General features: G+C 67.6%; 51 protein-coding genes and 1 pseudogene. 18 read left to right on the plus strand and 34 right to left on the minus strand.

Annotation, left to right across the window (positions count from 1 at the left end; all coding sequences use genetic code 11):
* Positions 1-385 precede the first annotated feature (385 nt).
* The 4 genes from A9974_RS22685 to A9974_RS22700 all read right to left on the minus strand — a co-directional run bounded on the left by A9974_RS22685 (position 386) and on the right by A9974_RS22700 (position 4,007).
* Positions 386-1,357 (minus strand): nitronate monooxygenase family protein, encoded by a 972-nt coding sequence (locus tag A9974_RS22685; RefSeq protein ID WP_183006437.1) that lies wholly within the window; start codon positions 1,355-1,357, stop codon positions 386-388.
* A gap of 23 nt (positions 1,358-1,380) precedes the next feature.
* Positions 1,381-2,358: a tripartite tricarboxylate transporter substrate binding protein gene (locus A9974_RS22690; RefSeq protein ID WP_183006438.1), complete on the minus strand. Its 978-nt coding sequence runs from the start codon at positions 2,356-2,358 to the stop codon at positions 1,381-1,383.
* A 78-nt stretch (positions 2,359-2,436) separates the two neighbouring features.
* Positions 2,437-3,609, minus strand: coding sequence for a thiolase (locus A9974_RS22695; protein ID WP_183006439.1), 1,173 nt, complete (start codon positions 3,607-3,609; stop codon positions 2,437-2,439).
* Positions 3,606-4,007, minus strand: coding sequence for a Zn-ribbon domain-containing OB-fold protein (locus A9974_RS22700; RefSeq protein ID WP_183006440.1), 402 nt, complete (start codon positions 4,005-4,007; stop codon positions 3,606-3,608). The genes A9974_RS22695 and A9974_RS22700 overlap by 4 nt, the downstream gene beginning before the upstream one ends.
* A gap of 245 nt (positions 4,008-4,252) precedes the next feature.
* Between A9974_RS22700 and A9974_RS22705 the strand changes: the two genes are divergently transcribed.
* The 3 genes from A9974_RS22705 to paaG are packed head-to-tail and all read left to right on the plus strand — an operon-like array spanning position 4,253 to position 7,385.
* On the plus strand, positions 4,253-5,443 hold the full coding sequence (locus A9974_RS22705; protein ID WP_183006441.1) for an acyl-CoA dehydrogenase family protein: 1,191 nt from the start codon (positions 4,253-4,255) through the stop codon (positions 5,441-5,443).
* Between the two features lie 32 nt (positions 5,444-5,475).
* On the plus strand, positions 5,476-6,588 hold the full coding sequence (locus A9974_RS22710) for an acyl-CoA dehydrogenase family protein (RefSeq protein ID WP_183006442.1): 1,113 nt from the start codon (positions 5,476-5,478) through the stop codon (positions 6,586-6,588).
* A complete protein-coding gene (gene paaG / locus A9974_RS22715; protein WP_183006443.1) occupies positions 6,585-7,385 on the plus strand; it encodes a 2-(1,2-epoxy-1,2-dihydrophenyl)acetyl-CoA isomerase PaaG in 801 nt (266 codons plus the stop codon). Before A9974_RS22710 ends, paaG begins: the two co-directional genes overlap by 4 nt.
* Positions 7,386-7,481: 96 nt before the next feature.
* On the opposite strand, the gene A9974_RS22720 is transcribed toward paaG, so the two are convergent.
* On the minus strand, positions 7,482-8,375 hold the full coding sequence (locus tag A9974_RS22720) for a LysR family transcriptional regulator (protein ID WP_183006444.1): 894 nt from the start codon (positions 8,373-8,375) through the stop codon (positions 7,482-7,484).
* Between the two features lie 134 nt (positions 8,376-8,509).
* Here A9974_RS22720 and A9974_RS22725 point away from each other — a divergent pair, with 134 nt between their 5' ends.
* From A9974_RS22725 to A9974_RS22740, 4 genes are read left to right on the plus strand one after another with little or no spacing between them, the layout of a single operon-like run.
* Complete coding sequence (locus tag A9974_RS22725) at positions 8,510-9,340, plus strand: MaoC family dehydratase N-terminal domain-containing protein (protein ID WP_183006445.1); 831 nt, start codon at positions 8,510-8,512, stop codon at positions 9,338-9,340.
* Positions 9,337-10,530: a CaiB/BaiF CoA-transferase family protein gene (locus tag A9974_RS22730; RefSeq protein WP_183006446.1), complete on the plus strand. Its 1,194-nt coding sequence runs from the start codon at positions 9,337-9,339 to the stop codon at positions 10,528-10,530. The genes A9974_RS22725 and A9974_RS22730 overlap by 4 nt, the downstream gene beginning before the upstream one ends.
* Positions 10,527-11,357 (plus strand): CoA ester lyase, encoded by an 831-nt coding sequence (locus A9974_RS22735; protein WP_183006447.1) that lies wholly within the window; start codon positions 10,527-10,529, stop codon positions 11,355-11,357. Before A9974_RS22730 ends, A9974_RS22735 begins: the two co-directional genes overlap by 4 nt.
* Positions 11,354-12,250 carry a sugar kinase gene (locus A9974_RS22740; RefSeq protein WP_183006448.1) on the plus strand — a complete coding sequence of 299 codons (897 nt, stop codon included), beginning with the start codon at positions 11,354-11,356 and terminating at the stop codon, positions 12,248-12,250. The genes A9974_RS22735 and A9974_RS22740 overlap by 4 nt, the downstream gene beginning before the upstream one ends.
* A gap of 73 nt (positions 12,251-12,323) precedes the next feature.
* Here the strand turns inward: A9974_RS22740 and A9974_RS22745 are convergent, their stop codons facing one another.
* From A9974_RS22745 to hda, 4 genes are read right to left on the minus strand one after another with little or no spacing between them, the layout of a single operon-like run.
* Positions 12,324-12,806: a 2-amino-4-hydroxy-6-hydroxymethyldihydropteridine diphosphokinase gene (locus A9974_RS22745; protein WP_183006449.1), complete on the minus strand. Its 483-nt coding sequence runs from the start codon at positions 12,804-12,806 to the stop codon at positions 12,324-12,326.
* Positions 12,807-12,810: 4 nt separating this feature from the next.
* Entirely contained in the window at positions 12,811-14,187 is a 1,377-nt protein-coding gene (gene pcnB, locus A9974_RS22750) for a polynucleotide adenylyltransferase PcnB (protein ID WP_183006450.1), read from the minus strand.
* The gene (locus A9974_RS22755; protein ID WP_183006451.1) at positions 14,188-14,886 is read right to left on the minus strand and encodes an HAD family phosphatase; all 699 of its coding nucleotides are present in this window, start codon (positions 14,884-14,886) and stop codon (positions 14,188-14,190) included. It lies immediately after the preceding gene.
* On the minus strand, positions 14,883-15,584 hold the full coding sequence (hda, locus tag A9974_RS22760; RefSeq protein ID WP_183006452.1) for a DnaA regulatory inactivator Hda: 702 nt from the start codon (positions 15,582-15,584) through the stop codon (positions 14,883-14,885). Before hda ends, A9974_RS22755 begins: the two co-directional genes overlap by 4 nt.
* Before the next feature lie 315 nt (positions 15,585-15,899).
* Here hda and purM point away from each other — a divergent pair, with 315 nt between their 5' ends.
* Positions 15,900-16,949: a phosphoribosylformylglycinamidine cyclo-ligase gene (gene purM, locus A9974_RS22765; RefSeq protein ID WP_183006453.1), complete on the plus strand. Its 1,050-nt coding sequence runs from the start codon at positions 15,900-15,902 to the stop codon at positions 16,947-16,949.
* A gap of 65 nt (positions 16,950-17,014) precedes the next feature.
* On the opposite strand, the pseudogene A9974_RS29335 reads toward purM, so the two are convergent.
* The 4 genes and pseudogenes from A9974_RS29335 to mutL all read right to left on the minus strand — a co-directional run.
* Positions 17,015-17,137, minus strand: a pseudogene (locus A9974_RS29335) (IS3 family transposase); the annotation flags it as partial.
* Between the two features lie 55 nt (positions 17,138-17,192).
* A complete protein-coding gene (locus tag A9974_RS22775) occupies positions 17,193-17,843 on the minus strand; it encodes an imm11 family protein (RefSeq protein WP_183006454.1) in 651 nt (216 codons plus the stop codon).
* Positions 17,844-17,963: 120 nt separating this feature from the next.
* Positions 17,964-18,935: a tRNA (adenosine(37)-N6)-dimethylallyltransferase MiaA gene (gene miaA, locus A9974_RS22780; RefSeq protein ID WP_220806090.1), complete on the minus strand. Its 972-nt coding sequence runs from the start codon at positions 18,933-18,935 to the stop codon at positions 17,964-17,966.
* Between the two features lie 3 nt (positions 18,936-18,938).
* Positions 18,939-20,903 (minus strand): DNA mismatch repair endonuclease MutL, encoded by a 1,965-nt coding sequence (mutL, locus tag A9974_RS22785; RefSeq protein WP_183006456.1) that lies wholly within the window; start codon positions 20,901-20,903, stop codon positions 18,939-18,941.
* 110 nt (positions 20,904-21,013) lie between these two features.
* Between mutL and A9974_RS22790 the strand changes: the two genes are divergently transcribed.
* The gene (locus tag A9974_RS22790) at positions 21,014-21,652 is read left to right on the plus strand and encodes a VTT domain-containing protein (RefSeq protein ID WP_183006457.1); all 639 of its coding nucleotides are present in this window, start codon (positions 21,014-21,016) and stop codon (positions 21,650-21,652) included.
* Between the two features lie 161 nt (positions 21,653-21,813).
* Here the strand turns inward: A9974_RS22790 and A9974_RS22795 are convergent, their stop codons facing one another.
* Positions 21,814-23,193, minus strand: coding sequence for an N-acetylmuramoyl-L-alanine amidase (locus A9974_RS22795; protein WP_183006458.1), 1,380 nt, complete (start codon positions 23,191-23,193; stop codon positions 21,814-21,816).
* On the minus strand, positions 23,121-23,660 hold the full coding sequence (tsaE, locus tag A9974_RS22800) for a tRNA (adenosine(37)-N6)-threonylcarbamoyltransferase complex ATPase subunit type 1 TsaE (protein WP_183006459.1): 540 nt from the start codon (positions 23,658-23,660) through the stop codon (positions 23,121-23,123). The genes A9974_RS22795 and tsaE overlap by 73 nt, the downstream gene beginning before the upstream one ends.
* A 170-nt stretch (positions 23,661-23,830) precedes the next feature.
* On the opposite strand from tsaE, the gene fumC reads away from it, so the two are divergent.
* The gene (gene fumC, locus A9974_RS22805) at positions 23,831-25,222 is read left to right on the plus strand and encodes a class II fumarate hydratase (protein ID WP_183006460.1); all 1,392 of its coding nucleotides are present in this window, start codon (positions 23,831-23,833) and stop codon (positions 25,220-25,222) included.
* 152 nt (positions 25,223-25,374) lie between these two features.
* Here fumC and A9974_RS22810 read toward each other — a convergent pair whose 3' ends face one another.
* On the minus strand, positions 25,375-26,355 hold the full coding sequence (locus A9974_RS22810; RefSeq protein ID WP_183006461.1) for an AEC family transporter: 981 nt from the start codon (positions 26,353-26,355) through the stop codon (positions 25,375-25,377).
* A gap of 163 nt (positions 26,356-26,518) precedes the next feature.
* Here A9974_RS22810 and A9974_RS22815 point away from each other — a divergent pair, with 163 nt between their 5' ends.
* Positions 26,519-27,511: a tripartite tricarboxylate transporter substrate binding protein BugE gene (locus A9974_RS22815; protein WP_183006462.1), complete on the plus strand. Its 993-nt coding sequence runs from the start codon at positions 26,519-26,521 to the stop codon at positions 27,509-27,511.
* 146 nt (positions 27,512-27,657) lie between these two features.
* On the opposite strand, the gene A9974_RS22820 is transcribed toward A9974_RS22815, so the two are convergent.
* Positions 27,658-28,548, minus strand: a complete 891-nt coding sequence (locus A9974_RS22820; RefSeq protein WP_183006463.1) for a LysR family transcriptional regulator — start codon at positions 28,546-28,548, stop codon at positions 27,658-27,660.
* A gap of 116 nt (positions 28,549-28,664) precedes the next feature.
* Between A9974_RS22820 and ggt the strand changes: the two genes are divergently transcribed.
* Complete coding sequence (gene ggt / locus A9974_RS22825; RefSeq protein WP_183006464.1) at positions 28,665-30,419, plus strand: gamma-glutamyltransferase; 1,755 nt, start codon at positions 28,665-28,667, stop codon at positions 30,417-30,419.
* Positions 30,420-30,474: 55 nt separating this feature from the next.
* Here the strand turns inward: ggt and A9974_RS22830 are convergent, their stop codons facing one another.
* The 4 genes from A9974_RS22830 to A9974_RS22845 form a co-directional block, all read right to left on the minus strand.
* A complete protein-coding gene (locus A9974_RS22830) occupies positions 30,475-31,893 on the minus strand; it encodes an APC family permease (protein WP_183006465.1) in 1,419 nt (472 codons plus the stop codon).
* 313 nt (positions 31,894-32,206) lie between these two features.
* Positions 32,207-33,325, minus strand: coding sequence for a CaiB/BaiF CoA-transferase family protein (locus tag A9974_RS22835; RefSeq protein ID WP_183006466.1), 1,119 nt, complete (start codon positions 33,323-33,325; stop codon positions 32,207-32,209).
* A gap of 13 nt (positions 33,326-33,338) precedes the next feature.
* The gene (locus A9974_RS22840) at positions 33,339-34,316 is read right to left on the minus strand and encodes a tripartite tricarboxylate transporter substrate binding protein (RefSeq protein ID WP_183006467.1); all 978 of its coding nucleotides are present in this window, start codon (positions 34,314-34,316) and stop codon (positions 33,339-33,341) included.
* Between the two features lie 135 nt (positions 34,317-34,451).
* Positions 34,452-36,155 carry an acyl-CoA dehydrogenase family protein gene (locus A9974_RS22845; RefSeq protein ID WP_183006468.1) on the minus strand — a complete coding sequence of 568 codons (1,704 nt, stop codon included), beginning with the start codon at positions 36,153-36,155 and terminating at the stop codon, positions 34,452-34,454.
* A 137-nt stretch (positions 36,156-36,292) separates the two neighbouring features.
* On the opposite strand from A9974_RS22845, the gene A9974_RS22850 reads away from it, so the two are divergent.
* Positions 36,293-37,183, plus strand: a complete 891-nt coding sequence (locus tag A9974_RS22850) for a LysR family transcriptional regulator (RefSeq protein ID WP_183006469.1) — start codon at positions 36,293-36,295, stop codon at positions 37,181-37,183.
* Positions 37,184-37,189: 6 nt separating this feature from the next.
* Here A9974_RS22850 and A9974_RS22855 read toward each other — a convergent pair whose 3' ends face one another.
* The 6 genes from A9974_RS22855 to A9974_RS22880 all read right to left on the minus strand — a co-directional run bounded on the left by A9974_RS22855 (position 37,190) and on the right by A9974_RS22880 (position 42,783).
* Positions 37,190-37,960: a fumarylacetoacetate hydrolase family protein gene (locus tag A9974_RS22855; RefSeq protein ID WP_183006470.1), complete on the minus strand. Its 771-nt coding sequence runs from the start codon at positions 37,958-37,960 to the stop codon at positions 37,190-37,192.
* Between the two features lie 11 nt (positions 37,961-37,971).
* Positions 37,972-38,394: a nuclear transport factor 2 family protein gene (locus A9974_RS22860; protein WP_183006471.1), complete on the minus strand. Its 423-nt coding sequence runs from the start codon at positions 38,392-38,394 to the stop codon at positions 37,972-37,974.
* On the minus strand, positions 38,391-39,548 hold the full coding sequence (locus tag A9974_RS22865) for an alpha-hydroxy acid oxidase (protein ID WP_183006472.1): 1,158 nt from the start codon (positions 39,546-39,548) through the stop codon (positions 38,391-38,393). Before A9974_RS22865 ends, A9974_RS22860 begins: the two co-directional genes overlap by 4 nt.
* A gap of 30 nt (positions 39,549-39,578) precedes the next feature.
* Entirely contained in the window at positions 39,579-40,571 is a 993-nt protein-coding gene (locus tag A9974_RS22870) for a tripartite tricarboxylate transporter substrate binding protein (RefSeq protein WP_255468300.1), read from the minus strand.
* 36 nt (positions 40,572-40,607) lie between these two features.
* Positions 40,608-41,483 carry a TauD/TfdA family dioxygenase gene (locus A9974_RS22875; RefSeq protein ID WP_183006473.1) on the minus strand — a complete coding sequence of 292 codons (876 nt, stop codon included), beginning with the start codon at positions 41,481-41,483 and terminating at the stop codon, positions 40,608-40,610.
* 64 nt (positions 41,484-41,547) lie between these two features.
* Positions 41,548-42,783, minus strand: a complete 1,236-nt coding sequence (locus A9974_RS22880) for an iron-containing alcohol dehydrogenase family protein (RefSeq protein WP_183006474.1) — start codon at positions 42,781-42,783, stop codon at positions 41,548-41,550.
* A gap of 86 nt (positions 42,784-42,869) precedes the next feature.
* Between A9974_RS22880 and A9974_RS22885 the strand changes: the two genes are divergently transcribed.
* Positions 42,870-43,775 (plus strand): LysR family transcriptional regulator, encoded by a 906-nt coding sequence (locus tag A9974_RS22885; RefSeq protein WP_183006475.1) that lies wholly within the window; start codon positions 42,870-42,872, stop codon positions 43,773-43,775.
* 51 nt (positions 43,776-43,826) lie between these two features.
* On the opposite strand, the gene purU is transcribed toward A9974_RS22885, so the two are convergent.
* The 6 genes from purU to A9974_RS22915 all read right to left on the minus strand — a co-directional run bounded on the left by purU (position 43,827) and on the right by A9974_RS22915 (position 49,081).
* The gene (purU, locus tag A9974_RS22890; protein WP_183006476.1) at positions 43,827-44,681 is read right to left on the minus strand and encodes a formyltetrahydrofolate deformylase; all 855 of its coding nucleotides are present in this window, start codon (positions 44,679-44,681) and stop codon (positions 43,827-43,829) included.
* Between the two features lie 194 nt (positions 44,682-44,875).
* Complete coding sequence (locus tag A9974_RS22895; protein WP_183006477.1) at positions 44,876-45,979, minus strand: NAD(P)/FAD-dependent oxidoreductase; 1,104 nt, start codon at positions 45,977-45,979, stop codon at positions 44,876-44,878.
* A complete protein-coding gene (locus tag A9974_RS22900) occupies positions 45,976-46,500 on the minus strand; it encodes a flavin reductase family protein (RefSeq protein WP_183006478.1) in 525 nt (174 codons plus the stop codon). The genes A9974_RS22895 and A9974_RS22900 overlap by 4 nt, the downstream gene beginning before the upstream one ends.
* Positions 46,501-46,544: 44 nt before the next feature.
* Positions 46,545-47,174 carry a pyridoxamine 5'-phosphate oxidase gene (gene pdxH / locus A9974_RS22905; RefSeq protein WP_183006479.1) on the minus strand — a complete coding sequence of 210 codons (630 nt, stop codon included), beginning with the start codon at positions 47,172-47,174 and terminating at the stop codon, positions 46,545-46,547.
* A 114-nt stretch (positions 47,175-47,288) separates the two neighbouring features.
* Positions 47,289-47,951, minus strand: a complete 663-nt coding sequence (locus tag A9974_RS22910; protein WP_183006480.1) for a gamma-glutamylcyclotransferase — start codon at positions 47,949-47,951, stop codon at positions 47,289-47,291.
* 2 nt (positions 47,952-47,953) lie between these two features.
* Positions 47,954-49,081 (minus strand): MFS transporter, encoded by a 1,128-nt coding sequence (locus A9974_RS22915; protein WP_220806095.1) that lies wholly within the window; start codon positions 49,079-49,081, stop codon positions 47,954-47,956.
* A 498-nt stretch (positions 49,082-49,579) separates the two neighbouring features.
* Here A9974_RS22915 and A9974_RS22920 point away from each other — a divergent pair, with 498 nt between their 5' ends.
* The 4 genes from A9974_RS22920 to A9974_RS22935 all read left to right on the plus strand — a co-directional run bounded on the left by A9974_RS22920 (position 49,580) and on the right by A9974_RS22935 (position 55,604).
* Positions 49,580-50,764, plus strand: coding sequence for an efflux RND transporter periplasmic adaptor subunit (locus tag A9974_RS22920; protein ID WP_183006482.1), 1,185 nt, complete (start codon positions 49,580-49,582; stop codon positions 50,762-50,764).
* A gap of 1 nt (position 50,765) precedes the next feature.
* Positions 50,766-52,724 (plus strand): MacB family efflux pump subunit, encoded by a 1,959-nt coding sequence (locus A9974_RS22925; RefSeq protein ID WP_183006483.1) that lies wholly within the window; start codon positions 50,766-50,768, stop codon positions 52,722-52,724.
* A 5-nt stretch (positions 52,725-52,729) separates the two neighbouring features.
* The gene (locus tag A9974_RS22930; protein ID WP_183006484.1) at positions 52,730-54,151 is read left to right on the plus strand and encodes an efflux transporter outer membrane subunit; all 1,422 of its coding nucleotides are present in this window, start codon (positions 52,730-52,732) and stop codon (positions 54,149-54,151) included.
* A gap of 622 nt (positions 54,152-54,773) precedes the next feature.
* Positions 54,774-55,604: a ThiF family adenylyltransferase gene (locus tag A9974_RS22935; protein WP_183006485.1), complete on the plus strand. Its 831-nt coding sequence runs from the start codon at positions 54,774-54,776 to the stop codon at positions 55,602-55,604.
* A gap of 4 nt (positions 55,605-55,608) precedes the next feature.
* Here the strand turns inward: A9974_RS22935 and A9974_RS22940 are convergent, their stop codons facing one another.
* Positions 55,609-55,920, minus strand: coding sequence for a non-heme iron oxygenase ferredoxin subunit (locus A9974_RS22940; RefSeq protein ID WP_183006486.1), 312 nt, complete (start codon positions 55,918-55,920; stop codon positions 55,609-55,611).
* Between the last annotated feature and the right edge of the window lie 96 nt (positions 55,921-56,016).

Consider the following 56,016-nt stretch of genomic DNA (forward strand, 5'->3'; position numbering starts at 1 on the left):
TCCCTAGGCGGGCCCCCCCTTCGTCATCTTCGTTGTCGCCTTCGGCGCCTGCCTTCCGATTCCCTCGGGCGCATCTACACGCCCCGCCCTCACCGCCACACCCACCCCGCCCAGCGCTCACGATGAGGCTTAGTATCGGATGCTGGGGTGGCTAGTGTGCTTGGCATGGTAGCCATGGTCAGAGGGGGTATGGAGGAGGGTGCGGTGCCCGCTTCGTGCCGGCCGCGCGAAGCGCACCCACAACATGCTCAGCCAACGCAATGCCAAACGTGGCCGCCCGCGTGTCCGCCGCAAGGAACGAACTCCGTAGATCCGTTCTACGTCAAAAACACTTAAGTGGATAAATAAACTACATAAGAGATAAATCGAATCTGCTGAAGAACACTCAACCGTTACGAAGCAGCGCTCTCTTTGCCTCTCGGTACTCTGCCTCCAGGAGTGCCACAAGGTCTTCAACGGCCAGCACCTCTTGGCTGGAACCTACGCCTTGGCCAGCGCTCCATATGTCTTTCCATGGGGTGGGGCGGGTGGATTTGTCTAGGTTGGGGGGTGGGGCTTGGCTTTTGATTTGGTCTTTTATGTCTTCGGGGTTCAGGCCCGCGGCCTGGATGCTGGGGGTCAGGTAGTTGGCGGGGACACCTGAGAAATAGGGGGTGTAGAGCACGTCTGCGGCTTGCGCGCTCAGGACCATTTCCCGGTAGGTTTCGTTTGCGAGTGACTCTTTTGTCGCGATGAAGCGGGTGCCCATATAGGCGAAATCGCAGCCCAGGGCTTCCGCGGCCAGAATGTCCTTGCCGTGGCTGATGCAGCCTGACAGGGCCAGGGGACCGTCGTAGAACGCGCGGATTTCGTTGACCAGGGCGATCGGGTTCAGTTGGCCTGCGTGGCCGCCGGCGCCTGCGGCCACCAGGATCAGGCCGTCGACGCCAGCGTCCAGCGCGCGCTTGGCGTGGCGGACGGTTGTGACGTCGTGGTAGACCTGGCCGCCGTACGCGTGAGCGGTGCGGACCACGGTTTCGGGCGGATGCAGTGACGTGATCAGTAAAGGGACCTGGCGCTCCGCGCAGATGGCCAGGTCGCCTTGCCAGCGGGCGTTGCTGGGGTGGACGATCAGGTTTACCCCGTAGGGTGCCACCCGAGCGCCGGGGGCGGCGCGGCGTATCGCGGTCAGGCGGGTTTCGATGCGCGTGATCCACTCGTGCAGCTGTTCCTGCGGACGCGCGTTCAGCGACGGGAACGTGCCGATGATGCCGGCGCCGCATTGCGCGGCCACCAGTTCCGGGCCCGAGACCAGGAACATGGGGGCGCCGATGATGGGCAATCGGGTTTGCTGGCGCAAGGCGGGGGCTGGGCGCATAGGCAGGCTCCGGGTGGACGGCCTTAATTGGCCTGGATGTTCGCGCTTTGGATCACGTCGGCCCACAGCGCGTATTCGCGGTCGATGCGGCTTTGCAGCGCGGCCGCGTCGCCCGTGTTGATGGTGTAGCCGCCATCCGTCATCGCGCGGCGGAAAGCGGGATCTTGCGAGACTTCCGTCAGCGCGCGGGTCAGGCGGGCGCGGACCGGGTCCGGCAGCTTCCTGGGGCCTACCAGCGCGTACCAGCCCACCACCTCGTAGTCCTTCATGCCCGCCTCGATCATCGTCGGGACGTCGGGCAGCTCGGGGTTGCGCGTGCGCGACGTCACCGCCAGCGCGCGCGCCTTGCCGCTCTTGATGAACGGGATCGCCGTGCTCGTGATGTCGAACATGAACGTGATCTTGCCGCTGACCACGTCCATCATCGCTGGCGAATTGCCGCGATAGGGCACATGCAGCATCGGCACGCCGGCCTGCTTTTTCAGGAGTTCGGCGGACAAGTGGTTGGACGCGCCGATGCCGGCGGAGCCGAACGACACCGCGTCGGGATGAGCGCGGGCGTAGTCGACCAGTTCGCCCACGCTCTTGGCCGGCGCCTGCGGGCCGATCAGCAGCACGTTGGCGTAATCCACCACCAGGCCGATCAGCGAGAAGTCCTTGCGCGGATCGAACAGCGTGCTGCGTTGGACCAGCGGCGACATGGTCAGCGTGGGGCTGGCGGCAAAGCCCAGCAGGTAGCCGTCGGGCGGGGCCTTGGCGGTGGCGTCGGAGGCGATCATGCCGCTGGCGCCGGCGCGGTTCTCCACCACGACCGCCTGGCCGAGTTTGTCGCCCAGGTACTTGGCGAAGACGCGCGCGGTGGTGTCCACCGGGCCGCCCGGCGCGTAACCCACCAGCAGGCGGATCGGCCGGTCGGGGTAGGCGGTGTCGGCGGTGGCGGTCGCGCCGGTGGCCAGGGCGGCCACGGCCGCAGCCGTGGCGAACAGTTGTCTTAGGTTCACGCGCTTGTCTCCTTGTCGACAAGCCGGTCGTGGAGCGGAACGAAGCGTCCGAGCCTGCGCCGGCCTTTGTTTCAACGGCTACAACGTGGCGGCGGTGCCGAGGATGGCGGTGGCCTGGCTGGACAGCGTGCCGCCGTTGCCGTGCACCAACGCCAGGTCGGCGCCGGCGACTTGGCGCGCACCGGCCTCGCCGCGCAATTGCCGCACGGCCTCGATCATGATGAAGACGCCGTACATGCCCGGATGCACGCAGCACAGGCCGCCGCCGCTGGTATTGACCGGCAGCCGCCCGCCCGGCGCGATGGCGCCGTCCGCGATGAAGTCCTTGGCTTCGCCCTTGGCGCAGAAGCCCAGGTCTTCCAGGAACAGCAGCGTGTTGATGGTGAAGGCGTCGTACAGCTGCACCACGTCGATGTCGCGCGGCGCCACGCCGGCCATAGCGTAGGCGCGGCGGCCGGATTCGGCTGCGGCCGTCACCGTCAGGTCCTCCATCGACGAGATCTGGCGGTTCCAGACGGCGGTAGCGTTGCCCAGCACGTAGACCGCCGGGCGGGGCAGGTCGCGGGCGCGTTCGGCGCGCACCAGCACATAGGCCCCGGCGCCGTCGGTGACCAGGCAGCAATCGCGCACGCTCAAGGGGTCCGACACCATGCGCGCGGCCAGGATCTGTTCCAGCGTAGCCGGTTCGCGCAACTGGGCTTCGGGATTGAGCTGGGCCCACTGATTGGCGGCCAGGGCGACCTGCGCCAAGTGTTCTCGGCGGGTGCCGTATTGGTGCATGTGACGGGCGGCGGCCAGCGCGTAGGACGACAGCGGGCTCAGTGGATCGTAGGGCGTTTCATAGGGCTGCGGATCGAACTGCTTGCGCACCCGGCCGATCTCGGCGCGGCTCAGTGTCGAGGTGCGCTGGGTGCTGCCGTAGCAGACCAGCACCGCGTTGCATTGGCCCGACGCCAGCGCATGCAGTGCGGGCAGCAGGTGCGCCACGAAACTGGAACCGCCCAGCATGGTGCTGTCGATGAAGGTGGGGCGGATGCCCAGGTGTTCGATGACCGGCATTGCCCACATCGGGGCGGCCACGCTGGCGGTGCACAGGCCGTCGATGTCCTGCATGGTCAGGCCCGCGTCGGCCACGGCGCGCTGCGCCGCCTGCACCAGGATTTCCATTTCGGTATAGCCGTTGGCCTGACCCAGGCCGGCATGGCCCACGCCGGCGACCGCGACGGCGCCGCGCAAATCGTTCAGCGTCATGACGCCTCCTTGTTGGGTACGAACACCAGCAGGCCGCGGCCTTCCGTTACCTCCACCTGCGCCCGCACCGCCATGCCGATGCGCACGGCATCGGGCGCGATGCCCTCCACCCGGCTCATCAGGCGCACCCCTTCGGCCAGGTCGATCAGCGCCACGTTGTAGTCGCCGCCCGCTTCGGGCTTGCGCCGCACCACGGTGGTCGAATAGACGGTGCCGCGCCCGTCGGGCGTCGTCCAGGACAGTCGGTCGGCGCCGCAATGCGGGCACAGCATGCGGGGATAGAACACGGCGCGGGCACAGGCGCCGCAGTGCTGGAGCAGGAAGCGGCCCTGGTCCAGCGCCTGGCGGTACTGCGCGTCGACGCCGGTCGCGGCGTCGCTCATGGCGGTAGCGGTCATTGCGTGGGGATTCCGGATTGACGAGCCGCCAGTGTCGGGGCTGGCGCGGGCGCTTGCCATTCTTCATTGCTGAAGCAGGCCTTTTGCGAACCTGTAGTGCAGGCCCGGCAACGCGGCGGCCGCTCGTGCCCCGGTTGCCATCCCGTCATGCGCATCCCTACACCACGGCAAAAGCCGGCCTTCGGCAACCGCAGATTGTCCGGCGCGGCGGGCCATGGCTAGATAGCCGGCAAAGGAGGTAGGCCATGAATCTGACTTGGACGCCAGAAGAGCGCCAGTTCCGCGAAATGGTGCGCGCGTTCGCCGCGGACCGCTTGCCGGCGGACATTCGCGACAAGGTGCGCCGGCATCAACGCCTGGAGCGCGACGACTACGTGCGCTGGCACAACATCCTGGCGGACCGGGGCTGGGGCGCGCCGAATTGGCCCGTCGAACACGGTGGCACCGGCTGGAATGCGCTGCAGCGCCTGATCTTCGAGGTGGAATGCTTCAAGGCGGGCGCGCCGCGCCTGCTGCCGTTCGGCCTGTCCATGATCGGCCCGGTGCTGATGAAATACGGCAGCGCCGCACAGCAGGCCCGTTTCCTGCCGCGCATGCCCCGGGTCGAGGATTGGTGGTGCCAGGGTTATTCCGAACCGGGGTCGGGATCGGACCTGGCCTCGCTGAAGACCCGCGCGGTGCGTGATGGCAACGACTATGTCGTCAACGGCCAGAAGACCTGGACCACGCTGGCGCAGTATGCCGACTGGATGTTCTGCCTGGTGCGCACCGACCCTGATGCGCGGGCCCAGCGCGGTATCTCGATGCTGCTGCTGGATATGCGCGCACCGGGCGTGACGGTGCGTCCCATCCGCACGCTCGATGGCGGCCACGACGTCAACGAGGTGTGGCTGGAAAACGTGCGGGTGCCTGGGGAAAACCTGGTGGGAGAGGAAAACCACGGCTGGACCTACGCCAAATACCTGCTGGGTCACGAGCGTACCGGCATCGCCGGCCTGGGCCATTGCCATCGCGAACTCGACATCCTGAAGAGCATGGCCGCCAAGGCCACGTCCCGTGGCAAGCCCTTGCTGGCCGACAGCCGCATGCGCGACCGCATCTCGCGCATCGAGGTCGACATCATGGCGCTGGAAATGCTGTTGCTGCGGGTGGCATCCAGCAACGACGGCACGCCGGGGCCGGAAGCCTCGGTGCTCAAGATCCGCGGCTCCGAGATCCAGCAGGACCTGGCAATGTTGCAGATGGAGGTCGCCGGCCCGGACGCCTGGCCTTACGACCCTGCCTGGATGCTGGCCGACGCCGAGTTCCACGGCCCCGGCCCCGAGATGGCCGCCGCCGCCGGCGCGGGTTACGCCGATATGCGCAAGACCTCGATCTATGGCGGCACCACCGAAGTGCAGAAGGGCATCATCGCCCGCCTGGTGCTGGGCCTGTAGGCCCCATCGCTTCACGACTGGGAACACGACGCATGGACTTTCTCTATTCCGAAGAACAGCGCATGCTGGCCGACAGCCTGCGCCGCCTGGTGGACCAGGCATGGACCCGGCCGCAGCGCCGCGCCCGCGAAGCCGCCGGCCGGCTCGATGCCGACGCCTGGGGGGCGCTGGCCGACCTGGGCGTGCTGGGCCTGACCATCGCGCAGGACGCCGGCGGTTTCGGCGAAGTGCCGGCCAGCCTGCTGCCCGTGCATCTGGAACTGGGGCGCGGGCTGGTGGCCGAGCCGGTCATTCCCAGCGCGGTGATGGGCGCCGCGCTGATCGACGCCTGCGGCGGCGCGGCGCGGCGCCAATGGCTGCCCGCCATTGCCTCGGGTGAACGTGTGGTGAGCGTGGCCTGGCAGGAGCCGGGACAACGCTATCAGGCGGCGCCGGAAACCTGCCGGGCGGTGCGCAGCGATGCGGGCTGGCGGCTGGACGGCGCCAAGCACCTGGTGTGGCACGGCGCGACGGCGCACGCCTGGCTGGTCAGCGCGCGAGGCGGCGATGGTATGACCGTGCTACTGGCCGTGCCGGCGGACGCCGCCGGGGTGCGTGTCCTGGACACGCCGACGCTGGATGGGGCGCGTTGCGCCCGGCTGGATTTCAGCGGCGTCGCGCTGCCGGCGGACGCGCTGCTGGCGCAGGGCCCCGAGGCCGACGCCGCGCTGGCGCAAGCGCTGCAATGGGGCACTGCGGCGCTTTGCGCCCACGTGGCCGGCGCCATGGAACGCTTGCTCGAGATCACGGTGGACTATCTGAAGACGCGCCAGCAATTCGGCCAGCCGCTGGCCTCGTTCCAGGCCTTGCAGCACCGCCTGGCGGAAATGCTGGTGGCCAAGGAACTGGCGTTGTCGATGGCATACGTGGCGGTGGCCGCGCTGAGCGAACCGGACTTGGCGCAGCGCCGGCGCATGCTGGCCTCGGCCAAGCTGGAGGTCGCGCGCACGGGGCGGCTGGTCGCGCAACTGGCGGTGCAGCTGCACGGCGGCATGGGCATGACGGACGAGCTGGAGGTGGGCGACTACTTCAAGCGCCTGACGGTCGCGGATCTGCTGCTGGGTGACAGCGCCGAGCAGCTGGCCGTGCTGGAGGAACTGGCATGAGCACCGCTGCATACACCCAGATCGCGTTCACCCTGGAGCAGGGCGTCGGCGTCATCACGCTCAACCGCCCAGAGCGCCTGAACAGCTTCACCGCCGTCATGCACGCCGAACTGGCACGGGCGCTGGACACGCTGGAGGCGCACGCCGGATTGCGCGGCGTGATCCTGACCGGCGCCGGCCGCGGTTTCTGCGCTGGCCAGGACCTGGGGGAACGCAAACCGGCAGAGGACGGTTCGCGCCGCGATCTGAGCGAGAACCTGGAAAAACTGTACAGACCGCTCATCATGCGGCTGCGGGCGCTGCCGGCACCTGTGGTGTGCGTCATGAACGGCGTCGCGGCGGGCGCCGGCGCCAGCCTGGTGCTGGCCTGCGACGTGGTGTTCGCGGTGGAGTCGGCCCGTTTCATCCAGGCGTTCAGCAAGATCGGCCTGCTGCCGGATGCCGGCGGCACCTGGTTCCTGCCGCGCCTGGTCGGCTCGGCCCGGGCCATGGGCGCCGCCTTGTTCGGCGAGGCCGTCAGCGCGCGCCAGGCCGAGGCCTGGGGCCTGATCTGGCGCGTGGTGCCGGACGTGGAGCTGGACGCCACGCTGGCGGACGTCCGTGCCCGGCTGGCGGCCGGTCCCACCCGCGCCTACGCGGCCACCAAGGCGGCCTTGCACGCCTCCAGCGGCAACACGCTGGCGCAGCAGTTCGACCTGGAGGGCGCGTTGCAGCGTGAACTGGGCTACACCGACGATTATCTGGAAGGCATGCGGGCGTTCGCCGAGAGGCGCGCGCCGGCGTTCACCGGACGCTAGGCGGCCCCAGGCCCTGGGGACCTGGATGCTTGTGCCTGCACCGCACGACGCGTGACGGGCGCGGTTCGCGGCCTCCCGGCGCAGGCTTGGGGCCGCTCAGCCGGCCGCGGGCTGCCTGATCTGCTCGATCAGCTCGCGCGCACAGCCGGGCAGGGCGTCGATGTCGCGCACCAGCAGCTTGCGTTCGCGCACCACCCAGGGTTCGTCCAGCTCCACCACGCGCAGCTTCATTTCCGCGCCGTAGCGGCGCGCGGCCGAATCGGGGATGACACCCACGCCAACGCCCGCCTGCACCATGCGGCAGATCGAATCGAAGCTGTAGAGCTGGATGCGCTGCGGCAGGCGTTGGCCGATGCGCTCCAGCTGGTCGCGCAGAAACGCCACCAGGGTCGAGCCTTCGTGCATGGTGATGAACGGATAGCGCACCGCGTCGGCCAGCTTGACCTTGTCCTGGTCCTGCAGCGGATGGCCGTTGGGCACCACCAGCACCAGGCGGTCAGTGCTGAAGTGAATGGCCTGCAGCTCGGGCGCGTCGACCGGCCCGGCCACGATACCCAGGTCGGTGGTGCCGTCCAGCACGCCGCGCACGATGTCGCGCGTCAGGCGTTCCTGCAGGTCCACCGTGACGCCGGGGTGGCCCGACAGGAAATGCGCCAGGATGTCCGGCATGAATTCCGTGACCGCGGTGGTGTTGGCGAAAATGCGGATATGGCCCGCGTCGCCGTCGGCCTGCTCCTGGAAGTCGTGCTTCAGGTGGTCCACCTGGCGCATGATGACCCGGGCGTGCTGCAGCAGCCGCTGGCCGGCGGGGGTGATTTCCACGCCGCGGCTGTCGCGGTACAACAGGCGGGTATTGAGCTGGTTCTCCAGCGCCTTGATCCGCACGCTGACCGCGGCCAGCGACAGGTGCGCCCGCTTGGCGGCCTGGGTCAGGCTGGGGGATTCGGCGATATGGATGAACAGGCGTAGGTCGGCAAGATCGAAGTGCATGGCGCCTATATTACGGCGGCGGGCGCGGGGTGCACGATTCATGCGCCGCAAACCCCGCCTTGAGGAAAAACGAATTCACAGCGTGCGCGGCTTGCGGGATGCTACCCGTCAACCCCTATGACAAGGATATCGGCATGACATCGACAGACCCGGCCGCCTGGATTGGCAGCGGCGAGCGCCAGGCGGACGCGCTGGACCCCGGCCACGCGGCGCGCATCGCCGCCACGCTGGGAGGCCCGGCGCCCGCGCAGGGCGACCCTTTGCCGCCCCTGTGGCAATGGGCATTTTTCATCAGCACCGTCGGCCTGGACGGCTTGGGGACGGATGGGCACCCCGCGCGCGGCGGTTTCCTGCCGCCGGCGCACGACCGCAACCGCATGTGGGCGGGCGGCCGGGTGCAGTTCCTGCGCCCGCTGCGGGTAGGCGTGCCGGCCGAGCGCATCTCGGCGGTGGCCGACGTCAAGGAAAAGGCCGGCCGCAGCGGGGCGCTGCTGTTCGTCACCGTGCGCCATGAATACCGCCAGGAAGGCGAGCTGGCCATCCTGGAAGAGCAGGACATCGTCTACCGCCAGCCCACGCCGCCCAAGCTGACCGGCACCGAGCCGGCGCCTCAGGCAGCGTGGCGCGACACGGTCGAGCCGTCGGCGGTGCTGCTGTTCCGCTATTCGGCCGTGACCTTCAACGGCCATCGCATCCATTACGACCACCCCTACGTCACCGCTACCGAAGGCTACCCCGGCCTGGTGGTGCACGGGCCGCTGATCGCCACCGAAATGGTCGCCGCGTTCCAGCGCGCCCATCCCCACGCGCGTCCCACGCACCTGACCTACCGCGGCTTGCGCCCGCTGATCTCGCCGGCGCCGTTCCAGGTGGCGGGGCGGCTCGACGAACCCGGCCTGGCCCGCTTGTGGGCCGAGCAGGACGGCACGCTGGCCCACCAGGCCGAACTGAGGTTCACCGAATGAACAACCCGGCCCCCCGTCCGCTGGACGGCATCACCGTCATCAGCCTCGAGCACGCCATCGCCGCCCCGTTCTGCACCCGCCAGCTGGCGGACATGGGCGCGCGCGTCATCAAGATCGAACGCCCCGGCGCGGGCGACTTCGCCCGTGGCTACGACGAGCGCGTGCGCGGCTTGTCGTCGCACTTCGTCTGGACCAATCGCTCGAAAGAAAGCCTGACGCTGGACCTCAAGCGCGAGCAAGCCGGCGGCATCATGGAACGTCTGCTGCAAGACGCCGACGTGCTGGTGCAGAACCTGGCGCCCGGCGCCGCGGCCCGCCTGGGCCTGTCGTTCGAGGCGCTGCACGCCAAGTACCCGCGCCTGATCGTCTGCGACATCTCCGGCTACGGCGAAGGCGGCCCCTACCAGGACAAGAAGGCCTACGACCTGCTGATCCAAAGCGAAAGCGGTTTTCTATCGGTGACCGGTACGGCCGACGATCCGGTCAAGGCCGGCTGTTCCATCGCCGACATCTCCGCCGGCATGTACGCCTATTCGGCCATCCTCAACGCACTGCTGCTGCGTCAGAAGACCGGCCTGGGCAGCCGGCTGGACGTGTCCATGCTCGAAAGCATGGTCGAGTGGATGGGGTTCCCGATGTACTACGCCTTCGAGGGCGCGGCCCCGCCGGTGCGTGCGGGTGCGGCCCATGCGTCCATCTACCCCTACGGGCCGTTCCCCACCGGCGACGGCAATACCATCATGCTGGGCCTGCAGAACGAACGCGAATGGCGCGTGTTCTGCGCCCAGGTGCTGCGCCAGGCCGAGCTGGCCGAAGACCCCCGCTTTGCCTCCAACTCGCTGCGCACCGCCAACCGCGATGCCCTGCGGGCGCTGATCGTGGCGGCGTTTGCCGGCCTGTCCGTGCAGCAGGTCACCGACCGGCTGGAAGACGCCCAGATCGCCAACGCCCGCGTCAACGACATGGCGGGTGTCTGGGCCCATCCGCAGTTGCAGGCCCGCGCCCGCTGGAGCCAGGTCGACAGCCCCGCGGGCGCGCTGCCGGCGCTGCTGCCGCCGGCCAGCAGCAACGCCTTCGCGCCGCGCATGGCGGCGGTGCCCGCGGTGGGCCAAAACACGGATGCGGTGCTAGCATCACTGGGATACGCGCCGGATCAGGTGGCGCAATTCCATGCCTCGGAGGTCGTGTGATGCATCCCGTCGTTCGTACCGCGCTGTTCGTGCCGGCCTCGCGCCCCGAGCGTATCCCCAAGGCTTTGGCCGCGGGCGCCGATGCCGTCATCGTCGATCTGGAAGACGCGGTCGAGCATCTGGCCAAGGCCTCGGCCCGCGAGGCCCTGTGCGACTTCCTGGGCACGCATCCGCAGGCCCGGGTCTGGGTGCGCATCAACGACGCCTCCACCTCGTGGCACGACGACGACCTCAAAGCCTGCCGCGGCCGGCCCGCGGTGGCCGGCATCCTGCTGCCCAAGGCCGAAAGCCTGGCCCAGGTGCGGCACGTGGCGCAGACCGGGCTGCCCGTCATTCCCATTCTTGAAACCGCGCGCGGCATCCTGAACGCGGCCGAAGTGGCCGGCACGCCCGGCGTGGCGCGGCTGGCCTTCGGCAGCCTGGACTACGGCCTGGATCTGGGCCTGGCGCCCGATACCGGCGGCGCGCAGACGGTGCTGGATCACGCCCGCGTGCAGGTGCTGCTGCAGACCCGCGCGGCCGGACTGGCGCCCGCGCTGGATGGCGTGTTCGCCGGCGTCGAAGACCAGGCCGGGCTGTCGCGCGCCGCGGCGCATGCGCAGCAGATGGGGTTCGGCGGCATGCTGTGCATCCATCCCGCGCAGGTGGCCGCCATCCATGCGGCCTTCGCGCCCGATCCCGTCGAGCTGGCCTGGGCGCGCCGCGTCATCGACGCGCACCGCGACAAGGCGGCAGGCACCTTCATGCTGGATGGCAAGATGGTGGACGCGCCGGTTATCACCCGCGCGCGCCGCGTGCTGGCACAGGCGGGGGAAGCGGCTTCATGAGCGAAGCGCTCTTCATCGGGCATACCTATATCGACGTCACCGTGCTGGCCGACGAATGGCCCACCGGCGACGACAAGCGCGTGGCGCGCGACTACGCCGTGTCGTTCGGCGGCAATGCCGTCACCGCGGCGTTCGCCTGCGGCAAGCTGGGCACGCCGCCGGACCTGATGTGTTCGCTGGCGCCCGATTGGCTGGGCCACATGTACACCGACATGGCTGCCGCGCACGGCGTCACGCTGCACGGGCGCCAGGTGCGGCGCTCGTCGCTGTCGTTCATCATGCCCAACCATGGCAAGCGCGCCATCGTGCGGGCGCGCGACACCGACTACCTGAACGATTTTCCGCGCCTGGACGTGGCGGGCTATCGCGCGCTGCACCTGGACGGCCACCAGCCCGACGCGGCGCTGCACTACGCGCGCGCTTGCCGCCAGGCCGGCATCCTGACGTCGCTGGACGGCGGCGGGGTGCGCGAGAACACCGACGAATTGCTGCGCCATATCGACGTGGCCGTGTGCGCCGAACGCATGTGCGAACAGCTCGGCCTGTCGCCGCAAGGCTTGCTGGACCTGCTGCGCCAGCGTGGCTGCCGCATCGGCGCGGTGACCATGGGCGAGCGCGGCATGCTCTGGTACGACGAAACCGGCACGGTCGCCACGCTGCCGTCGCTGGACGTGCCCGCAGCGAGCATCGTCGATACCTCGGGCGCGGGCGACGTGTTCCATGGCGCCTACGTGTGGTCTTACGTGAACCGCCCCGAGCTGTCCTGGAAAGAACACTTCACCTTCGCGCGGGCCGCATCGGCGCACAAGATCCAGCATCTGGGCAACGAGGCCGGCCTGCCGACGGTGGGCGACGTCGAACGCGCCATGCTGGCATTCGCGCCCAAGGCATAGCCGGCCCGGTCACGGGGCCCGCGGATTTCCTCAAAAGGGCAGGCAAGGGCACGGCCGGTTCCGGCCGCGCCAGTCACGCGAGGCGTTCGATCGGCTGATCGGTGATGTCGCCGAGCCAGGCGTCGATGCTGCGGCCGGCCAGCGTCAGCGCGGGTGCCAGGTCGCGCAGCGGCCGCAGCACGAAGGCGCGCAGCTGCATGCGGGGGTAGGGCAGGGTCAGGCGTTCGTGCGCCAGCACCGTGTCGCCGTAGAGCAGCAGGTCCAGGTCCAGCGTGCGCGGGGCATTCTTGTATGGGCGTTCGCGGCCATGGCGCAGTTCCAGCGCTTGCAGCAGGTCCAGCAAGGCCAGGGGCGCCAGCGTGGTGTCCAGGGCGGCGACGGCGTTGACGAAGTCGGGGCCGGTGGCATCCACCGGCGCGCTGCGGTAAAACGGCGAGGCGGTCACCGCCTGGATGCCGGCCGCGTGGGCCAGTTCGGCCAGCACGGTGCGCAAGGTGGCCACGCTGTCGCCCAGGTTGGCGCCCAGGCCGATGTAGGCGCGCACGCTGCCGGCCATGGTCTTATTCGGCGCTGTCGGCGCTGCCGCCGGCGCCACGCGAGCTGGGACGGCGGCGCGGGCGGCGCTTGCGGGCGGCCGGCGCGGGGGCTTCGGCCGGGTCGCGCGGCTGGCGGCCCAGCGCTTCGATCATGTCGGCGCGGGTGGCGTCGTCGGCGTTGGCCAGGTCCATCCACCATTGCGCCAGCACGCTGTCGAACTCGCCGGCGGCGGCGCGCAGCTGCAGGAAGTCGCAGGCGGCGCGGAAGCGCGGCTGTTCGATCATGCGGAAGATGGTCTTGCCCATGCGGCGCTCGAAACGCGGCTGCATGAACCAGATTTCACGCATGTCGGACGAGAAGCGGCGCTGGATGGCCAGCTTTTCGGTCTGCTCGTCGAGCACCGAGTCGGCGGCCTGGGACAGCGCCGGGATGGTGTGCTCGCCCTGGGCGCGCAGCTGCTTCCAGCGCACGTCGACCTGCTGCCACAACAGCGCGGCGAACAGGAAGCTGGGGCTGATGGTCTTGCCGGCGCGCACGCGGGCGTCGGTGCGTTCCAGCGCCAGTTCCACGAAGTTCTCGCCGCCGGGTTGTTCCAGCACCACGTCCAGCAGCGGCAACAGACCGTTGTGCAGGCCGTCGGCGCGCAGCTGGCGCAGGCAGTCCATGGCGTGGCCGCAGGTCAGCAGCTTGAGCATTTCGTCGAACAGGCGTGAGGCCGGGACGTTTTCGATCAGGTTGGCCATCGTGCGGATGGGCTGGCGCGTGGCCGGATCGATGGTGCCGTTGAGCTTGGCGGCAAAGCGCACGGCGCGCAGCATGCGCACCGGGTCTTCGCGGTAGCGCTTGGCGGGATCGCCGATGATGCGGATCTGGCGCTTCTTCAGGTCGGCCACGCCGTCGTGGAAGTCGATGACTTCCTCGTTGTGCGGGTCGTAATACAGCGCGTTCATGGTGAAGTCGCGGCGGGCCGCGTCTTCTTCGTGCGACCCGAACACGTTGTCGCGCAGGATGCGGCCGTGCTCGTCGGTTTCCTGGTCGTCCGAGGCCGGGGCGCGGAAAGTCGAGGTTTCGATGATTTCCTGGCCGAACACCACGTGCACCAGCTGGAAGCGGCGGCCGATGATGCGGGCGCGGCGGAACAGCGGGCGGATCTGCTCGGGCGTGGCGTTGGTGGCCACGTCGAAGTCCTTGGGTTCCAGGCCGACGATCAGGTCGCGCACGGCGCCGCCGACGATATAGGCTTCATAGCCGTGCTGGCGCAGCACTTCGCACACCTTGATGGCGTGGCGCGAGACATTGCGGCGGTCGATGCCGTGCTTGTCGCGTCCGATGCGCAAAGGCCCCCGGGCTGCCGGCGCGAACAGTCGGCCGACGAATTTTTTTATGGTTTCGGTGATCATTTAGGACTTGGCATCTATGACGTGGTCGAACAGGTCGATCACTTGCCAGCCGCGTTCCTGGGCGATCTTGCGCAGGGTCGGGCTGGGGTTGGCGGCGATCGGACGGGTCACCTTTTCGAGCAGCGGGACATCATTGACCGAATCGCTATAGAAAAACGATTCGGAAAAATCCGCAAGTCCTAATCCCATGGCGCCCAGCCAATCGTTCACGCGCACCACCTTGCCTTCCTTGAAGCTGGGCGTGCCCAGGATGCGGCCGGTATAGCGGCCGCGCTGGACTTCGGCATCGGTGGCGACCAGGTGGGGCACGCCAAAGGCGCGGGCGATGGGGGCAGTGACGAAACTGTTGGTGGCCGTGACCACCGCGCACAGGTCGCCGGCTTCCAGATGGGATTCGACCAGGCCGCGCGCGGCGGGCGTGATCGACGGCCGGATGACCTCGGCCATGAATTCCTCGTGCCAGGCGGCCAGCTCGAACGGCGTATGCGCCGCCAGCAGGCCCAGCATGAACTCGGCGGCCTGCTCGGCGGTGAGTTCGCCGCGGTTGTAGCGGTCCATCAGGTCGTCGTTAAGGCGGCGGGCCTGGTCGGGATCGCCCGCGCGGCCGGTCCGCGCCAGATAGTCGGCCCATTGGTAGTCGCTATCCAGCGGCAACAGGGTGTGATCCAGGTCGAACAGGGCGAGACGTCGGGAGGTCATGTGCGTTGTGAATCAGGGTCTGCGAGCATGGCGCGCAAGAGGGGCAGGGTGATGGGACGGCCGGTGGCCAGGGAATAACGGTCCAGCGCGTCCAGCAGCGCAGCCAGCTTGCGGATGTCGCGCTCGTGGTGCGTCAGCATCCAGTTGATGATTTCGGGCGCCAGGTGCAGGCCGCGCTCGGCCGCCTGAGCGGCCAGCGCCGCCAGCTTGTCGGCGTCGGACAGCGGGTCCAGGCGGAACACCAGGTCCCAGCCCAGCCGGGTGCGCAGGTCTTCGCGCAGCGGCATCGACAGCGGCGCGCGGTCGCCGGCCACGGCCAGCGCGAAGGCGCGGCCGGTGGCGGCGGATTCGCGCCAGCGGTTGTACAGGGCGAACAGGCCCGCCTGGCGGTGCTCGTCCATGCGGTGCACGTCGTCCACGGCCACGAACTTGGGCATGGGCGACTTGGAATCGGCTTCGGCCAGTACGCGCAGGATGTTGGCGCTGTTGGCGGCTTCGATGTAGACGGCGTCGGGGCGCGCGGTCAGGGCGCGCAGCAGGTGGCTGCGGCCGCAGCCCGCGGAACCCCAGATGTACAGCGCGCGGCCCGGAGCCAGCGTGCGCACGGCCGCCAGCGCCTCTCCGTTGGGACCGGCGATGTAGTTGTTCAGCGATGGCGCTGGCGCGGGAAGAACGTCGAGCAGCAGCTGGCGGTTCATGAGAGGTTATCGATCAGGCGGGTGACGCAAGGCTTGGGCGTGGCCCAAAGCCGATGACGGCATTGCCCGCCAGAAACTGGCAAAATCGCTATCGGCCAACCCTACACTTTAAACCACCCGGGGGGGCGGTGTCGCGTCCAAGCCCTTTGCCTGGCTTGGCTTTGCGCGAAAATCCCGTCCCGCCGGCCTGGTTGCCGCCCGCCCGTCCGGGGCGGGTTTCGCCGGGCGTCAGCCTGGACCGGGCCGCAACATCGTAAAATGCAGGGCGTTCCACCCAAATTCCCAGCAATTGTTACATACCCCACGGCATTTCTCATGACGAATCAACCCAAAGCTCCCTTGACCTACCGCGATGCCGGTGTCGACATCGATGCGGGCGACGCCCTGGTCGACCGTATCAAACCGCTCGCGGCACGCACCATGCGTCCCGGGGTGCTGGCCGGTATCGGCGGCTTTGGCGGCCTGTTCGAAGTGCCCAAGCACTACAAAGAGCCCGTCCTGGTGTCGGGCACCGACGGCGTGGGCACCAAGCTGCGCCTGGCGTTCGACTGGAACCGCCACGACACCGTCGGCATCGACCTGGTGGCGATGAGCGTCAACGACATCCTGGTCCAGGGCGCCGAGCCCCTGTTCTTCCTGGACTATTTCGGTTGCGGCAAGCTTTCGGTGGACACGGCGGCGTCGGTGGTGGGCGGCATCGCCAAGGGCTGCGAACTGTCGGGCTGCGCCCTGATCGGCGGCGAAACCGCTGAAATGCCGGGCATGTATCCCGACGGCGAATACGACCTGGCCGGGTTCGCGGTGGGCGCGGTCGAAAAGTCGTCCATCATCGACGGCAAGTCCATCAAGACGGGCGACGTGGTGCTGGGCCTGGCGTCCAGCGGCGCGCACTCCAACGGCTACTCGCTGCTGCGCAAGATCCTGGAACGCGCCGGCGCCAAGCCCGACGACGACTTCCACGGCCAGAAGCTGGTCGACGTGGTCATGGCCCCGACCCGCATCTACGTCAAGCAAGTGCTGGCCGCGCTGGCCAAGCACGGCACCGCCATCAAGGGCCTGGCCCACATCACCGGCGGCGGCCTGCTGGACAACGTGCCGCGCATCCTGCAGCCCGGCCTGTCGGCCAAGCTGCAGCGCGACAGCTGGGAAATGCCCAAGCTGTTCCAGTGGCTGCAAGCCCAGGGCGGCGTCGAAGACACCGAGATGTACCGCGTGTTCAACTGCGGCATCGGCATGGTGCTGGTGGTGGATCCGGCCCAGGCCGACGCCATCGCCGCCACGCTGCGCGAGCAGGGCGAAACCGTCAGCAAGCTGGGTGAAATCGTCGAGCAGACCGACGGCATGCCCCAGACCGTGGTGGTCTGAGCCGGCGCGCTCGCATGAAAAACCCGCCCAGGTGAACTGATCCCCAGAAGTTGGACGGTCAGAAGCTAAAGCCCGAAGGCCTGAGCTCGGTATTGCACCGGGCTCAGGCCTTTTAGCTTGAGCTTGATGCGATCGTGATTGGTGTAATGGATGTACTGGCGGATGCCTGTCTGCGATTGATCGACGCTCTCGACGCGGTCTGGTCCTGCTGGCTTTGGCTGGCTGCTGGACAGGGGTGTTCGTTTAGAGCTCCGCTACGTCACGCAGCCGGACACCGTCCAACTGCGCCACAACCAGGGCATCAGACATCATCCGGTCGCAGATAGGAGAGGCCCCCAAACGCTCTTGGCGAAAGATGTGGGCATTTGCCACGGCGTCTGCTTTGAAGATCAGACTCGCTCCTCCCACCACGCTGTACCGCTTTACGTCCTGGCCAGTCTGGTGGTCGTGATCGAGCTTGATCTTCATCCGCGATCGGGCTTCGTCCAGTGCATGCCGCGTGCGCAGCACATTGCAGAGGTAGTACTGCGGACCGGGGGAGCCGTCGGCAAGGGTGAAGTCGCATGGGACGAATGCGAATGCTTCGGGGTCTACACGCAGGAATACCTGCCTGAGTGCCTCGGAGACAACCCAGATGCCTGCCAGCACTTCAAAGTCGCGCGGCAGCCCCCCTTTCTCCGGCACGTGCGCCAGATGTGGCCGCTCGGGGTATTGATCGGGTTCGCCAGTCGGTCGCTCGACAATATTCATGCCAGGATGGATCAGTGCGTCTTCGTTCGCAAACTCCAGCCCCGAAACCTGACCATTCCCTCTGAGGCTGGGATCAATGAGAAAGAACCTGCCCTTGTCGGACTCGGTCGCAACTGAAACGGGAATGGCGGTCTGCTCGTTCATAGGTTTCCAAGATCGTCTTTGTACGTGCTGCAGGTAAAGGTCTTGAGTCGCTTTCAGTCAACCCGGCCGCCGACCTGAAACACGGTCCTCCAAAGCGCTGACCTACCGTCCCACGGCCGTTCAGCCGCCGCCTTGGGGGGCGGTCGCCAGCGCCACGGCCACCGCATCGATGGTCTGCGCCACCGCGTCGGCCGCCAGGCAATCGACGATCACGCGGTCGGGCTGGGCCCGCAGCCAGGTGATCTGCCGCTTGGCCAGCTGGCGGGTGGCGGCAATGCCTTGTTCGCGCGCTTCGTCCAGGCTGATCTCGCCGTCCAGGTGGGCCCACATCTGGCGATAGCCGACGCAGCGCACCGACGGCAGCCCCGGATGCAGGTCGGGACGGGCATGCAGGCCGCGCACCTCGTCCAGCAGACCGTTGGCCAACATCGCGTCAAAGCGCTGCGCGATGCGCGCATGCAGCGCGGCGCGGTCCGAGGGTTCCAGGCTGATGGTCAGATAGCGGTCGGCGTCGTCGTCGGGCGGGCGCTGGCCGCGGCTGAGCAGGGCGGACATGGGTTGGCCGGCCAGCTGGCAGATTTCGAGCGCGCGCTGGATCCGCTGGCTGTCGTTGGGCGCCAGGCGGGCCGCGGTGACCGGGTCCAGCACGGCCAGCTCGGCATGTAGCGCCGGCCAGCCCATGCGGGCGGCGCGGGCTTCGAGTTCGGCGCGCAGCGCGGGGTCGGCCTGCGGCAGGTCGTCCAGGCCGTCGCGCAGCGCCTTGTAGTACATCATGGTGCCGCCGGCCAGCAGCGGAATGCGGCCGCGCGCGCGGATCTCGCCGATCAGGCGGCGCGCGTCGGTTCGGAATTCGGCGGCCGAATACGATTGCGCCGGGTCCAGGATGTCGAGCAGGTGCTGCGGCACCAGGGCCTGTTCGGCCCGCGACGGCTTGGCGGTGCCGATGTCCATGCCACGGTAGATCGTGGCCGAATCGACGTTGACGATCTCCAGTGGCCAGCGTTCGGCAAGCGCCAGGGTGGATGCGCTCTTGCCGGCCGCGGTGGGGCCGGCCAGGCAGATGACGAGCGGGGAGGAGGACGGCACGGGCAAGATCTATTGCCCGCGCAGGAACAGCTTGTCCAGGTCCGACACTGACCACTGCACCCAGGTCGGGCGGCCGTGGTTGCACTGGTCGGCGCGCTCGGTGGCTTCCATCTGGCGCAGCAGGCCGTTCATTTCCTCCAGGGTCAGCTTGCGGTTGGCGCGCACCGAACCATGGCAGGCCATGGTGGACAGCAGTTCATTGCGCTGCTCGGTCAATAGACGCGACACGCCCACGCCGGCCAGGTCGCGCAGCACGGCGCGGGCCAGCGTTTCGATGTCGCCGCGCGCCAGGATGGCGGGCACCGAGCGCACCGCGATCGAGGTGGGGCCCGAGGGCCGCATCTGAAAGCCCAGGTCTTCCAGCTGTTCTTCGAATTCCTCGACCACGGCCACGTCCTTTTCCTGGGCGTGGAATACCACCGGCACCAGCAGGTCCTGGCGTGGCAGGCTGCGCGCGTCCAGCGCCTGCTTGAGTTGTTCGTAGACCACCCGCTCGTGGGCGGCGTGCATGTCCACCAGCACCATGCCGCGGCGGTTCTGCGCCAGGATGTAGATGCCGTGCAGCTGGCCCAGGGCCATGCCCAGCGGGTGTTCCTCGCCGGCGGGCAGGGTGGACGCGGGGGCGGGCGCCGCCGTGGCCGCGTCGCGCAGCGGCTCGGTGCGGGCGGTGGTGTCGTCGTTCAGGGGGCGGTACAGCGACTGCCAATCCGCGGCCGGGATCCCCGCGGGTTCGGCGTGCAGGCGGAACGGCACCTGCGTGTGCGGACGCGCCGCCGGGGGCGAGGGCCGCAGGCCATACGGGGTGGCGTTGCCCTGGCCCGCGCCGACATAGCCGGGACGGGGCGAGGACTCGCCGGACAGCGGGGCGGGCGAGGCGCCGCTGGCAACCGCGGCGCCCGGCGCCACGGCCTGGCCCGATACGGCGGGCGCCACGGTTTCGAATTCATCATCGCGCTCGGCGGCGACCGGCGCCACGGCCGACGAGCCGCCCATCTGCGCCAGCGTCTGGCTGACCGCGTGCGTCACGAACCGGTGCACGGCACCGCTGTCGCGAAAGCGCACCTCGTGCTTGGCCGGGTGCACGTTCACGTCCACGGCGGCGGGGTCGATGTCCAGGAAGAGCACGTAGGCGGGCTGGCGGTCGCCGTGCAGCACGTCCGCGTAGGCGGCGCGCAGGGCGTGGCTGACCGTGCGGTCGCGCACGTAGCGGCCATTGACGTACAGGTACTGGCGGTCGGCGCGGGCGCGGGCCGCGGTGGGGCGGGTGATCATGCCCGCCAGGCTCACGGTGCCCACGGCGTGCGACAGCAGCAGGCCGTGCTCGGCGAATTCAGCGCCCAGCACGTCGCGGATGCGCTGCGGCGGTTCGGCGGGCAGCCACTGGCGCTGCGCGCGGTCGTGGTGGAACAGGCGGAAGGCGATCTGCGGATGGGCCAGCGCAATGCGCTCCATGGCGTCGACGCAATGGCCGAATTCCGTGGCCTCGGAGCGCAGGAACTTGCGGCGCGCCGGCACGGCATCGAACAACTGGCGCACGTCCACGGTGGTGCCCGGCGGGCCCGAGGCCGGCCCCACCTGCATGCTGCCGGCGTCGATCTGCCAGGCGTGCTCGCCGTCGCGCGTGCGCGAAATGATGGACACCTGGGCCACCGACGCGATCGAGGCCAGGGCTTCGCCGCGGAACCCCATCGACGCGACCGATTCCAGTTCGTTCAGATTGCGGATCTTGCTGGTGGCGTGGCGCGCCAGCGCCAGCGGCAGTTCTTCGGGCGGAATCCCGCCGCCGTCGTCGGTGACGGCGATGCGGCGGATGCCGCCGCCTTCGAGGCGCACTTCGATTGCACGCCCGCCCGCGTCGATGGCGTTCTCAAGAATTTCCTTGAGCACCGATGCGGGTCTCTCGATCACTTCGCCGGCGGCGATCTGGCTGATCAGCAGGTCGGGAAGCGCAAGAATGGAGCGGCGTTCTGTCATGGGGTGCCTCGGTGTAGCTAGATGGATGATTTTAGCCTCTTGATCCTGCCTGCTGATCCGGTGGGCTATATTCGTTGGCTGATTCCCCATCTGCTTTCAGGGCCGTATCGATGCTTGATTTTTTCCAAATGGTGCTCCACATCGACCAGACGCTTGGCGTCTGGGTCCAGCAATACGGCGTATGGGTCTATTTGGTGCTGTTTTTGATCGTGTTCGCGGAAACGGGGCTGGTGGTGCTGCCGTTTCTGCCGGGCGATTCGCTGTTGTTCATCGCGGGCGCGTTCGGCGCCACCGGCAACCTGGATCCCATCCTGCTGGCGGTGCTGCTGATCGTGGCCGCCGTCACCGGCAATACCCTGAACTACGCCATCGGCCGCTACATCGGGCCGCGCGTGTTTTCGATGAACCTGCGCTTCCTGGATCGCGGCGCCCTGATGCGTACGCATGCGTTCTACGAAAAGCACGGCGGCAAGACCATCGTGATGTCGCGCTTCATTCCCGTCGTGCGCACTTTCGCGCCGTTCGTGGCCGGCGTGGCCGACATGCCCGTGGCGCGCTTCCAGCTGTTCAACATCACGGGCGCGCTGCTGTGGGTCATCGGCCTGGTGGCCGCGGGTTACTTCTTTGGCAACATCCCGCTGGTGCGCGAGCACCTGAATACCATCGTGCTGCTGGGCCTGGCCGCGGCGATCGTGCCGGTGGTGGGGGCGGCGCTGTTCAAGCTGCTTCGCTCGCGCCGGGGGGGCTAGGGGCGGTCGACACGAAAAGGCGTTTTGCAGGCGCCACCCATCGTCGCGGCTTTGCCCTTGCGATGCGCCGCGCCGAGCGCGACGGGAAATGAAAAAGCCATGCGCTGGGGCGCATGGCTTTTTTCTTGGGGACCGGGTCTGCGATCTGCCGGCGCGTGGCCTCAGCTCACATCGCCCAGCCGCGCCAGCGGCGGGTTGGCGGTGAAGTAGCGCTGGATGCCGGTCATCATGGCCTGCGCCAGCTTTTCCTGGTGCGCCTGGGTCTTGAGCAGCGCCTCTTCCTGGGGATTGCTGATGAAGGCGGTCTCGACCAGCACCGACGGAATGTCCGGCGCCTTCAGCACGGCGAAGCCGGCTTGTTCTACGCTGTTCTTGTGCAACCGATTGATCTTTTTGATCTCGTCCAGGAAGGCGTTGCCGACCTTGAGCGAATCGTTGATCTGCGCGGTGGTGGACAGGTCCAGCAGCACCTTGGCCACCTGGCGGTCGTGGCTGCCCAGGTTGACGCCGCCGATCAGGTCGGCCGCGTTTTCCTTGTCGGCCATCCAGCGCGCCTGGGCGCTGGTGGCGCCGCGCTGCGACAGCGCGAACACCGACGAGCCGTTGGCCGAGGGCTTGACCCAGGCATCGGCGTGGATCGACACGAACAGGTCGGCATGCACCCGCCGCGCTTTCTGCACGCGCACATGCAGCGGCACGAAGAAATCGTCGTCGCGCGTCAGGTAGGCGCGCATGTAGGGCTGGCTGTCGATCAGTTGTTTCAGGCGCCGGGCGATGCGCAGCACCACGTCTTTCTCGCGCAGGCCGCTGCTGCCGATGGCGCCCGGATCTTCGCCGCCGTGGCCCGGATCGAGTGCGATGGTCAGCATGCGCTGCTTGCCGCGGCCCGCGGTGGCCGGCGGCGCCTTGGGCACCGCCAACGGCGGGGCCGGCTGCTGGCCGCGCACGCGCGGCGGTTCGGGCGGGTCGGCGCGGGTGGCGGGATTGCGCTGGATGTCTTCCAGGATGCGGGCCAGCGGATCGTCCGCGTCGGGGCCGTTCTTGTTCAGGATGGCCACCAGCGGATCCTGGGCGACCTTGGGATACAGGTCCAGCACCAGCCGGTACTGGTAGTCCGCCACCGGTTTCAGCGTGAACACCTGCGGCGCCACGGCTTGTTTCAGGTCGAACACCAGCCGCACCACGTTCGGGCGGTTCTGCGCGACGCGCAGGCTTTGGATGTACGGGTCGTCGGGACGGACCTTGGAGACCAGGTCGTTCAGCGCGGCGCTAAGGGTCAGTCCCTCGATATCGACCACCAGGCGATGGGGGTTTTCCAGGGTGAACTGTTCGGCCTTGAGCTCGCTGTCGAGTTCCAGGGTGACCCGGGTGTATTCGTCGGCCGGCCAGGTGCGCACGGCCAGGATCGTTGCCGCCTGGGCCAGCCGCGGGATGACCGGCAAGACGAGCAGGGTGGCGGCGACGCTGATCAGGCGGCGTCGGGTGGCGCCTGCTGCGGGGAGGGCGCCGTGTCGGGCGGGGGGACAATCGCGTTCAACCATGTTTGTCCTCGAGCGGTGTACGCGGTCAGGGTGGCGTCGCGTCCCTGGCCGGCGTAAGCCAGGGAAATCTGCAGGTCGGGCGGGGGCAAAAGACCCTCGGCCCGCTCCGGCCATTCGATCAAAACGACCGCATCTTCACGCAGTAAATCCCGGAATCCTGCGTCCAACCATTCGCGCGAATCACTAAATCTATAAAAATCAAGATGATAGAAGTATAAGTTAGAAACTTTATAGGATTCAAGCAGCGCGTAGCTCGGACTCTTGATTCGGCCTGTGATGCCGCATTCACGCAACAATGCCCTGGTGAAGGCCGTCTTTCCTGCCCCCAGGTCCCCTTGAAGATGGATACATGCGCCTGCCAGCCCGGTTTGCTTGCCAGAAACAAGCGGCGCCAGTTGCTGCGCCAGGGCGTCGGTGGCGGCTTCGTCGGGCAGGTGCAGGGTCAGGCTGCTTAGGGGAGCGGACATGGCGCAGGGCGGTTGGCGAGTGGTAAAAGGTTGGGAGGGAAACGCGGATTGACGCAATTATAGGAATTCGGGTTTCTGCTAATCTATAACTGATTGCTATTCTCAAATAAGTCGTGCCTGGCGGCTCCTCCGCCGACCGCGACGGACGCTGCTACGGAGCTGTAAGCGCCATGAAGACCCGCATCGAAAAAGACACCTTTGGCCCCATCGAAGTGCCCGAGGACCACCTCTGGGGCGCGCAGACGCAGCGCTCGCTGCATTTTTTCGCGATCTCCACCGAGAAAATGCCCGAGCCCCTGGTCAACGCGATGGCGCGCTTGAAGCGTGCGGCCGCCAAGGTCAACGCCGACCTGGGCGAGCTCGATCCCAAGATCGCCGACGGCATCATCCGCGCCGCCGATGAAGTCATCGCGGGCAAGTGGCCCAACGAATTCCCGCTGTCCGTGTGGCAGACCGGCTCGGGCACCCAAAGCAACATGAACATGAACGAGGTGCTGGCCAACCGCGCCTCGGAACTCCTGGGCGGCGTGCGCGGCGAAGAACGCAAGGTCCACCCCAACGACCACGTCAACCGCGGCCAGTCGTCCAACGACACTTTCCCCACCGCCATGCACGTGGCCGCCGCCGTCCAGGTCGAACACCACCTGCTGCCGGCCCTGAAGACCCTGCGCGCCACCTTCGCCGCCAAGAGCGCCGAGTTCTACGACATCGTCAAGATCGGCCGCACCCACCTGCAGGACGCCACGCCCCTGACCCTGGGCCAGGAACTGTCCGGCTACGTCGCCCAGCTGGACCTGGCCGAACAGCAGATCCGCGCCACCTTGCCCGGCCTGCACCAACTGGCCATCGGCGGCACCGCCGTCGGCACCGGCCTGAATGCCCACCCGCAATTTTCCGCCAAGGTCTCGGCCGAACTGGCCCATGCCACCGAAACCGCCTTCGTCTCGGCGCCCAACAAATTCCAGGCCCTGGCCTCGCACGAAGCCCTGCTGTTCGCCCACGGCGCCCTCAAGTCGCTCGCCGCCGGCCTGATGAAGATCGCCAACGACGTCCGCTGGCTCTCCAGCGGCCCGCGTTCCGGCCTGGGTGAAATCAGCATCCCCGAAAACGAACCCGGCAGTTCGATCATGCCCGGCAAGGTCAACCCGACCCAGTGCGAAGCCATCACCATGCTGGCTGCCCAAGTCCTGGGCAACGACGTCGCCATCAACATCGGCGGCGCCAGCGGCAACTTCGAATTGAACGTCTACAAACCCCTGGTCATCCACAACTTCCTGCAGTCGGTGCGCCTGTTGACCGACGGCATGGCCAGCTTCGACCAGCACTGCGCCGCCGGCATCGAACCCAACCGCGAACGCATCGCCGAACTCGTCGACCGCTCGCTGATGCTCGTCACCGCCCTGAACCCCCACATCGGCTACGACAAGGCGGCCCAAATCGCCAAGAAAGCCCACAAGGAAGGTCTCTCCCTCAAAGAGTCCGCCCTGGCCTTGGGCTACGTCACCGAAGCCCAATTCGCCGACTGGGTCGTCCCCGCCAGCATGACGAACGCCGGCAAGTAAGGCTCTCTGTCAGCGCGCAGCGATCACCGCTGCGACGCAAGACACCGCGTATGCAAAAACCGGCTGCTCGCGCAGCCGGTTTTTTTGCGGGCCCCGCAAACCTCTCACGCAAGCCCAGGCCCAGCAGCGCACCAACCCCAGCCGAACCGACATCACCCACCCCCCGCAAGCATCATCCACAACGGAATCGTCAAGGCAGAAATCAACGTCCCAAGGGAAATCAGGACGGCAACCATCCGCCCGTCCCCTCCCATCCGCATCGCCAGCACATAAGCCGCCGAAGCCGTAGGCAACGCCCCAAACAACAACAGCATCCGCGCTTCCAGCGCAGGCAGCCCCAGCAACCCAGCCACCCCCAAAGCCACCAGCGGCAACCCCACCAGCTTCACCACCAGCATCCAGGCAATCAAGCCCCCGTACCCCTTGCCACCCTCCCAGGCCAGGCTGGCCCCCACGCAAAGAATCCCCAACGCGATCGCCGCCGCGCCCAGCCGCGCTAGCACCGTATCCACCGGCCCCGGCAGATGCAGCCCCGCCAGATTGCAGGCCAGCCCCGCCAGCGTCGACACCACCAGCGGATTGCGCGCCAGCTCGCGTAGCAAGTTGCCGCCGTTGTGCCGCGCCAGGCCGTACACCGCCGCCACGTTCGCCATCGGCACTGCGAATCCGATGATCAGCGCCATCACTGTCTGGCCCTGCGTGCCGCCCAGACTGGCCGACAGCGCCAGCCCGATATATGTGTTGAAGCGAAAGCCACATTGCGCCGATGACGCCAGCCCCAGCGAAGACGGCTTGAGCACCAGCCCGGCCAGCCAGGACAGCGCCACGCCCGACGCGATCATCGCCGCTGTCGCCTGCAACAGTATTGCGGCGTTGCCCGCGCTGATCGGCGTGCGTAGGATCGATTGGAACAGCAGCGCGGGGAAGAGCACGAAGTACACCAGCCGCTCGGTGCCGGCGAAAAACTCGCGCGAGAAATTCAGTTTGTGGCGCAGCGTCCAACCCAGCGCAACCAGCATGAAATCAGGGAAAACCAGCAGTGCGACCGACATATGCGAGGTGTTTTTTTCGAGGTCTTGGCCGAGGATCGGCGCGCTATGCGACTGTAAGCATTTGCTGCTATTCTCCGTCATTCTGGCGGGCGCGTGTGCCACAAGCAACTCATAAACAGCACGGCTTTCTGCCCTGCACACAAAGCAATGCGCCCCACCGTTAACGGCTGACCCGTCCACAGACGGGTGCACCACAAAACGGTCCGTTCACAGACGGGCTCGCACACTTGGAGGAAACACACCCATGAATAAAGTTCGCTCCCTGGCTTTGGCCATCGCAGTGGCAACCGGTGCCGCAGGCACGCTCGGCGCTTCCGTCGCCCATGCCGCCGACAAGTACCCCAGCAAACCGATTCGCGTCATCGTCCCGTTCGCGCCCGGCGGCTCCACCGATATCATCGCGCGCCTCGTGACGCAGCGCATGAGCCAGGAATTGGGCCAGCCGATGGTCGTTGAAAACAAGGGCGGCGCAGGCGGCGCCATCGGCGCGGCCGAAGCCGCTCGCGCCGACAAGGATGGCTACACCTTGTCGATCGCCACCGTGTCGACCATGGCCGTGAATCCGGCCTGCCGTCCCAACGACCTGCCGTACGACCCGATCAAGGACTTCCAGGCCGTCACCAACTTCGCCAACACCGCCAACGTCGTGGCCGTGAATCCGAAGTTCCCCGCCAAGGACTTCAAGGGCTTCGTCGAAGAGCTCAAGAAGAACCCCGGCAAGTACTCGTACGGCAGCTCGGGCACTTGCGGCGTGCTGCACTTGATGGGCGAATCGTTCAAGATGGCCACGGGCACCGACATCGTGCACGTGCCGTACAAGGGGTCGGGCCCGGCCGTGGCCGATGCCGTCGGCGGCCAGATCGAAATCCTGTTCGATAACCTGCCGTCCTCCATGCCGCAAATCCAGGCGGGCAAGCTGCGCGCCATGGCTATCGCGTGGCCGGAAGACATCGCTGCGCTCAAGGGCGTGCCGAACTTCAAGGAAGCCGGTTTCCCGGTGCTGAACCAGCCGGTCTGGTATGGCCTGCTGGCGCCCAAGGGCACCCCGATGGAAGTCGTGAACAAGCTGCGTGACGCGGCTGTCGTGGCCCTGAAGGACCCCAAGGTCATCAAGGCGCTGGACGACCAGGGCTCGGCCCCGTCGGGCAACACGCCGGAAGAATTCGCCAAGGAAATCAAAGAGCAGTACGACTGGGCGAAGGACGTCGTGAAAAAGCAGAACATCAAGCTGGATTGATCGGTTGCAGGCGCGGGCCTGGCCCGCGCCTGGACACGCCAGACAAGAGCGCCTTCGGGCGCTCTTCTTTTTGCCTGACGCTCGTGTGCGGGGGCAGGACGATCAGGCGGCGGGCCGCGGCGAGTTCATGGCGCGCGGCCGTGCCTTTATCCGTCCAGCGCGGCCTGGCTCGCTTCGCACGCGGCGCGCAACCGGTCGATCAGGTCGCGATGCAGCGCCGACAAGGGATCCTGCTCGCGCGTCAGCACGCCGATCGGCACCCGCAGCGCAGGGTTCAGCCGCCGCAGGTGCATGCCCGCGCCCGGCATGGCCTGGGCCGTGACCGCGTCGACGATGGCGTCGCCCGCGCCCGCCTGGGCCAGCGCGCAGGCCACGTAGTGGGTCTGCACCCGCACGGCGGCGCGCGGATCCAGGCCCTGGGCGTCCAGGGCCATCTGCAGCAGCGCGCCGGACGCGTCGCTGGCATCCAGCAGGATCAAGGCGTCGCCGGCGATGTCGGCCAGCGCCAGCGGGCCGTGGCCGGGCTGGCGGCTCAAGTGGACCAGCTCGGTATGGCCCAGTTCGATGCGGGCCAGGCCGGGCGTGTCGCGGGTGTCGAAGGTCACCGCCAGATCCAGCTCCCGCGTCAGCATGCCGCGCGTCAGCTCGGCGCTGTGATGGGTGTGAATGTCGAAGGTCAGGCCCGGCTGGGCCTGGCGGCTGTCGCGCACCACGCCGGGCAGCAAGCCCAAGCCCAATGCCGGCGCGCAGCCCAGCCGCAGGTGCGCGTGGGGCCGGTCGCGCAGACTGGCGGCCAGCCGGCGCACGCTGTCCAGATCCTGGTTCAGGCGGGCGACTTCGGGCGTCAGGATGTCCGCCTCGCGTGTGGCGACCAGACGGCCCTTCACGCGATCGAACAGCCTGAAGCCCAGTTGCGCCTCGGCGCTGGCCAGCAGCTTGCTGGCGGCGGGCTGGGTGATGTGCAGCGCCGCCGCGGCTTGCGTGAGGGAGCCGGTACGGCGGATCGCTTCGAAGATCTCGATGTGGCGCAGGCGCATGGGGCGGGAATGTCGGCGCAAAGCCGCATTCTACGGCGCGGGGCGGCTGGTCCGCGGCCGATTTGTCTATCATGCAAGCTCATGCCGGCTTGCCGGCGTCACCTTCGGAGTCTGTCATGCGCATGAGTCCCTGCGCCGCCGTCCTGCTCGCTGCCGCGCTGGCCGCGATGCCGTCCGCCTGGGCGCGTTCGCCGGCCGCCACCGACGACCTCAATCCCGAAGCGGCCACCGGCACGCAAGCGCGCGAGCTGGTGCGCGCGCCGCATTTCATGATGGTCGCGGCCAACCCGCTGGCCACCCAGGCCGGCGACGAGATGCTGCGCCGCGGCGGCAGCGTGGTGGACGCCGCCATCGCCGCGCAACTGGTGCTGAACCTCGTCGAGCCGCAGTCCTCGGGCATCGGCGGGGGCGCCTTCATGGTGGTGTATTCGGCCAAGAAAGGCCGCATCGTCACCTACGACAGCCGCGAAACCGCGCCGGCCGCCGCGCGCCCCGATCGCTTCCTGGATGCGGACGGCAAGCCCTTGCCGTTCGCGCAGTCGGTCAACAACGGCATGGCCGTGGGTGTGCCCGGGCTGCTGCGCGGGCTGGAGATGGCGCATCGGCGCCAGGGCAAGCTGCCTTGGGCCGATCTGTTTCAGCCGGCCATCCGCCTGGCCGACCAGGGCTTTGCCGTGTCGCCGCGCCTGCACAAGCTGCTGGCGGGCAACCAGGAGCTGCCGCGCCAGCCGGCAGCCGCGGCCTACTTCTACGCGCCCGACGGCTCGGCCTGGCCGGTGGGCCACGTGCTGAAGAATCCCGCTTTCGCGGCCACGCTGCGGGCCGTGGCGCAGGGCGGGGCGGACGCCTTCTACCAGGGCGATATCGCGCGCGACATCGTGGCCGCGGTGCACGCCCATTCCAAGCCGGGCGATCTGGCGCTGGCCGACCTGGCAGGCTATCAGGCGCGCGAGCGCGAGCCGGTCTGCGGCGGCTATCGCGGCTATCAGCTGTGCGGCATGGGGCCGCCCAGCAGCGGCCCGATCGCGGTGCTGCAGATGCTGGGCGAGCTGGAGCAGTATCCGATGTCGCGCTTCGCGCCCGGCAGCGTCGAGGCCGTGCATTACTTCGCCGAGGCGGGCCGGCTGGCCTTTGCCGATCGCGACTTCTACGTGGCCGACCCCGACTTCGTCCGGGTGCCGGTGCGCGCCATGCTGAACCCCGCCTATCTGCAGGCGCGCGGCGCGCTGATCCAGCCCGACCGCAGCATGAAGGTCGCGCTGCCTGGCGACCCGGAGGACAAGCTCCTGTCGCTGGGCCGCGATAACGCGCTGGAGCAGCCGTCGACCAGTCACCTGGTGGCCGCCGACGCGGACGGCAATGCGCTGTCCATGACTACCACCATCGAGAACGAATTCGGCAGCAAGATCTTCGTGCGCGGCTTTTTGCTGAACAACGAGATGACCGATTTCTCGTCGTCATTCAAGGACCCCGAAGGCCGGTTGGTGGCCAACCGGGTCGAGCCGGGCAAGCGTCCGCGCAGCGCGATGTCGCCGCTGATCGTGCTGCGCGACGGCAAGCCCTACCTGCTGGTGGGTTCACCGGGCGGCAGCGCCATCATCAACTACGTGGCCAAGACCGTGGTGGCGGTGCTGGACTGGGGCCTGGACATCCAGGCCGCGGCCGCGCTGCCCAACATGGGCAGCCGCAACAAGGAAACCGAACTGGAAAAGGGCACGCCGCTGCAGGCGCTGGCGCCCGCGCTGGAGCGCATGGGGCATCCGGTGAAGATCACGGATTTTCCCAGCGGTATCCACGGCATCGTGATCGGGCCGGATGGCCTGCAGGGAGGCGTGGACCCGCGCCGCGAAGGCTTGGCCAAGGGCGGCTAGCGCAGGCCTGGCGCGATGCGGCCGCACGCCATGGCGCACGGCCGGTGCGGTGCGGCTAATCCAGCGCCGCCGGATCCAGCCGCATCTTGTCTTCCTTGCTGCGCGCCAGGTAGGTCACGCCCCACATCACCACACCCAGCAGCAGCAACCAGCCGGCGACCTGGTACTGGATCACGTCGCGCCCGGTCAGCGGCGTGACCAGGAACAGGCAGGCGGCCGCGCCCAGCCAGGGCACGACGCGGTTGATGCGGAAATGCTCGTGCTTGACCGGATGGCGGCGCAGCACCAGCACGGCCACGTTGACGAAGGCGAACACGCCCAGCAACAGCAGGGCGGTGGTGCCGCCCAGCGCGCGGATGGCCTCCGAGTCGCCCAGCGCCACCAGGATGATCAGGCCGAAGGCCAGCGCGGTGGTGAACAGAATCGCGGTCCACGGCGTCTGATTGCGGCGATGCACATGCGCCAGGAACGACGGCAGCACGCCTTGGCGCGACATGCCGTACAGCAGGCGGCTGGCCATCATCATGTTGATCAACGCCGAGTTGGCCACGGCGAACATCGAGATCACCGGCATGATGTATTCCACCGGCAACCCGGGCGCGGCGCGTTTGACCACCAGCACCAGCGGCGTGGTGCTGCTGGCCAGTTCGCCCACCGGCACCAGCGCCACGGCACAGATCGACACCAGCACGTAGATCACCGCCGTCAGCCCCAGCCCGGTCAGCATCACCTTCGGAAAGATGCGGCTGGGGTTGTGGGTTTCCTCGGCCATGTTGACCGAGTCCTCGAAGCCGACCATGGCGAAGAACGCCAGCGCCGTGGCCGAGGTCACCGCCAGGAACACGCCCTTGTCTTCGGGCGTGTCGAAGGCGATGACGCGCGAGAAGTCGGCCTGGCCCTGCGACATGGCGTAAAAGCCCAGCAGGATCACCATCAGCAGGCCCGACAGCTCGATCAGCGTCAGCACGACGTTGGCGCGCACGCTCTCTGATGCGCCGCGCAGGTTGACCAGCATTACCAGTGCCATGAAGCCCAGCGCGCCGATGGTGATCCAGGTCTTATCGGCCTGCATGCCGAAGGCGGCGAACATGTTCGCCGCGAATGCCTGCGAGGCGGTCGCGGCCGACGTCAGGCCCGAGCACATCACGGTGAAGCAGACGATGAAGGTCAGGAAGTGCACACCGAAGGCCTTGTGCACGTAGAGCGCCGCGCCCGCGGCTTTCGGATACTTGGTGACCAGTTCCAGATACGACAGGGCGGTCAGCAGAGCCACGCCGAAGGCCACCAGGAACGGCAGCCAGGCCGCGCCGCCGACTTCCTTGGCCACTTGCCCGGTCAGCGCATACACGCCCGTGCCCAGGATGTCGCCGACGATGAACAGCAACAGCAATTTGGGTCCCATGACCCGCTTGAGCGGGGCGTTCTGTTGCGCCTCGCCAGCGGCTGCCTGCGCCGTGGAATCATTCGTGGCCATAGTCTTTCTCCTTGTTCTCTTTTGATGGGGGAGTCGCGCCAGGGCAACGTCAGGGCCTGCCGTTGCAGCAGGCCCGAGTGACGGAAAAAGTCTAAATCGGCCATGGGGTGGCCAATGCAACAGTGATGCAACGAATTGTCTAAGCATGAAAAACATGCAAGAGACGCTGCGAGAACGGCCGACGGCGTGGGACGGGGCGAGTGAACGCGGGAGCGCCGGCATGAAACCGCCCACGCAGCGGTGGGCGGATGAAGGGGGGGTGGCAGCCGGACGGCAATCCAGGTTGCAACGTGTGACTACGGCGCCAGACGGATCAAGTCTGCGGCGCCAGATCCGGCGGCAGGCGCCGCAACCTGGCCGGCGTACGCGACAGCTTGATCGGCGATCCCACGCCGCGATATTCACCCTGTTCCAGCACCATGCCGCGATGTCTGGTGTGAGGATGTGCCAGGGCCTGGTCCACGGTCTGCACCGCCGCAGCCGGCACGCCGGCGCGCAACAGGCGGTCGGCCAGCGCCGCCGCGTCGTGGCTGACGAGCAGCGCCGACAGGTCGTCGCGCAGGGCCTGGCGATGGGTCAGGCGGTCGGCGTTGGCGGCGTAGCGCGGATCGCCGGCCAGCCCCGGCGCGCCCAGCACCTGCGCCAGCTGCGCGAACTGGCGGTTGTTGCCGACCGCCAGGAAAATCGGGCCGCTGGCGGTGGGCAGGGTTTCGTAGGGCGCGATGTTCGGATGCGCGTTGCCGCTGCGGCCCGGCGTCTTGCCGCTGTAGAAGTAGTTGGGCGCGTGCGGATGCAGCAACGACAACGCGCAGTCGTACAAGGTGATGTCCAGGAATTGCCCCAGATTGCTGCGCACGCGCTCGTTCAGGGCCAGCAGGATCGCCACGGCCGCGTTCAGGCCCGTCACCATGTCCACCACCGGCAGCCCCACGCGGGTGGCCTCGCCGTCGGCGTCGCCGTTCACGCTCATCAGGCCGCACATGGCTTGCGCGCAGGCGTCATAGCCGGGCAGGCCGCCCAGCGGGCCGTCGGCGCCAAAGCCGCTGACGCGGCAATGCACCAGCCGGGGAAACTGCTGGCTCAGCGTGTCGTAGCCCAGGCCCCACTTTTCCAGCGTACCCGGCTTGAAGTTCTCGACCAGCACGTCGGCGTCGGCCAGCAGGTGGCGCAGCAATTCCTGGCCGGCGGGCTGCGACAGGTCCAGCGTCATGCCGCGCTTGTTGCGGTTGACGCCGACGAAGTAGGAGGCCGTGTCGCCCAGGAACGGCGGGCCCCAGCCGCGGGTTTCGTCGCCGCCGGGCGGTTCGATCTTGAGCACGTCGGCGCCGTGGTCGGCCAGGATCTGGGTGCAGTACGGTCCACCCAGCACGCGCGACAGGTCGATCACTTTGCAGCCGGCCAGAGCGCCGGCATCGGGAAACTGTGGAGCCATGGGGCCTCTGGGGTCAGTCAATGGAAACATGGGCGCTCTGGATGAGCGTGCGCCACTTGGGCACTTCGGCGGCGATGAAGGTGGACAGACCTTGCGGCGTCTGGTCCTCGGCCCGCACGATGCCCTGGTTGCGCAGGGTCTGCTCGACCGCGGGGTCGGACAGCGCGGCCTGGAATGCCTGGTTCAGCTTGGCGGTCACGTCGGCGGGGGTGGCCTTGGGGGCGACGATGCCGAAGAACACGCTGACGTCGTAGCCCTTCAGCCCCTGTTCGGACAGGGTGGGCAGGTCGGGCAGGGCGTCGGAACGCTGTGCGCTGGCCAGGCCGATGGCGCGCAGCTTGCCGGCTTTGATGTACGGCAGCGCGGTCAGGATGTCGGTGAACGACATCGACACCTGTCCGCCCAGCAGGTCGTTCAGCGCCGGGCCCGTGCCCTTGTAGGGGATGTGCATGATGCGGGTGTCGGCCATCTGGTTGAACAGGATGCCTGCCAGGTGCGAGGACGCGCCGTTGCCGGACGAGGCGTAGCTGAGCTTGTCCGGATTCTTCCTGGCGTAGGCGATCAGTTCCTGCGCGTTGTTCGCCGGTACCGACGGGTTCACCACCAGGATGTTGGGCAGGTGGCCGATGCGGATGATGGGCGCGAAGCTGGTCTCGGGGTTGTAGCCCTGGTTCTTGTACAGGCTGACGTTGATGGCCAGCGGCCCCGAGGTGCCGAAGAGGATGGTGTAGCCGTCCGGCTTGGCCGCGGCCACGTATTCCGAGCCGATGTTGCCGCCGGCGCCAGCGCGGTTCTCGACGATCACGGTCTGGCCCAGCGGGGTCTTCAGTTTTTCGGCCAGGCGGCGCGCCAGGGCGTCGGTAGGGCCGCCGGGCGGGAACGGCACCACCAGGGTGACGGGGCGCGACGGGTAGGCGTCGGCGGCCACGGCGGGGGCCGTGGCGGCGATGGCGGCAAGCGCCAGCAGCAAGGGGGTGAACAGGTGTTTCATGGTTGTCTCCAGGGGGGGGCGCGCCGGCTGTGCCGCCGGCGTCGTGGGTCAGTCGTGCGCGTGGGCCGAGCCGCCCGCAACGCAAGGAAAATCGCGCGCTCCTGGCGTGCGGCGTGGGCCGCGCGGTGCGCCAGCCTATAGCGCGTGCTGCAGAATGCCGCGGCAGGCGGCGCTTTCGTCGGCGGCGATGGCAAAGGGATCGCGCGGCGCCAGGCGATGCAGCAGCACCTGGTCGGCCAGCAGCGCGCGGCTGGCCAGGCCGTCGCCCGCGGCTTCCCAGCGCAGCGCCGCCAGGGACACGGCGTGGTACAGCAGCGCGGCGGCCTGGCGGGCCAGTTCGGCATGATCGCCCTGCGCCGCATGTTCAGCCAGCGCATAGGTCTGTTCCAGCGCGCGGGCTTGCTGGTCGGCCAGCGCGGGCGGGCAGGGCACGCCGTCGGCCAGCAACTGCTCGACATGGCGGCGCAGCGCGGGCAGCGAGCCTTCCTTCTTGATGGCGCGCAGCACGTCCAGCGCCACGATGTTGCTGGTGCCTTCCCAGATCGATCCCAGGTGTGCGTCGCGCACCAGGCGCGGTTCGGTCCATTCTTCGATATAGCCGCAGCCGCCGCGCACTTCCATGGCGTCGCCGGTGACCTTGCGGGCGTCGCGGCAGGCGCGGAACTTGATCAGCGGCGTCAGGATGCGGGCCAGCGCCGGGTCGCCGCGGCCCTGGTCGGCATCGGCCAGCGCGCGCGCGGTCTGGAACATGACGCTGCGCGCCTGTTCGGCCCATACCGTCATCTTGACCAGCTGGCGCTGCATCAGGGGCATGTCGATCAGGCGTTTGCCGAAGGCGCGGCGGTGCTGCGACACGTAGATCGCCTCGGTTACCGCGCGGCGCATCAGGCCCGCGGCGCGCATGCCGTTGGACAGGCGCGAGTTGTTGATCATGTCGGCCATGTGCTTGAAGCCCTTGCCGCGTTCGCCCACCAGCCAGGCCGTGGCGCCCTCCAGCCGGATCTCGCCGCTGGCCATCGAGCGGGTGCCCAGCTTGTCCTTCAGGCGCAAGATGCGGTAGCGGTTGTGCGAGCCGTCTTCCAGGTCGCGCGGCAACAGGAACAGCGAGACGCCCTTCAGGCCCGGCTCGGGCTCGCTGCGCGCCAGCACCATCGCAAAGCCCGCGTCGGGGTTGGAGCAGAACCACTTGTCGCCGTGCACGCGCCAGGTGCCGTCGTCCTGGCGCTCGGCGGTGACTTCCGTGGCGCTGACGTCGGACCCGGCGCCCTGTTCGGTCATGAACATGGCGCCCTGGCGTAGCGTGTCGAAGTCCTGGCTGGTGACCTGCGGCAGCACGCGCTCGACCAGCGCCGGGTCGCCGAACTTGCGCAGCGTGCGCGCCAGCGAATCGGTCATGCTGACCGGGCAGCACAGACCGAATTCGGCCTGCACGAACAGGTGGCTGAGCGCGTACTTGGCGGCGGCGGGCATGGGTTCGGGCCAGCCCAGCACGCCGCCCCGATGCGACAGCGCCGCCAGGCCGAATTCGCTGTAGGCCAGCCGTTCCAGTTCGACGTAGGCGGGATGCTTGTCCACCCGCGATTCGTCGGCGCCCGCGCGGCTGCGCACCGACAGCGTGGGCGGATGCTTGTCCGCGGTCGCCGCCAGTTCGTCCATCCGGCCTCCAGCCAGTTCGCCCAGCCGGTCCAGGTGCGGCAGCAGGTGCGCGTGCAGGGCGGCGGGCAGGTAGCGCTGGGCCAGCGGCGCGGCGTAGGGATCGGCGCGGAACAGGTTCAGGCCGCGCGCGTCCGGCACGGGCGTGGCGGGGGGGGCGGCGACGGGTCGGACGGGGGTATCCATGGCGGCATCCTGCGGAAAAATGAGGGGATGCCCGGCATGGTGCGACGATGGATTAATCTATACAAATACCGTTTTGGTGTAGAACAATCCAAAAAAAATATGAATCTCGGGCGGCGCCGCGCCCTGGGAGGAGACCGATGGATCTGGACCCGCGCCTGTTGCGCTACTTCATCGCCGTGGCCGAAGAACGTCATTTCAGCCGCGCGGCCGCGCGGCTGCACATTTCACAGCCGCCGCTCAGCTACGCCATCCGCCAGCTCGAAGACAATGTCGGCGCGCGCCTCTTGGCGCGCACCAGCCGGCACGTGGAACTGACCGACGCCGGCCACGTGCTGTATCGCGAGGCGCTGACCCTGCTGCGCCAGGCAGAAGAGGTCCGGACCCTGGTGCAGCGGGTCGATGCCGGGCTGCGCGGACGGCTGCGCATCGGCTTCGTGGGGTCGATGCTCTATCGCGGCCTGCCGGCGCTGCTGGCCTGCATGCGGGCCGAGCTGCCCGACGTGGAGCACGTGCTGACCGAGCAGAATTCGCACGACCAGATCGAGGCCGTGCGCCGCGGCGAGCAGGACCTGGGCTTCATTCACGCCAATCCGGTGCCGGCCGGGGTGGCCGCGCGTGACCTGCTGGCCGAGCCCTTCGTGGTGTGCCTGCCCGACAGTCACGCGCTGGCCCGGCGCCGCTCGCTGCGGCTGGCGGAATTGGCCGCGGACGATTTCGTGTTCTTCGCCCGCGCGGCCTCGCCCAGCTATTACGAAACCGTGTTGTCGCTGTGCGTGGGGGCCGGTTTCATGCCGGTGATCCGCCACGAGGTGCGTCACTGGCTCAGCGTGGCCTCGCTGGTGTCGCAGGGGCTGGGCGTGTCGATCGTGCCCGCCTGCCTGTCGCGCAGCGGCCTGGCGGGCACGCGCTTCATTGCCTTCGAACACCAGGCGCGGTCGGTCAGCCAGGTGATCTGGCCGGCGGCAGCGCGTTCGCCGCTGCAGGACAAGGCGCTGGCGCTGGTCGAGCGCCAGTTCCCGGCCGGCTGATCGCGCTTATGCGGCGGGGGGCTGCCTGACGAAGCGGTTCGTCAGCGTGCCCAGGCCGGTCAGCGACACGTCGACCACGTCGCCGTCGCGCAGGTCGGGCGAATGGCCGTCAGTGCCCATCCACAGGATGTCGCCGGGGTACAGGGTCAGATACCGGCTCATCGCGCTGATGAACGCGTCCACCCCGAACAGCATGTCGTTCGTGCCGAAGCGGGTGGTTTCCTGGCCGTTCACACGCACCACCGTTTCCATGCGGTCCAAGTCGGCGCGCGTCTCGATCCAGGGGCCCATCGGCTTGAAGGTATCGCAGTTCTTGGACCGCCAGAACGTGCGGTCGGACGCCTGCCAGTTGCGCTCGCTGACGTCGTTGCCGATGGTGTAGCCCAGGATGCAGGCGCGGGCCTCGGCGGGGCTCACGTTCTTGACCTGCTTGCCGATCACGACCACCAGCTCGCCCTCGTAGTGCACCTTGGTGGCATCGGCCGGCATGCGCACGTCCTGGCCATGCGCGAGCAACGCATTATTGGCGCGGTAGCCGACATCGGGCTGCGTCGGAATCTGCTTGCCCTCGGTGCCGACATGCTTGATGTAGTTCAGGCCGACGCAATAGAACGTCGGCGGCAGCACCGGCACCTCGATTTGCACGTCGGCCAGAAGCAGGCTTTCCGCGCGCTTTTCATAGCCATGGAACGGGTCGCCCTGCACGGGCGTGATGCGTTCGTCTTCCAGGATGCCGTAGAACGTCTTGCCGCCTTGCGTGCAACGTATCCATTTCATGGTGGGTTCCTTCAAGCCGCCGGGGCGGCGAAACTGGGTTCGTCGTTGGCCATGCGGGTGATGAGCCATTGCCCGTCCCGCCGCGCCAGTTCGATGTGCGTACTGCGGATGTTCTCGATGCCCGTCAGCGGCGCGGAGCCGGCCAGCGGCGCGCCGCTGTCGTGCCGTACGACCAGCATGTAGGCGCGCATCGTGCAGTGGTCTGCATCCCAGGCGTCGGCCACCAGGTTGCTGATCAGGTGGTGGATGCGCTGGGTGGCGGACCGCGTGGACAGCGCGTCGCGCGCCGACTCGCGGCCGGCCAGCGTCTTGCCTTGCCGCAGCCAGACCCCGTCGGGCGCCAGGCGTTGCAGCAGTGCGTCGTAGCGGTTCTCGTCCAGATCGCGGAAGAACGCCATGACCTGGTTGTGGCACAGGGCCAGGGTGTCGTTCATGGGGATACCGTCTTCAGCATGTCGCTATCGATGTCCGTCAGGTTGCGCGCGCCGCACAGCTGCATGGTGCGTTGCAGTTCATCGCGCAGGATGTGCAGCGCCTTGCTCGCGCCGGGGTAGCCGCCGGCCAGCACGCCATACAACGTGGCGCGCCCGGTCAGGACGCCCGCCGCGCCCAGCGCCAGCGCCTTGAAGATGTCGCTACCGCGCCGGATGCCGCCGTCCAGCAGCACCGGCACCCGCCCGCGCGCGGCCGCCAGCACCTCGGGCAGGGCGGACAGCGAGGCGACGCCGGTATCCAGCTGCCGGCCGCCGTGGTTGGAGACGACCAGGGCATCCGCGCCCAGGCTGATAATGGCGTCCACGTCGAGCCCATTGACCACGCCCTTGACGATGAGCTTGCCGGCCCAGCTGTCGCGCAGCCGCGCCAGGTCGTCGAGCGTGAACGCGGGGTCGTAGTTGCGGCCAGCCACCGATTTCATCGCCCGGCGGTCGGCCGCGCGCCCTTCCAGGCCGGCCAGGCTGGGCATGACCGGCGGGCGCCGCAGCAGCATGTCCAGCGACCAGGCCGGCTGGCGAGCGAACTGGCAGAAGTTGCGCGGCGTGATCTTCATGGGAAACCCCAGTCCGTGGGCCAGATCGCGTTCGCGCTTGCCTCCCACCGGCAGGTCCACGGTGATCACCAGCGCCTCGTAGCCGGCCGCGCCCGCACGCCGGATCAGGTCCGCCAGCCGCGCCTTGTCCTGCAGGATGTAGGCCTGGAACCAGAGCCGGCCCGGCGCCTGGTCGGCAATCTCTTCGATGGAGGCCGTGGCCGACGTGGACAGCGCATACGGAATGCCGGCCTGCGCCGCGGCCCGGGCCAGCGCCACGTCGCCGCCGCGCCAGCCGAAGCCCACCGCGCCGGTCGGGCCGATGGCGCAGGGCAGGGCCGCGGTCGCGCCGACGAGCGGCGCCGTCATGTCGACCTGCGACACGTCGCGCAGCACCCTGGGAGCCAGCCGCAGGCGCTGGAACGCGCCGACGTTTTCGCGCAGGGTGATTTCATCCTCCGCCCCGCCGTCGTAGAAGTCGAAGATCGGCCGCGGCAGGCGCGCGCGGGCCGCCAGGCGCAGGCGTTCGATGGAATAGCAGTCGTCCAGTCGCGATGTCATGGTGTGGATTCCCAGGCGGCACGCGCCCGCTCATTCGCCTTTGACATTGCCTTTCTTGATCACGTCGGCCCAGCGCGCTCGGTCCTGCACCAGGAACTGCGTGAACTGTTCCGGCGTGCCGCCATCGACCAGCGCGCCCAGCGACGCCAATTGCTGGCGCACGTCGGGATTGGCCAGCGCCGCGTTGGCCGCCTGGTTCAGCTTGTCGACGATGGGCTTGGGCGTTCCCGCCGGCGCCAGCATGCCGACCCAGGACGCGCCTTCCTCGAAGCCCGGGTAGCCCAGGCTTTCCAGCGTGGGCACGCCGGGAAATTCGGGCTGCGGTTCCTTGGTGCCGATCGCCAGCACGCGCAATTGCTTCTGCGCCACGTAGTTGGCGATGCCGATGCTGGGATAGAACATGAACGAGATGCGCCCCGCCAGCATTTCCTGCAAGGCCGGGCCGTTGCCCTTGAACGGCACGTGCATCATCTTCATGCCCGTCATGGTGCCCAGCATCTCGGCAGCCAGGTGGGCCGATCCGCCGATGCCCGAGGAGCCGAAGGTGAGCTTGTCCGGATTCGCGCGGCCGGCGGCGATCAGTTCCTGCATGGTCTTGTAGGGCGATCCGTAAGAGGTCACCACCACCATGGGCAGCTTGGCGAAATTGCTGATGGGCGTGAAGTCCTTGACCGAATCATAGTTGTAGCGGTCCGGGTATAGCAGCGGGTTTACGTTCAACGTCAGCGACGTCACCAGCACCTTGTAGCCGTCCGGCTCGGAACGCATGACGTCGCTGGCGGCGATCGAGGCGCTGGCGCCCGGCTTGTTCTCGACCACCACCGAGGTCTTCAGCGTTTCCGACATGTGCTTGGCGAGAATGCGTGCAATCACGTCCGTCGGGCCGCCCGCGGCATAGCCCACTTGCATGCGGATGGGGCGCGATGGATAGTCGTCGGCCAGGGCCGGCGCGGCAGCGCCCGCCGTGGCGGCCACGATCAGCGCGGCGCGGAACAGCTGGGTCAGGGTATTTTTCTTCATCATGTCTCCTCCTTGTTTTTTGGTATGGGTACGGCCGTATCAGTACAGGTCGGGAAAGTACCGGTCGGCCATGACCTGGCAGCGCTTGATCAAGCGCGGCTCGTCGGGCCGGTAGTCGGCCACGGCGTTGTGGATGGTGCCCATGTTGTCCCACATCAACACATCGCCTTCCTGCCATTGGTGGCGGTAGCGATACTTCTCCTGCAACTGATGCTGGAACAGGAAAGCCAGCACCTCGTCGCTGCGCGCGGGGGGCAGTTCATTGATCTTCACGGAGTAGCCGGGGTTGGCGTACAGCACTTTGCGGCCGGTGATGGGGTGCGTCAGAAAAACGGGGTGCGATACCGGCGGCTTGCGGCGCTTTTGCTCGTCGGTCAGCGGAGGACGGGTGCTGCCTTTTTCCCGGCGCATCATTTCCCAGAACTTGTTGAAGTCGTGGGTAATGGTCATGCCGTCCAGTTCGGCCTTCAGGTCGTCCGGCAGCTCGTCGTAGGCGGCGTGCATGTTGGAGAACTCGGTGTTGCCCAGCGACCTGCCGTCGCGCATCGGGATGCGGATGCCGTACAGTACGTTGCTGAAGGCGATGGTGCGGCTATAGGACATGTCGGTGTGCCAATCCTGGCCGGCGTCGCTCAGGCCGATCGGCTTGCCGTCCTGCACCATGTTCGACAGGATCATGACTTCCGGCAGGCCCGGTTCGAAGTACATGTTCGCCACGTTCAGCTCCAGCGTGCCAAAGCGCTCGGCAAAGGCCTTCAGATGCGGCGCCTCGAGCGTCTGCTTCGGAAAGCTGACCACGCCGTGCCGGCCCAATGCCGCTTCGATGCCGCGGTAGTCGGCGTCGGCCAGCGGCTGCGCCAGGTCGATATCCAGAATGCGGGCGCCCAGCGAGCCAGCCCCTGCAACGATCTTCATGATGTCTCCTGTCTGTCGGATGTGTCTGGCGCCCCGGCAGGGCGCCATGTCGTGTCAACAGGCCCTAGAACGCGGCCCGCAAGATTCCCAATACGTCGGCCGCGCCGGTCAAGGCGCGCGGGTTCAGCGCCAGGCCGCGTTCCGTCATGACCGCGGCGGCCATCGGCGCCAATGCCGTTTCCGGCACGCCCAGAGCGGACAGCCGCGCGGGCATCGCATGACGGCGCTGCAGGTCCGCCACCCAGGCGGATAGCGTTGGATAGGGGCGGGGCGCGCGCCGGTTCACCGCGTCCAGCGCGGGTTGCAGGGCCTCGGTTGCCGCCGGTTCGTTGAACGCCAGCGCATGCGGCAGGATCACGCGATTGACCGCGCCGTGAGGCAGGCCCTGGCGCGACGCCACGACATGGCAGATGGCGTGGTGCAGGCAGCTGCGGGCCATCGACAGGGCCAGGCCGGCCAGGTGCGCGGCTTGCAGGATGGCGCCGCGCAGCGCGGCAGCGCGTGCCATCGTGTCGGGCTGGGCGGCTTGGAGCGGGGGCATGGCTTGCGCGGCGCCGGTGGCCAGCGCCTCGTCAAACAGATCTATCGCCCGGACCGCCACGCAGTCGGACACAGGCGAGCGTCCCAGGGAGTACAAGGCTTCCACTGCATGGGCGATGCCGTTCATGGCGGTGTCGCGTAGCAGGGCCATCGGCAGGTCCTCGCACAGCAGCGGGTCGATCAGCAGCGTGGCCGCCGCCACGCGCCGGTTCCAGAACATCAGCTTGTGCCCGTCCGCGCCGCGCACCCCGAACGACGAGGTGGTCTCCGCGCCGGACGCCGTCGTGGGCAGGCCGATGATGGGCAGCTGCGGCTTGAGGCGCAGCGGGATGTGCACGGTGGCGGGCGGCTCGAAGGCGGTCACGTGGTCCGCCAGGCTGCCGCCTTCGGCCAGCAGCAGGGCCAGGGCCTTGGCCGTGTCGGCCACGCTGCCTCCGCCTATCGCGATCAGGCAGTCCGCGCCGAAGGCCGCCACTTTTCTAGCCACTGTTTCCACAAATGCCACGCCGGAATGATTCGGCACGTCCGCCAGCAGCAGCGCATCACGTCCGTGCCAAGCCTTGGAGAGTGCCTGGAAACGATCGGAATCGACCATTCTGGCTTGCGCCAGGATCACCGGCCGGGAACAGCCCAGTGCCTCAAGTTCCTTTACTATCAAGGCCGAGACGCCTTCCCCGAAACAGACGTGCGTACCGAACAGGTGGTAATCGAAGGGACGCGGGCCGCGCACGGGCGCTGAAGTCGGGGGGGCTGAGTTCATGCGGCCAGTATAGTGACGCCGGTTACGCTGAAATATCACCAGAAAAGGAAATGGCTTTTTCCTTTTTGGAAACATACGGATCCAGAATGAACGTTATCGACTGCCTGGAAGTGTTCGTCGAAGTTGGCAAGAGCCTCAGTTTTTCCAAGGCGGCCGACAGCCTGGCTTCCAGCCGCTCGGCCGTCACCAAGAAGGTCGCCTGGCTGGAAGCGCACTTCGAGGTGCAATTGCTCAACCGCAATACCAAGCACGTCAGCCTGACCGAAAGTGGCCGCCTGCTGCTGGAAAACGCCGATACGTTGGCGCAGAGCCTGCTGAACCTGAAGGAACTGGTGCAAGGGCCGGTGCTGACGGCCAGCGGCCGCATCCGCATCGGCGCGCCGCCCTCGTTTGGCACGGTGCATCTGGTGCCGGCGATCCAGGATTTCCTGGCGCGCTATCCGGCTATCAAGGTGTCGCTGCTGATCGACGACGGCCGCAGCGACCTGATCGCCGAGAACATCGACCTATCCGTGCGCATCGCGCCGCGGCTGAAGGATTCCAACCAGATCGCCTACAAGATCACGGTGGTGCCGCAGGTGGTGGTGGCCACAACGGCTTACCTGGCGCGCCACGGCCGGCCGGAAACCCCGCAAGACCTGGAGCGGCACAACTGCCTGGCGCACAACCTGAAGGCCCCCACGGGGCAATGGAGCTTTACCGATGCGCAGGCCAATACCCACGTCGTGCGGGTAAGCGGGTCGTTCAATTCGAACCTGGGCGAAGCCATCCTGAACATGACCAAGCGCGGCGGCGGGGTGTCGATGCACCCGCGCTACATGGTCGAGCAGGACCTGGCCGACGGCGTGCTGGAAGTGCTGCTGCCTGACTACGAGCCGCAGGGCCTGGACATCCACGCCATCGTGCAGACCAAACGCAATCAGCCTGACAAGGTCAGGCTGATCGTGGAGCATCTGCGCAATTGGTTCAAGGACGCCGACTGGAAACGCTGACCGCCGGGTCTTGCGATGCGTCCGCCGGGCGTCGGCGGGCGCGTGGTGTTCCTAGCGGAACACCACGGTCTTGTTGCGGTTCAGCAGGATGCGGTGCTCGACGTGGCTGCGCACCGCGCGCGACAGCACCAGCGATTCGATGTCGCTGCCGACTTGGGTCAGGTCCTGCGCCGTCATGGTGTGGTCCACGCGCTCGATGTCCTGGTCGATGATCGGGCCTTCGTCCAGGTCCGAGGTCACGAAGTGGGCGGTGGCGCCGATGATCTTCACGCCGCGCGCATGCGCCTGGTGGTAGGGGCGGGCGCCCTTGAAGCTGGGCAGGAAGCTGTGGTGGATGTTGATGGCGCGGCCATTGAGCGCGCGACACATGTCGGCCGACAGGATCTGCATGTAGCGGGCCAGCACCACCAGGTCGATGCCGTACTGGTCCACCAGCGCCAGCACGTCCTTTTCCTGTTGCGCCTTGGTCTCGGGCGTGACGGGCAGGTGATGGAACGGAATGCCGTAGGACGCGGCCAGGCTGGCGTAGTCGTTGTGGTTGGACACGATGGCGGCCACTTCGGCGTGCAACTGGCCGCTGTGCACGCGGAACAGCAGGTCGTTCAGGCAGTGGCCCTGCTTGCTGACCATGATCAGCAGGCGTTCCTTGCGGCGGGCGTCATGCAGTTGCAGGTCCATGCCGTACTCGGCCGACACCTCGTCCAGGCGGGCGCGCAGCGCCTCCGGCGCCACGCCGACCGGCAGGTCGAAGTGCACGCGCAGGAAGAAACGGCCGGTTTCCTCGTCGCCGAACTGCTGCGAATCCAGGATGTTGCAACCCAATTCGAACAACAGGCCGCTGACGCGGAAGACGATGCCCGTGCGGTCGGGGCAGGACAGGGTCAGGATGTAGTCGTTGTGCTGCATGGCTCAGAAAAAAGAAGGGAAAAAAGAAAGGGCGTCCGCCCGCCGGGCCGCCCCAAGGGCGGACAGCCCCCTCGGGGGGCGGCAAGCGCGCGAAGCGTGTGCGGCGTGGGGGCTGTCCGTCCGCCGGGCCGCCCCAAGGGCGGACAGCCCCCTCGGGGGGCAGCAAGCGCGCGAAGCGTGTGCGGCGTGGGGGCTCATAATCTCGCCCGGGTCTCTTCCGCCAAGGCCAGGCTGGACGTCAGGCCCGGCGATTCTATGCCGAACAGGTTCACCAGGCCGGGCACGCCGTGCACGGCGGGGCCGGCGATGACGAAATCGGCAGCCGGCTCCTGAGGGCCGGATATCTTCGGCCGGATGCCGGTGTAGCCGGGTGTCAGGGCGTTGTCGGGCAGCGCCGGCCAGTAGCTGCGCACGGCATCGTAGAACACCTCGGCGCGGGCCGGATCGATGGTGTAATCCTCGGTGCCGACCCATTCGGTGTCGGGGCCGAACTTGGCTTGGCCGCCCATGTCCAGCGTCAGGTGCACGCCCAGGCCCGCATGCTGCGGCACGGGGTAGATCAGGCGCGAGAAGGGCGCGCGGCCGGCCAGCGTGAAATAGCTGCCCTTGCACAGGTAATCGGTGGGGATGCTGGCAGGCGGCACGCCGTCGATGCGGCGCGCCAGGGCCGGCGCCTGTAAGCCGGCTGAATTGATCAGCACGTTGCAGGTCAGGGTCATGGCGTCATCGCCGCCGAACTGCAGCGCGAAGCCGCCTTCGGGCCGCACCCGGCCGGACACCAGCGGGGTATGGAACACGCACTGGGCGCCCGCGTTTTCGGCATCGCCCTGGTAGGCCAGCATCAGCGCGTGGCTGTCGACGATGCCGGTGGATGGCGACACCAGCGCCGCGGTGCACTGCAGCGCGGGCTCCAGGCGCATCGCGTCTTCGCCGGAAATGAATTGCAGGTCGTCCACGCCGTTGGCGCGGGCGCGCTGGGCAATGCCTGCCAGCTGGGTGGCCTGTTCCGCGCTGGTGGCGACGATCAGCTTGCCCAGGCGGCGGTGCGCAATGCCACGTTCGGCGCAGTAGGCGTACAGCAGGTGCTTGCCGCGCACGCACAGGCGGGCCTTGAGGCTGCCCGCCGGGTAATAGATGCCGGCGTGGATGACTTCGGAGTTGCGCGAACTGGTGCCGGTGCCGATGGCTTCGGTGGCTTCGGCCACCAGCACTTCGCGGCCGGACTGGGCCAGGGCGCGTGCAATGGCCAGGCCGACCACGCCGGCGCCGATCACGACGCAATCGATATCGACGCTCATGGCGCCTTCCTGTCGGCGCGGGCGCCGGCCGGGGTCAGGTCGAAACCACCCGCGTGAAAGACCAGCGGCGGCTCGCCGCTATGTCCGCAATGTTCGACTTCGCCGACCATGATGACGTGATCTCCTTCGATGTAGCGGCTGCGATTGTGGCATTCGAACCAGGCGGCGCAGCGGCCGTCCAGCATGGGCGTGCCGGCCGGCGCATGGTGCACCGTCAGGCCGGCATAGCGGTCGGGCGTCTTGCCCGTGGCGAAACGGCGCGCCAGGGCGATCTGTTCGGCGCTCAGCACATTGACCACGTAGCGCTGGCACTGCTCGAAGGCGGCCAGCGACGAGGAATTGCGCGATAGGCTCCAGAGCACCAGCGGCGGATTCAGCGACACCGAGTTGAACGAACTGACCGTCAGCCCGATGGGCGCGCCGTCGAGGTCGGCGGTGGTCACGACCGTGACGCCGGTGGCGTAGCGGCCTAGCGCGGTGCGGAAGAAAGCAGCGTCGAAATCAGGGAAGGAGGCTGGCATGCAAATGAGAGTGGGGCGGGCGCCGCGGACGGCGCCCGGCAGCGTCAAGGCGACAGGCGTTCGATCTTCCAGCCCTGGCCGTCGGCGACATAGCGCAGACGGTCGTGCAGGCGCGACGGCCTGCCTTGCCAGAATTCAATGGAAGTGGGTTTGAGGCGATAGCCGCCCCAGTGCGGCGGACGCGGCGGCTGGTCGCCGTAGCGCTCGCGGAATTCCTGCTCGCGGGCTTCGAGCTCGGCGCGGGTGATCGGCTGGCTCTGGCGCGAGGCCCAGGCGCCGATGCGCGAACCGGCCGGGCGGCTATGGTAGTAGGCGTCGGATTCCTCGGCCGGCACTTGTTCGACCACGCCCTCAATGCGGACCTGGCGTTCCAGCGGCTGCCAGAAGAACAGCAGGCAGGCGCGCGGTTCGGCCGCCAGGTCGGTGCCCTTGCGGGATTCGTAATTGGTGAAGAACGTGAAGCCGCGCTCGTCGAAACCCTTGATCAGGACGATGCGGGCGCTGGGCTGGCCGTGGGCATCCACCGTGGCCAGGGTCATGGCGTTGGGTTCGGGGACCTTGGCGGCCAGGGCCTCGTCGAACCACAGGGTGAATTGCTCGAACGGCGAGGCGGCGGCCTGGCTTTCCAGCAGCACGTTCTTGTCGTAGCTTTGACGCAGATCGGAGACAGACATGGGGCGTTTGATTCAGCGTTGATAACAAGCAGTTTATACCGCCGCTGGCACGCTCCCCTTATTGACCCCGCGCAGGATCCGGGCAAGTTTCCGGCAGCCGCGGGCAGACAAGCCCTAGGCGCCCTCGGGCAACGGCCGGCCGTCTTCTTCCAGGTGGCGGGCGATGGCGTCCAGGCGGGCGTCGTGGATGCCGGCCGCGCGCAGGGCCTGGGCGGTCTGCACTACGTATTCGGTGCAGGGGCCGTAGCGTCCGGCGGCCCGGCGCACGATGGCCAGCAGTTCGGCCTCGGGCAGGGCGCGGATGTAGGCCGGATTGGCGCGGTTCATGACAAATACCAGCGCCTTGACGGTGCCGGCGTCGGTGGTGCAGTTGAGCCAGCGGGGCAGGTAGGCGCCGGTGGACATCTCGCGGTCCCACAGGGCCGGGAAATACGTCGGCACCTGGCTGCCCGCCAGGCGGTAGACCACGCCGCGGCAGGAGCCGCCGCGGTCCAGGCCAAACACCAGCCCAGGGCATTCGGGCGTGCCGCGATTGACCCGCGACCACAGGCACAGCGCCCGGTGGTGGCCATGCAGTGTGGCCAGGCGCCGTTCTTCGAAATCGAAATCCGGGCGCCAGACCAGCGATCCGTACCCATATACCCAGACGTCCTCGCCGGCCTGCCAATGCTGCAGCGCGGCGGTCAGCGAGGCTTGCCGTTCTTCGGGCGTCCACAGGCGAAAGGGCAGGCTGGCGCCGGCGATGCCGGCGGCGGAAGGAGAGGACTGCGTGTTCACGACTACGGTTTCCGGTCAGACTCGAGCGGGGGGTTGCGATTGGCCCAGCCCCCGGCCATCAGGGCCACGGAATAGGCCCAGAACAACGGGGCGACGCCGATGACCGCACCCAGCGCGCCGAAGGTCAGCGGCAGGGAAACCTGCGAACCATTGATCAGCGCCATCCGCAAGCCCACGGCCTCGGCGGCGCGCCCTGGCGGCGAATGCTGGTGCAGCAGTGAAAGCATACTCGGTTGGCAGCATCCCAGCGCAAGCCCCAGGATGAACGACAGCACGATCAGGACGCCAACGTCGGTGAACAGCGGGTAAAGCATGAAGTCGATGGCGGCGGTGGCCATGGCGACGCGCACCAGCGTCCAGGACCGGACACGGCGCTGAATCAGCGGCAATACCAGGCGGATGATGAATGTTGCCGCCGCGAACGAGGCAAGTATGACGCCGATGGTGGTGGCCGACAGGCCGATCGCGATGCCGAAAATGGGCACGACGAACAAATGTGTGTCCCAGGCGCCGGACAGGATCGTGTTGACCATCAGGATGCGCCGCAGCGCCGGCACCGCCAACAGCTCGGTCACGCGGCGGCGCTGGGCTTCCTTGGCGCCAGCCAGCAGCGAATCCACTGCCTTCAACTGGTGGCGCAAGGTGTACAGCCCGGCGGCCGACAGCAGCGGACCCAGCGTCAACAGGCCGAAGGCCAGCCGGGTGCCCAGGTGATCGATCGCCAGCCCGGCGATCAGCGGGCCCGAAAAACCGGATCCGGCCAGGGCCAGCGACATGTACGAGAAATTGCGCAGGCGTTGCGCGGGCTCGGCGTGGCCCAGCAGGTCTTGCGTGGCGACCTGGTGCAGCATGAAGCCGATGCCGATGCTGCAGGATGCGATCAGCAGCGCGAACTGGGTCTGCGATACGAAGGGCAGCGCGGTGCCGATCACCACCAGCGTGGTGCCGGTGACCAGTGGTCGCACGATGCCGACCCGGTCGACCCAGCGGCCGGCGCGTACCGAAAACAGCATCGGCAGCACCGCGAACACGGCGATCAGCGTGCCCACCTTGAAGGTGGACAGGCCCATCTGCAGCGCCGTCAGGGACACGGTGATCCGTCCCCCGGTCAGCGCCACGTGGTTCAGCATGGCCAGCACGCACAATAGCGCCGCCCCGGAAAACTCCGGGGCGGCGTGATGTGAAGAGGGGGATGGGGGCGAAATAGGCACGGATACGACTTAACTGCATGCATTCTGTGCCTATCATCGCGCTATGTCGAGGCGCGGTTTTTTTGCACTGCGGCAATCGTATTTCGGCAGTGGTGACAAGATAGGCGCCATCTATGGCCTAAGTCGGATAGGGTTGGGGCAAGATGGCGGCATGTTCGCCGCAAGGTCGGTTACAGGGCTTGCATGAATGCACCGCAACAGATGTATCGTTCACGCAACGGAACAATCATCCAATGCAGCGGCACAACCCTGGCCCGCTTTACCGTTTTTCACCCTTTCGCCACATCTTGGGCATCCTTTTGGCGCAAACCAGCGTTTAGGATGTGCAGGCAGTCTGGGCAAGCGCCGCCGGCCCTCTCCGTTTTTAGTTATTCGAGTGGCGGGCCAAGCACCCGCCGCCTCATCCGAACTGGTTCAATGAAAAAGCCTCGCAGCAAAGTCCAGCGCTACGTCCTCATCGCCGTTGTTGTCCTGATCATCGCCTATGGCGTCCGAGCCGCCTTTTTCTCGGCTCCGCCGGCGCCCACCTTCGCCGTGGCGGAAGTCACCCGCGGCAATCTCGAAGACAGCGTGCTGGCCAGCGGCACGATGGACGCCATCGAACGCGTGAGCGTCGGCGCGCAGGCCACCGGGCAGCTCAAATCGCTGAAGGTGGCGCTGGGCGACCGCGTCAAGAAGGGGCAGCTGGTCGCCGAGATCGACGACTTGACCCAGCAGAACGAGCTGCGCAACGCCGAAGCCGCGTTGCAGACCCGCCGGGCCGAGCGCGCCGCCAAGGTCGCCACCCTGAAGCAGGCCGAGCTGGCCTTCCGCCGTCAGCGCCAGATGCTGGCGGCCGACGCCAGTTCGCGCGAGGCCTACGAAACCGCCGAGGCCACGCTGGGCGTGACGCGCGCCGACATCAGTTCGCTGGACGCACAGATCGTCCAGGCCGAGATCCAGGTGGACACGGCCAAGGTCAACCTGGGCTACACCCGCATCGTCTCGCCGATCGACGGCATCGTGGTCGCGGTGGTCACCAAGGAAGGCCAGACGGTCAACTCGTTCCAGAGCGCGCCCACCATCATCAAGGTCGCCCAGGTGGCCACCATGACCATCAAGGCGCAGATCTCCGAAGCCGACGTGACCCGGGTCAAGCCGGGCCTGCCGGTGTACTTCACCATCCTGGGCGAGCCCGACCAGCGTTACCAGGCCACGCTGCGCGCGATCGAGCCGGCGCCCGAATCGATCCAGAAGGACGACGCCACGGCATCGCTGACCGCGTCCGGCTCCAGCTCCACCAGCGCCGCCGTGTACTACAACGGCCTGTTCGACGTGCCCAATCCCGACGAGAAGCTGCGCATTTCCATGACGGCGCAGGTGTCCATTGTGCTGGGCGAGGCCCGCGACGCGGTGGTGGTGCCGGCCTCGGCCCTGGGCAAGCGCGGCGAAGACGGCCGCTATGCGGTGCGGGTGGTCGACAAGGCCAACCAGACCGAGACCCGCCAGGTCAGGATCGGCATGAACAACAACGTGCAGGCGCAGGTGCTGGAAGGCCTGGAAGTCGGCGAACGCGTGGTATCGGCCGATGCCGCGCCGGTGGCCGCCGCCGCAGGGCGCTGAGATGGCCGGACCGCTCATTTCGTTGGCCGGGGTGCGCCGCGAGTTTCCCGCGGGCGAGCAGACCATCGCCGTGCTCAAGGACATTCACCTGACCATCGAGGCCGGGGAAATGGTGGCCATCGTCGGTGCGTCCGGTTCGGGCAAGTCGACCCTGATGAACATCCTGGGCTGCCTGGACCGCCCCACCAGCGGCGACTACCGCGTGGACGGCCGCAGCACGGGCGAGCTCGACCCGGACGAACTGGCCGAGCTGCGCCGTGAACACTTCGGTTTCATTTTCCAGCGCTATCACCTGCTGTCCGACCTGACGGCGCAGGGCAACGTCGAAGTGCCGGCTGTCTATGCCGGCAAGCGCCGCGAAGCACGGCTGGAACGCGCCGAAGACCTGTTGCGACGCCTGGGCCTTGGCGACCGGACGGGCCACCGCCCCGGCCAGTTGTCCGGCGGCCAGCAGCAACGCGTAAGTATCGCCCGCGCGCTGATGAACGGCGGCGACATCATCCTGGCGGACGAACCCACCGGGGCGTTGGACACGCATACGGGCCAGGAAGTGCTGCGCATCCTGGAGGAGCTGAACGCGGCCGGCCACACCATCATCCTGGTCACGCACGACATGAACGTAGCGCGCCACGCGCAGCGCATCATCGAGATCAGCGACGGCGAAATCGTGTCGGACAAGCGCAATCCGGATGCGCCGACAATCCAGGCGGTCCGCGAGGAACCCGCCGTGCTGCCGCCGCGGCCGGCCTGGCAGGCCTACCTGGATCGCTGCGGCGAGGCGCTGCGCATGGCGCTCCTGGCCATGAACGCGCACCGCCTGCGCACGTCGCTGACGATGCTGGGCATCATCATCGGCATTGCGGCGGTGGTATCCGTAGTGGCGCTGGGCGAAGGCTCGCGCCAGAAGATCCTGGAAGACATCAGCGAAATCGGCACCAACACGGTCGAGGTGTTTCCGGGCAAGGATTTCGGCGACGAAAAGGCCGTCACGATCCGCACGCTGGTGCCGGCCGACGCCGACGCGCTGGCGCGCGAGTCGTATGTGGACAGCGTGACGCCCGAAGTCTCCACCAGCAACACGCTGCGCTATCGCAACGTGGCGGTGAACGGCGCGATCCAAGGCGTAGGCGAACAGTACTTCCGGGTCCGCGCCGTGAAGCTGGCCGAGGGCAAGTTCTTTGACGCGACCAGCGTGGCCCGGCGCGCGCAGGAAGTGGTGATCGACGAAAGCACCCGCAAGACGCTGTTCGGCTCGCACACCGATGCCATCGGTCAGATCATTTTCCTGGGTGCGATGCCGGCCCGCGTGATCGGGGTGACCAAGAAAAGCGACACGGTGTTCGGCAACAACGAAACCCTGAATGTCTGGATCCCCTACACCACCGCGCTGTCGCGCGTGCTGGGGCAACAGCACCTGAAAAGCATCACCGTGCGCGTAAACGACGCCTCGCCGCCCGCCGCGGCCGAGCAGGCGATCACCCGCGTGATGCTGCGCCGCCACGTCGTGAAGGATTTCTTTGTGTTCAACACGGACGCGATCCGCAAGACGATCGAACGCACGACGGCGACGATGACGCTGCTGGTGTCGCTGATCGCGCTGATCTCGCTGATGGTGGGCGGTATCGGGGTGATGAACATCATGCTGGTGTCGGTGACCGAGCGCACCCGGGAAATCGGCGTGCGCATGGCGGTGGGCGCGCGCCGCAGCGACATCATGCAGCAGTTCCTGATCGAGGCGGTGCTGGTGTGCCTGATCGGCGGGGCGGTCGGCATTGCGCTGTCGCTGGGCCTGGGCGTGCTGGTGTCCAAGGCCACGGGCGGGTCTTTCCGCATGATCTATTCGACGGCGTCGATGGTGGCGGCCTTTACCTGCTCGACGCTGATCGGCGTGCTGTTCGGCTATTTACCGGCGCGCAATGCGGCGCGCCTGGATCCCGTTGAGGCGCTGGCCCGGGAATGAGGACAATGAAAGCAGTTTCCCTGATCTACAAACCCGCCGCGCTGGCCTTGGCGCTGGCCCTGTCCGGCTGCGGCGGCCTGCTCAAGACCGAGTACCAGGCGCCCGAGACGCGGGCGCCAGCGGCCTGGACGTACGCGTCCGACACGGCGGCGCCGCTGGCGCCGGCCGCGGCGCTGGCGGACGGCGGTGCGTGGTGGCGCAATTTCAATGATCCGGTGCTGAACGGCCTGGTCGAGGGCGCGCTGGCGCGCAACAACGATCTGGCCGCGGCTGCCATCCGGGTGCGCCGCGCGCAGTACCAGGCGGGCCTGGCCGAAGATCAGTTGATTCCACAACTGACGGGCAATGCCAGCGTGACCCGTTCACGCAATTTTTACGGCGACCGCGCGATTACCCGCGCCAACGGCACGGAGCTGTCGATCGGTTACGAGGTGGACCTGTGGGGCAAGCTGTCGCGCCAACGCGATGCGGCCGACTGGGAAGCGCTGGCCAGCGAGCAGGACCGGCAGAGTTCGGCGCTGTCGCTGGTGGGCACGACGGCAACGCTGTATTGGCAGACGGCGTTCATCAATCAACGTATCGCCAGCAGTCTGGAAAGCATCGCGTACGCGCGCAAGACGCAGGATCTGGTGCGGGCGCAGTACGCGGCGGGTGGGGCCTCGGCGCTGGAAATGGCGGAAGCGGAGCAGACGGTGGCCAGCCAGCAGGCGTCGCACGCGTTGCTGGTGCAGCAACATGTGGAATACGTGAACGCGCTGACGATCCTGTTCGACGGCCCGCCGGACCGCACGATGGCGGACCCGCCACGGCTGCCTCAATATCCTTTGCCGGAGGCGCGGGCAGGAGTGCCGGCGGAGCTGCTGGGACGCCGGCCGGATCTGCGGGCGGCTGAACTGCGGCTGCGCGAGGCGCTGTCGAATGTGGACGCGGCGCGGGCAAGCTTCTATCCGACGCTGACGCTGACGGGGTCGCTGGGAACGAGCAGTCCGACGCTGTCGAATATTCTGCAAAATCCGGTGGGGGCGCTGACGACGGCGCTGACGCTGCCGTTTTTGCAGTGGAACCGGCTGGGGCTGAATCTGAAGATTTCGCGGACGGAGTTCGATGAGCGGGTGGTGACGTTCAGGCAAGCTCTTTATCAGGCGATGGCCGATGTGGAAAATGCGTTGTCGAATCGGACGCAGCTGCGGGTGCAGGGGGAGCAGCTTGAGGCATCGTTGAAGGCGGCTCGAGAGGCTGAGCGGCTGTACGAGGTCCGGTATCGGGCGGGGTCTGTGTCGTTGCGGTTCTGGTTGGATGCGCAGGAGAAGCGGCGGGTGGCGGAGATTGCGCGGGATGAGAATGTGTTGAATCGGTTGGTGAATCAGGTGAAGGTTTATCAGGCGCTCGGTGGGGATGATTCTGTTTCTGCTACGAATGTGGAGTAGGTTTTCTACTTTTGTGGTTTTTGGTTTGTGGGCGGTCGGGAGTTCTTCGTAGGTCGCCCCTGGCGGTGGTGGCTTGCGGAGCGGGCGCCCACGATTGCGGTCCGGCGCGCGGGCGCCGGACTCCCCCTTCGTCATCGTCGTCCGCCTTCGGCTCCCTTCCGATTCCCTCGGGCGCATCGAGGTTGCCCGCTCCGCAAGCCACCACCGCCAGGGGCTACGGGTTTCTAGGTTTGTCGCGCTGCTGGACCTGTGGTCAGGGTATGAAACCTACGGTGCCGCCAAGCCGCGGCCGCGCGGGCGGCCACGTTTGGCATTTGTGTTGCTGACTGTGTGACGGTGGCGCTTCGCGCTGGTGGCGATTGGTTTTCTAGTGGTTCGCCACGGCCGGGGGGGGCGGTGATGGGCGGCGCGGCACAGGTTGGCCTGCTCGTGTTGATCGTCTCGCGCGCCGCCCATCGGGCGCTGCACAATTGCTGGGAATGCCACGGCGTTCGCGCCGATAGCGGGGCACGATTGGGGTTGTCGGGGCGTGGCAGTGGATGCGCGAAAGGGGGGGTACGCCTTGTACGGCCGTCCGCGCCGCCGGGACGGGGCGGGTTGGCACCCATATAAAATAGCCGCTATGAACACCCTCGATTCCGTCGATCTCGACCGCCGCTTCTCCAGCTTGTCACGCCTTTACGGGCCTGATGCTCCCAGACGTTTTCAAGACGCGCACATTGCCGTTGCCGGTCTGGGCGGGGTTGGCTCGTGGACGGTGGAAGCGCTTGCGCGTTGCGGGATTGGGGCGCTGACATTGATTGATCTGGACCATATTGCCGAGTCCAACGTCAATCGGCAGATTCATGCGCTGACGGATACCGTGGGGCAGTCCAAGGTGGATGCCATGGCCGAGCGGGTGTTGGGGATCAATCCTGCTTGCCGGTTGACGCGGGTGGATGACTTTGTGTCGCCCGAGAATGTGGGCGAGGTCTTGCCGGGGCCTTATACCGTCATCATTGACTGTACCGATCAGGCGGCGGCCAAGATTGCGATGATCTTGCATGCGCGGGCGTTGGGTGTGCCCATGTTGTTGTGTGGTGGGGCGGGGGGCAAGACGGATCCGCTGGCCCTGCGGGCAGGGGATCTGTCGGCGGCGGTCAATGATGCCTTGTTGTCCAAGTTGCGCAACAAGCTGCGGCGCGAGCATGGGTTTCCTCGGGCGTCGGACAAGAACGGCAAGGCCTTGAAGCGGGTGCCCAAGATGGGGGTGCATGCGTTGTGGTTCGATCAGCCGGCGATCTTGCCGGATGAATGGACGCGGGTGGGCGAGATGGAAGACGACATGGGCGTGGCCGCCCAAGCGGTGGCGCCGCAGGGATTGTCTTGCGCGGGGTATGGGTCTGTCGTGACCGTGACGGCGGCCATGGGGATGGCGGCGGCCAATGAGGCCTTGCGCTTGGCGCTGGGCTGAGTTGCTACAGCGCCACGAACACCATGCCATCTTCGATTCTGACGGGGTAGGTCGCCAGGTTGTCGCGTAGCGGCGAACACAGCGCGCGGCCGTCTCTAATGTCGAAGCGGCCCTGGTGCAGCGGGCATTCGATTTCGTGGCCGGTCAAGAAGCCGTCGCACAGGCGGGCGTTGCCGTGGGTACAGAGGTTGGCGGTGGCGTAGACGGCGCCTTCGACGCCGTAGAGCGCGATTTCCTGGTCGCCGGCTTGGACGGCGATGATGTCTTCTTCCGGTACGTCGGCCAGCGGGATGGCCTTGATCCATTGCGTTGTCATGTTGCGGTGTCCTGGTCAGGATTGGGGCAAACGGCAGGCTGGTGCGTGATGTGGCCTGCCTGGCGGGTGAGATTTGCGACACCCGGCGGCGTGGGC

The sequence above is a fragment of the Achromobacter sp. UMC71 genome (assembly GCF_014170305.1).
In the GTDB taxonomy this organism is placed as follows: domain Bacteria; phylum Pseudomonadota; class Gammaproteobacteria; order Burkholderiales; family Burkholderiaceae_B; genus Achromobacter.

Bases quoted from the DNA above. Each gene is read 5' to 3' on its own strand.
- A9974_RS22810 (WP_183006461.1), bottom strand. From the start codon at position 26,355: ATGACGGAGAATAGCAGCAAATGCTTACAGTCGCATAGCGCGCCGATC.
- A9974_RS22885 (WP_183006475.1), top strand. From the start codon at position 42,870: ATGAACGTTATCGACTGCCTGGAAGTGTTCGTCGAAGTTGGCAAGAGC.
- purU (WP_183006476.1), bottom strand. From the start codon at position 44,681: ATGCAGCACAACGACTACATCCTGACCCTGTCCTGCCCCGACCGCACG.
- pcnB (WP_183006450.1), bottom strand. From the start codon at position 14,187: ATGATCACCGAAACCATAAAAAAATTCGTCGGCCGACTGTTCGCGCCG.
- A9974_RS22900 (WP_183006478.1), bottom strand. From the start codon at position 46,500: ATGCCAGCCTCCTTCCCTGATTTCGACGCTGCTTTCTTCCGCACCGCG.
- A9974_RS22745 (WP_183006449.1), bottom strand. From the start codon at position 12,806: ATGGCCGGCAGCGTGCGCGCCTACATCGGCCTGGGCGCCAACCTGGGC.
- A9974_RS22895 (WP_183006477.1), bottom strand. From the start codon at position 45,979: ATGAGCGTCGATATCGATTGCGTCGTGATCGGCGCCGGCGTGGTCGGC.
- A9974_RS22720 (WP_183006444.1), bottom strand. From the start codon at position 8,375: ATGCACTTCGATCTTGCCGACCTACGCCTGTTCATCCATATCGCCGAA.
- A9974_RS22795 (WP_183006458.1), bottom strand. From the start codon at position 23,193: ATGGTTGAACGCGATTGTCCCCCCGCCCGACACGGCGCCCTCCCCGCA.
- hda (WP_183006452.1), bottom strand. From the start codon at position 15,584: ATGAACCGCCAGCTGCTGCTCGACGTTCTTCCCGCGCCAGCGCCATCG.
- A9974_RS22880 (WP_183006474.1), bottom strand. From the start codon at position 42,783: ATGAACTCAGCCCCCCCGACTTCAGCGCCCGTGCGCGGCCCGCGTCCC.
- A9974_RS22855 (WP_183006470.1), bottom strand. From the start codon at position 37,960: ATGAAATGGATACGTTGCACGCAAGGCGGCAAGACGTTCTACGGCATC.
- A9974_RS22840 (WP_183006467.1), bottom strand. From the start codon at position 34,316: ATGAAACACCTGTTCACCCCCTTGCTGCTGGCGCTTGCCGCCATCGCC.
- tsaE (WP_183006459.1), bottom strand. From the start codon at position 23,660: ATGTCCGCTCCCCTAAGCAGCCTGACCCTGCACCTGCCCGACGAAGCC.
- A9974_RS22870 (WP_255468300.1), bottom strand. From the start codon at position 40,571: ATGATGAAGAAAAATACCCTGACCCAGCTGTTCCGCGCCGCGCTGATC.
- A9974_RS22835 (WP_183006466.1), bottom strand. From the start codon at position 33,325: ATGGCTCCACAGTTTCCCGATGCCGGCGCTCTGGCCGGCTGCAAAGTG.
- A9974_RS22725 (WP_183006445.1), top strand. From the start codon at position 8,510: ATGACATCGACAGACCCGGCCGCCTGGATTGGCAGCGGCGAGCGCCAG.
- A9974_RS22685 (WP_183006437.1), bottom strand. From the start codon at position 1,357: ATGCGCCCAGCCCCCGCCTTGCGCCAGCAAACCCGATTGCCCATCATC.
- A9974_RS22935 (WP_183006485.1), top strand. From the start codon at position 54,774: ATGAACACCCTCGATTCCGTCGATCTCGACCGCCGCTTCTCCAGCTTG.
- ggt (WP_183006464.1), top strand. From the start codon at position 28,665: ATGCGCATGAGTCCCTGCGCCGCCGTCCTGCTCGCTGCCGCGCTGGCC.
- A9974_RS22710 (WP_183006442.1), top strand. From the start codon at position 5,476: ATGGACTTTCTCTATTCCGAAGAACAGCGCATGCTGGCCGACAGCCTG.
- A9974_RS22940 (WP_183006486.1), bottom strand. From the start codon at position 55,920: ATGACAACGCAATGGATCAAGGCCATCCCGCTGGCCGACGTACCGGAA.
- A9974_RS22815 (WP_183006462.1), top strand. From the start codon at position 26,519: ATGAATAAAGTTCGCTCCCTGGCTTTGGCCATCGCAGTGGCAACCGGT.
- A9974_RS22740 (WP_183006448.1), top strand. From the start codon at position 11,354: ATGAGCGAAGCGCTCTTCATCGGGCATACCTATATCGACGTCACCGTG.
- A9974_RS22845 (WP_183006468.1), bottom strand. From the start codon at position 36,155: ATGGATACCCCCGTCCGACCCGTCGCCGCCCCCCCCGCCACGCCCGTG.
- A9974_RS22830 (WP_183006465.1), bottom strand. From the start codon at position 31,893: ATGGCCACGAATGATTCCACGGCGCAGGCAGCCGCTGGCGAGGCGCAA.
- mutL (WP_183006456.1), bottom strand. From the start codon at position 20,903: ATGACAGAACGCCGCTCCATTCTTGCGCTTCCCGACCTGCTGATCAGC.
- A9974_RS22925 (WP_183006483.1), top strand. From the start codon at position 50,766: ATGGCCGGACCGCTCATTTCGTTGGCCGGGGTGCGCCGCGAGTTTCCC.
- paaG (WP_183006443.1), top strand. From the start codon at position 6,585: ATGAGCACCGCTGCATACACCCAGATCGCGTTCACCCTGGAGCAGGGC.
- A9974_RS22860 (WP_183006471.1), bottom strand. From the start codon at position 38,394: ATGAACGACACCCTGGCCCTGTGCCACAACCAGGTCATGGCGTTCTTC.
- A9974_RS22820 (WP_183006463.1), bottom strand. From the start codon at position 28,548: ATGCGCCTGCGCCACATCGAGATCTTCGAAGCGATCCGCCGTACCGGC.
- A9974_RS22775 (WP_183006454.1), bottom strand. From the start codon at position 17,843: ATGAACGAGCAGACCGCCATTCCCGTTTCAGTTGCGACCGAGTCCGAC.
- A9974_RS22755 (WP_183006451.1), bottom strand. From the start codon at position 14,886: ATGACCTCCCGACGTCTCGCCCTGTTCGACCTGGATCACACCCTGTTG.
- A9974_RS22790 (WP_183006457.1), top strand. From the start codon at position 21,014: ATGCTTGATTTTTTCCAAATGGTGCTCCACATCGACCAGACGCTTGGC.
- A9974_RS22850 (WP_183006469.1), top strand. From the start codon at position 36,293: ATGGATCTGGACCCGCGCCTGTTGCGCTACTTCATCGCCGTGGCCGAA.
- A9974_RS22705 (WP_183006441.1), top strand. From the start codon at position 4,253: ATGAATCTGACTTGGACGCCAGAAGAGCGCCAGTTCCGCGAAATGGTG.
- A9974_RS22930 (WP_183006484.1), top strand. From the start codon at position 52,730: ATGAAAGCAGTTTCCCTGATCTACAAACCCGCCGCGCTGGCCTTGGCG.
- A9974_RS22920 (WP_183006482.1), top strand. From the start codon at position 49,580: ATGAAAAAGCCTCGCAGCAAAGTCCAGCGCTACGTCCTCATCGCCGTT.
- purM (WP_183006453.1), top strand. From the start codon at position 15,900: ATGACGAATCAACCCAAAGCTCCCTTGACCTACCGCGATGCCGGTGTC.
- pdxH (WP_183006479.1), bottom strand. From the start codon at position 47,174: ATGTCTGTCTCCGATCTGCGTCAAAGCTACGACAAGAACGTGCTGCTG.
- A9974_RS22730 (WP_183006446.1), top strand. From the start codon at position 9,337: ATGAACAACCCGGCCCCCCGTCCGCTGGACGGCATCACCGTCATCAGC.
- fumC (WP_183006460.1), top strand. From the start codon at position 23,831: ATGAAGACCCGCATCGAAAAAGACACCTTTGGCCCCATCGAAGTGCCC.
- A9974_RS22700 (WP_183006440.1), bottom strand. From the start codon at position 4,007: ATGACCGCTACCGCCATGAGCGACGCCGCGACCGGCGTCGACGCGCAG.
- A9974_RS22915 (WP_220806095.1), bottom strand. From the start codon at position 49,081: ATGCTGAACCACGTGGCGCTGACCGGGGGACGGATCACCGTGTCCCTG.
- A9974_RS22865 (WP_183006472.1), bottom strand. From the start codon at position 39,548: ATGACATCGCGACTGGACGACTGCTATTCCATCGAACGCCTGCGCCTG.
- A9974_RS22875 (WP_183006473.1), bottom strand. From the start codon at position 41,483: ATGAAGATCGTTGCAGGGGCTGGCTCGCTGGGCGCCCGCATTCTGGAT.
- A9974_RS22695 (WP_183006439.1), bottom strand. From the start codon at position 3,609: ATGACGCTGAACGATTTGCGCGGCGCCGTCGCGGTCGCCGGCGTGGGC.